Genomic DNA, 57,443 nt, shown 5'->3' with positions numbered 1-57,443 from the left:
GCGACGCGATGGCGCGCGCCGGGTGGGAGGACGACCGCATCTTCGACGCGGAGCTCGCGCTCGCCGAGCTGATCGTCAACGCCTGGCGGCACGGCCTCACGGTTGCGCCCGTCGTCCTGGTCGTCATCGTCGACAACACCGTCCGCGTCTCGGTCGGTGATGAGAGCCACGACCTCCCCGACCAGCGGGGACCCCTCGAACTCGCCGAGTGCGGGCGGGGCCTCCAGCTCGTCGAAGGGCTCACCCACCGCTGGGGCGCGGACCCCCAAAAGAGGGGCAAGCTCGTCTGGTTCGAGCTGGACTCGGCCACGTGACGATCTTCTTCGGCCTCCTCGTCCTCGTCTCCGCATGCTTTGGAGCGGTTGGCGAGGTGCTGACGAGGTCACTACGGGACCGTGTCGACGAGGCCGGGCGAAAGCAGGTGCCATAGATGGCACCCGCCCCCTCGCCCTGCCCTGGCGAGGGGGCGGAGCGTACCCTCAAACCTCATGAACGAGCAGCCCCCGGTCCTGGTCACCCGCCGTCTCGCACCCGGTGTCGTCGAACGGCTCACCGCGAACCTCCCGGCCACCGTGCACGACTCGGACCTGCCGATGGCGCGCGCCGACCTCCTCGCCGCTGTCCGCGGTCGGCGGGCGCTGATCACCACGCTGGACGACCGGGTGGACGCCGAACTCCTCGACGCGGCGGGGCCCGGTCTCAGGGTGGTGGCCAACCACGCGGTCGGGTACCACAACGTCGACCTCGCCGCCTGCGCCGAGCGCGGCATTCCGGTCACCAACACCCCCGGCGTGCTGACCGCCGCCACCGCCGACATGGCCTGGGCCCTGCTCCTGGCCGCCACCCGCCGCCTCGGCGAGGGCGAGCGCCTGCTGCGCTCCGGCGAGGCCTGGGCCTGGGCGCCGAACTTCCTGCTCGGCCTCGAACTGACCGGCACCCGGCTGGGCGTGCTCGGCATGGGCCGGATCGGCCGGGCGGTGGCCCGCCGTGCGCGCGGCTTCGACATGCCGGTCAGCTACCACAACCGCAACCCGCTGCCGCCCGAGCAGGCCGAGGGCGCCGAGTGGCTGCCGCTGGAGCAGTTGCTCTCCACCTCCACTGTCCTCGTCGTCACCTGCCCGCTCAGCGACGCCACCCGCCACCTGCTGGACGCCCGCCGGCTCGCCCTGCTGCCGCGCGGTGCGGTGGTGGTCTCGATGACCGCCGGCGTCGTCGACGAGGATGCGCTGGCCGCCGCCCTGGAGTCCGGTGCGCTGTTCGCCGCCGCCGTCGACAACTTCGAGCACGAGCCGGCCGTTCCCTCCGCCCTGCTCGCCCAGGACCGCGCCGTCCTCGCGCCGCACCTCGGCAGCGCCACCGTCCGCACCCGCCAGGCCATGGGCGACCTCGCCGTCGACAACGTCCTCGCCGTCCTCGACGGCAAGGAGCCGGTGACGCCGGTCGGCCGCTGAGGCATGGACCCTGGCGCAGGAAGTCGGACCCGCCGACTTCCTGCGCCGGAGGCAGGCGTGCGGTTACGGCCCGGTGAGGTGGTTGGTGGTGGCGATCCGCATGCCGGCGAAGATGGGCGGGCCGGCGTCCATGTCGCCGCTGTTGTTCGGCGGGGTGTCGAACTGCTTGATGACGCCCTTGCTGAAGATCAGGCACACGCTGGAGCCGCCGTAGCTGAACCGCCCGATCTCCTCTCCCTTCGCGAGCCGTTGGCCCTTGGTGATCGGCTTGCCGGCGGCGTCGAGGAAGGCGACCGAGGAGATCTCGGTGATGCCGATGGGCAGGAAGCCGACCAGCATCCTCCTCCCGTCGTCGAGGCGGAAGTCGCTCTCGACGAGGAGCAGTCCGCGGGTGTTCACCGACGCCTGGTAGCACTGGGACTGGGTGCCCGCGCTCGGGTCCATGCCCGCCGACCGCAGCTCGCTGAACATCAGGCCGGGAATGACCCGCGGCGCCTCGACGACGGTGCCGGCGATCGGGGTCCACCAGCGGTGGTAGTCGGCGCCGGACAGGAACGACTGGTACACGTGCCCGCCGACGAACCGCTGCACGTAGTCGCCGGGTTTCCAGTCGGGGTCGCTGGGATCGGTGAGCATGTCCGTGAGCGAGTAGGGCTGGCCCTTCAGGTAGTACTCGTCGGATGCCTGCGTCACCTGCGCCCACCGGACGACGGTCCCGTCGTTGGACGAGACGATCACCTGCGGGTCGGTGGGGCCACTGACCGGACGGAACTGCTCGCGCTTGATCTGCCGGTGGAAGAAGGCGTTGAAGGAGGAGGGGGTCGGCGTGATATCGAACTCGTACAGCTTGAGCTGCTCGTAGGCGGGCTGGGACAGCCAGCCGTCGGGCAGCTTGTCGTTGAGGTACTCGGCGCTCTTCTCCGAGTTCAGGAAGTCGTACCAGGCCTGGAGGATCTTCCTGAGCGCGTTGTTGAACTCCTGGTCCCGGAAGGCGTCCCAGCCCCACTCGGTGAACATCATGTACACGAACAGGGTCGACAGCGGGAAGAAGTTCCGCTTGGCGGGGTCCCAGTTGTAGGCGACCGGGCTGGTGACGATGTGGGCGAGCCGGTCGAGCAGGTCCTTGATCTCCTTGATGCCGTGCTGATGCTCCTCCGGTACGTCGGAGATCATTCCGTTCACGAGTTTGCGCAGCGGCTCGTCCGTCTTGAGCAGGTCGTCGAGGGCTTTGACGGACGGCGGCCAGTCCTTCGGATCCAGGCCGATGTCCTCGATCGTCCGGGTGAGCTCCTCGTGCCACTCGTCCACGGCGCCGCGACGTCGGGGGAGATAGCCGGCGGCGACCCCGTGCAGCGCTTGGTAGCGCCGGTCGAACTCCCCTTCCCGTTGCCGTGCCTCGGCCGGGGCGGTCTGGGTCTCGCTGGTGGTCACAGCAGTCACATCCTTGCTTACGCGGTGAGACGGCTACTGCTTCCAGGCCACGTCGCCCGCCCTTCGCCCCGCAACTCGGTTGGGCCGAACGGGTGAACATTCCCCCCGCGCTACTCGCGCTCGGCGGAGCTGTTGACCTCGCGACGGGCCTGCCAGGTGGTGTGCTCGCGGGAGACGGCGTCCTCGGCGTCGCGGGACAGCCGGGCCCAGACTTCCTCGGCGTCGGGGGAACCGACGTCCAGCCGGGCGAGCTGGGCGCGTATCTGGGCCAGCTCGTCGGCGGCCAGTCCGTAGGCGGCGGCCAGCGGGCGGTACTGGCGCAGCTGGGCCCAGGCGGTGACGGACGCGGCCACGGCGGAGACCGCGCCGAGCGCGTCGAAGGAGAACTCGCCCATCGCCCGCATCACCGCGAGCACCAGGCCGAGCAGCGGCAGCCCCACCCCCGCCACCCCGGTCCAGAAGCCGGCGCGGGCGCAGTAGCGGGCCTTGGACCGGTACCAGTCGTGCTGGACCTGGATGCGTTCGCGCAGGTAGACGTCCCGGCGGACGGCCAGCGGCTGCTCGCGCAGACCGCGCATCGCCGCCGTGACCTGGCTCTCGGCGGGCCGGCCGGCCAGCCCGGGGCCGACCGCGCGGCTGCCCCGGAAGGCGTGCAGCACCCGGCCGAGCTGGAGGCCGTACAGGCCCTCGGCGTCCGGCAGCGGGCGCGGGGGCGGCTGGACGGCGTCGGCGCGGACGGCGAACTTCCAGGCGAGCGTCTTCACCGACTCGGCGGCGGCCCGGCCCTCGTACCAGAGGCCCTGGGGGTTCTGCCGGCTGGTCACGGCGGAGAGGCCGATCGCGCCGAGGTAGGCGACGGCGGCGAGCCAGGCCCACGGCGTGCCGTCGGCGGAGCCGGCCGTGGCGGCCACGACCAGCAGCACCAGCTCGGTGGCGGACAGCCGGACCGCCCGGTGCTGCCCCTGCTGGGAGGCCGAGTCGGCCGCCCAGAAGAGCTCCGGCATCAGCTCCTGCTCCCGCACCCGGTCCATTCCGCCCGCGCCCGCGCCCGACGTCATCCCATCCCCCACTCGCCGCTCCTCCGCCCGGCATTACCTGCCCCGGCGGGAGGCCCGGTACGCCTCGGGAGGGGTGGTCCGGGTGGGGCCGCAGTGGTGGAACGGGCCCTGTGGTGCGGGCGGACGGGCCCGCCGTGGGCGGGGTTGTCCACGGCGGGCGGTCGGCCGGTCGGCCGGTCGGCGTAGGCGACCCGGCGCCGACGGCCGACCAGCCGTACGACAAACGGACCGGTGCGATCAGAAGGTGTAGAAGATCCGCTCCGCGTTGTCGGACATCTGCTTGGCGTTCCACTCGGTGCCGCCGGGCACGTTGCCGGAGCGGAACAGCGGCGGGGTGGGGCCGGTGCCGGCGAGTGCGGCGTCGGCGAGCCGCTCCACCGCGGTGGCGACCACGGCCTGCATCAGCGCGCTGGTGACGATGGTGGAGACGGGGCCGAAGGTGGTCTCGGCTCCGGGGTGGGTCAGCTCGCCGTCACCGACCGCGATCTTGTTGTCCAGGACGACGTCGCAGTGGTCCTTGAGATACGTGCCGGAGGGGTGGCCGGAGCTGACCTCGCCGGGGTAGGCGAGCGAGGTCAGCCCGATCACCTTCAGGCCCCGGTCGCGGGCGTGCTGGGCCAGCTCGACCGGCATCACCTGGCGGCCGGAGAGCGAGATCACGAACAGCAGGTCGCCGCTGGTGGCGGGGGTGAGGTCCAGGGTGGTGGTGGCCAGGCCGGAGACCCGCTCCAGGGCACTGGACAGCGGCGCCGGCATCACCGTGACCCCGGCCATCCCGGGGACCTCCAGCAGGTTGATCGGGACCAGCCCGCCGGCCCGGTAGACCACGTCCTGGGCGGCCAGCGAGGAGTGGCCGGCGCCGAAGGTGAAGACCCTGCGCCCCTCGGTGATCGCGTCGGCCAGCAGGGCGGCGGCCGCCTCGATGTTCTCCGCCTCCTCCTCGCGGACCCGCCGGAGGTGGGCGATCGCGGCGTCGAAGTACCGGCCGACCAGCTCGCTCATCTGCTGCCTTCGCTCTCTGCCGGTGGGGGATCCGGCCGGGTGGGGGGCGGTCCGTGATGGTCCGGACCGCGGGGGAGAAAGCTATGGCGAGCACCGTGCTGCCTCACCGGTGCCGCTGTCAACAGGCACGGAATGCGGCCCCCCGCACCCCGGGACGGGCCCGGCAGTCGGTGCGGTAGGTCAGAATTGGCGATGAGGACACCGAGGAACGGAGCCAGCGGCGATGTCTGGGCTGATCGACACCACTGAGATGTACCTTCGCACCATCCTGGAGCTGGAGGAGGAGGGCATCACCCCGATGCGCGCCCGGATCGCCGAGCGCCTGGAGCAGAGCGGCCCCACGGTCAGCCAGACGGTCGGCCGGATGGAACGCGACGGACTGCTGCGCGTCGCGGGTGACCGGCACCTGGAGCTGACCGAGGAGGGGCGCCGGCTCGCGGTGCGGGTGATGCGCAAGCACCGCATCGCCGAGTGCCTGCTGGTCGACGTGATCGGCCTGGAGTGGGAGCAGGTGCACGAGGAGGCCTGCCGCTGGGAACACGTGATGAGCGAGACGGTCGAGCGCAAGGTGCTCGCCATGCTCGGCCACCCCACCCAGTCGCCGTACGGCAACCCGATCCCGGGGCTGGACGAGCTGGGCGACGCCAAGGCCGAGGGCGAGGGCTTCGACGCCGGGCTCGTCCCGCTGGACTCCGTGGCGCCGGGCGCCGACGGCGCCGACGTGGTGGTCCGCCGGATCGGCGAGCCGATCCAGACCGACGGCGACCTCATGCGCACGCTGCGCCGGGCCGGGGTCCGTCCGGGGTCGACGGTGCGGGTGAGCGCCGGGGTCGGCGGGGTGCTGGTGGGCACCGGCGACAACGCCGCCGAGCTGGGCAAGGAGATCGCCGCGCACGTCTTCGTCGCGCAGGCCTGACCGTACGGGCGGCGGCGGGACGGCGCGGCCGTCGCCGCGGGCGGCCGAACGAGAACGACCGGGCAACGCCGAACGGGGCCGGGCGCTCCCCGCGCTCCCGGCCCCGTTCGGCCCTCCCCGTCCCCACCCGTTTCCGTGGCACCGGCCTCCCCGAACCCGGCCGGTGCCACGGCCCCGCCCTGCCCCTCCCGTTTCCCTCCCGTCCCCTCCGGTCTCCCCTCCGTCCCTCCCGTCCGCCTCGCCCGGCTTCCCCGACCGAGCGCCCCGTCCGGCGGCCCCTCACGTTGGAAGTTCTCCCACTCGGACGATCAAGGCAATCCTTGAGTGCTGTCACTCGTACGAGGGGCTTTCCTCCCTGATCAGCGGGTACACCGAAGCCTTATCCGCACATGCGTATGACGGGCCCCGACTCCGGTGGGAGACAAGGCCCGTCACTTGTGCGCGGGGTCTCGCGCGTCGCGCGCCCTCACCCGATCGGCGCAGGGGCGGCAGTTCGGGAGGCGGTCAGTCCACCGCCGCCGGGAGGGCCGGCCGCGCGGCGGCGGGGGCCCGGGGGAAGTCGGCGATGGCGTCCACGGGGTACTCAACTACCGTGCGTGAGACGAGTTACGGGGGGATCCCGGTCGCTGCGCCATGCGGGGGCTCTTCACCCGAACCGGTGAGGCGGACCGTGCGGGAGCGCGCCGGGGGGAGGCGGGGTGGGCGCAGTGGGGGCGCACAGGAGCATTCTCCCGGGCGCGCGGGGGGTGGGGATCGTCACCGTGGGTATCCCGGTGGCGTTGCTGATCGCTAACCTTGTGTCAGTTTCCTTGAACGGTCGGACAGTCGGCAACTCGGCAACCGAGATCAGCAGAAAGCGTCGCCCGCCGGCCGGGACCGGAGGGTGTGGGGAGGCGAAGCCAATGGCCGCGAGACCACTTGTCGCACGACAGCCCAACGAGCGTCTCCAGCAGCTGATCCAGGAGGCCAGCTGCTCCAACGCCGGTCTGGCACGGAGAGTCAACCTCTGCGGTGCCGAGCACGGTCTTGACCTGCGGTACGACAAGACCTCCGTCGCGCGCTGGCTCCGCGGCCAGCAGCCGCGCGGGCAGGCCCCGGCGGTGATCGCCGAGGCGCTCGGCCGCAAGCTGGGGCGCAGCGTGTCGGTCGAGGAGATCGGCATGGCCGACGGCAAGAACCTCAGCTCCGGCATCGGTCTGCAGTTCGCGCCGACGCTGGGCGCCGCACTGGAGCAGGTGTGCGAGCTGTGGCGCAGCGACGTCGGCCGCCGGGACTTCCTGACCGGGGCGACGGTGGCGGCCTCCGCCCTGGTGGAGCCCAGCCGGGACTGGCTGATCACCCCGCCCGACCCGGTGGTGGCCCGCACCGGCGGCACCAGGGTCGGTCCGACGGACGTGGCGGCCGTCAAGGCGACCACCGCGATGCTGGTCGACCTGGACCACCGCTTCGGCAGCGGGCACGTGCGCCCGGTGGTGGTGCACTACCTCAACAGCGTGGTCTCCGGGCTGCTCGGCGGCTCCTACCGGGACGAGACCGGCCGCCAACTGTTCGCGGCCGTCGCGCGGTTGACCGAGCTGGCGGGCTACATGGCGGTGGACACCGGCCAGCCGGGCCTGGCCCAGCGGTACTACATCCAGGCGCTGCGGCTGGCCCAGGCCGCCGACGACCGGGGCTACGGCGGCTACGTGCTGGCGGCCTCGATGAGCCACCTGGCGGCGACCCTGGGCAACCCGCGGGAGATCGCCCAGCTCGCCCGGGCCGCCCAGGAGGGCGCCCGGACGGTGGCCACCCCGACCGCGATGGCGATGTTCTACGCGGCCGAGGCGCGCGGGCACGCCCTGCTCGGCGACGCCAAGGCCTGCGAGGCGGTGGCCGCCAAGGCGCTGGAGATGATGGAGAAGCGCCGCCCGGAGGACGACCCGGACTGGATCGTGCACTTCGACGACGCCTACCTCGCCGACGAACTGGCCCACTGCCACCGGGACCTCGAACAGGCCGGCCCGGCCGAGCACTACGCCCGCCGGGCGCTCGACCTGCACCCGCCGACCCGGGTGCGGCGCCGCGCGGTGGACCTCGTGCTGCTGGCGACGGCGCAGCTCCAGCAGCGGGACGTCGAGCGGGCCTGCGAGACGGGCGCCCAGGCGGTCCGGCTGCTGAGCGGGCTGCGATCCAACCGGGGCGTGGAGTACCTGGACGAGTTCCGGCGCCGTCTGGAGCCCTACCGCGAGCAGCGGGTGGTGCGCGAGTTCCAGGCCCGGGCCGAGGCGGAGGCCGCCTGATCCGGGGGCCGTCAAGGAGGACGGCGGGGAGCGTGCAGGGTCGGTGAGGGATGGACCGCCCACGTGGTCGGCCGGTTCCGTGAACCGGTAGCGTGGGCGCGACGTCCAAGGAACTGTGATGCCCCCAAGAACCGACGAGATGTGGTCCGCCGTCAGCGCGCGGTCGTGCACAGGTGAGGAATCGCGTTGAGCCAGCGCCGCTCGTACCCCAACTCGGGTGACTTCAACCTGGACGACCTGTTCCGGCCGGAGCCCGGTCAGCAGCCCGCGCAGCAGCCGGGTCCGCCACAGGGCCCGCAGCCGGGGCAGCAGTCGGGGCAGCAGTCGGGGCAGCAGCCCGGCCCGCCGTCGCCGGGGCAGCCGTACGGGCCGCCGCAGGGACAGCACCCCGGCCAGCCGGCGCAGGGACAGCCGTACGGGCCGTACCCGGGGCAGCCGGCTGGGCAGCCGGAGTACCTCGGCGACAGCGCGCTGCCGACCCAGGCCATCCCGGTCCAGCAGCCGGGCTGGGGCGGCGCCCCGCAGCCGGGCTACCCGGCCGACCCGGCCCAGGCGACCCAGTACCTGCCGCCGTACCCGGCCGGGGACCCGCAAGCGGCGGGCGGCTACCCGCCCGCGCAGCCGGGGTACGCCGACCGGCCCGCGCCGGGCTACCCGGACCACCCGGGCGAGGCCCCGGGCGGACGGGACGGCGGCCGCGGCGGCCGTCCCTCGTCCAAGCTGCTGATCGGCGGCGTGGTGGCGGGCGGTGTCGCGGCGGCCGTCCTGGTCGCGGTGCTGCTGAACGGCGGCGACGACACGGCCGGTACGGCGAAGACGGCCGTCCCCCCGGTGACCGGCAGCGGTACGGCCGCCGCCACGGCCCAGAGCGCGGGCCCGACGACCGCCTCGGTCAACCCGGAGGTCAAGGCGCAGGCCCAGTCGCTCTCCGACCTGCTCGGCACCGCCAACGACAGCCGGCAGGCGGTCATCGGCGCGGTCGCCGCGGTGCAGAAGTGCGACAAGCTGCCGGAGTCTCAGCAGGCGCTGACCGCCGCGGCCGGGCAGCGCCGGGAGCTGCAGACCAAGCTGGCCGGGCTGAAGACCGACAAGCTGCCCGGCGGCCCGCAGCTGGTCGAGCAGCTGAACGCGGCGTGGACGGCCTCGGCGACCGCCGACGACGAGTACGCGGCCTGGGCCGCGGACGCCCAGGGCGGCTGCGACCCGAAGAAGAACGACAACCAGCACTACAAGAACGCCGTCGCCGCGAGCGGTACCGCCACCACGGCGAAGAAGCAGGCGGCCGGGCTCTGGAACACCGTCGCCGGCCAGACCGGTCTGCCCACCCGCACCGACGGCGACCTCTGACCCCGGCCGGACGGTACGGCGGCACCGTCCCGCACCGTCCCGCACCGTCCCGCACCGGACCGCGGCCGGCCGGCGCCGGAAACGCGAAGGGCCCGACCGGTGGACGGCCGGGCCCCGGGAACCGCGGGGTGGAACGGGCGGATCAGGCCGGCGGCTTGCCCCCGGTGAGCACCCAGCGCACGTCGACGAAGCCGGGCCGCTGCAGCGTCAGCTGCCCGCCCTTGACCACCTGGTAGGTGACCCAGGTGTTCACCAGCCGGGGCGACTCGGTGCTCGGCAGCATGTTGGTGGTCGCCCAGTTCAGCGGCGGGGTGAGCCCCACGTCGATCTGCTCGCCACCGTCCAGCAGGCCGGTGACCGCCTTGCTGGAGACCGCGCGTCCGGCCGCGGCCAGCCGGTCGGAGATCTGCCGGAACACCTCGTAGGCCACCCAGGTGGTCTGCACCCCGGGGTCGGCGGCGTCGATGTGCCGGCCGGCGCTGTCGGAGCGGATCACCGCACGCAGGCCGTCCCAGATCTTGGCCGACTCCGGCGGGTACCAGCCGGTCACGAAGGCGCCGGCGAGCGGGCCGGAGTCGCCGCCGGTGGAGTCGACCACCGACTGCTGCACACTGCCGATCACCGAGGCGATCCGGGTGTTCTTGGCACCGGTCCGGCGGAAGGCGTCGAGCAGGTTGCCGGTCGGCTCGGCGCCCAGCGCGCTGGTGACGCAGCTGCCCGGCTGGTCGCCGCCGATCGCCTTGCGGACCTCCGGCGAGTAGTCGTTGGACTTCTCCGGCGCCTTGACGTCCAGCAGCTTCATCCCGGACGGCTTGAGCGCGTTGCCCAGGTAGCCGAGCAGGTTGTCGCCGGCCGGGGTGTCCGGGCGGATCAGCGAGACCGTCTTGCAGCCGGCCTCCACCAACTGCCGGCCGCTGCCGCCGATCAGCGCCGGCATGCCGCCGCCCACCGGGTAGGACAGCGGGCTGCTGAACTCCGGCTGGGACAGCCCGTAGCCGCCGATCAGCGGGATGCCGGCCCGTTCCAGGACGGGCATGAAGTCGTCGCCGAACTGGCTGTAGGAGCCGAGCACCGCGACCGCCTTGGCGTCCACCGCCTGCTGGGCGCAGGCCTTGGAACCGTCGGAGGTGTTGTGCTCGTTGCAGGTGATGACCCGCAGTCGGCGGCCGTGCAGGCCGCCCTTGACGTTGATGTCCCGCCCGATCGCCTCGGCGAGGGCGGTCATCCCGGGGCGGTCGGCCGATCCGGTGTCGGACGGTGCCCAGGTCATCACGGTGAGGTCGCCGCTGCCGGTGGCGGCATCGGCCGGTCCGCCGCACGCGGAGGCCGAGAAGAGGGTTGGGAGCACCGCCGCGGCGGTCGCGACGGCAGCGATCGGGCGCCGGCGGCGCCGTCCCGCGATCGGGTGCATGGCCTGGGACGAGCCCCTGCGGCTGGTCATCGGTCTTTCCCTCCCTGGGCGCAGTGTGCTGCGCACTGGTTCCAGCCAATCCCCGGTGGAGCAAGCCGAGAGGGCCGTCCAGCCAACAGCCGGCAAACGGGGGTGGAAATCCGAGGGGGAACGCGTGTAGATCGGGAGTGGAGCACCAACGGTGGGGGAACGTACGATCGATTCCCATGTCCGCCAGCACAGAATCTTCGTATCGGTCTGCCCGAAACCCTTCTCGTCCGGGTCACCGCTCCAGCACGATGGGCGGCATGCCGCTCAACGACCTTCCCTGGTGGCGCTGGCGGGCCCGACTCCGCTCGGCGCTGCACATGCTCTCCGACCCCGGGTTCCAGCGGGAGGCCTGGCTGTCCGGCCGCGAGGGGTACGGCGACGTCACCGACGCCGTCTACCGCCTGGTGGAGGACACCTGGCTGGACCGCTGGTCGGCCGAGAAGTACGTCGGCACGATCTTCCGGGACTCCGCCGAGGCCACGCTGGTGGACGTCGCGGTGCTGCGGGTGGTGCGGATCCTGCACGAGGTCGGCGCGGACGCCCCCGCCTCCGCCTACCTGGAGCACCACGGCTGGCCGGAGGCGGTCCGGGCGGCCCGCGAGGCGCACGTCAAGCTGGCGGTCAACGACGGCGAGGACCCGGACGTCCCGCCGCGCTCGCTGGACGTGCTGCGGATCCTGACCCAGGTCTGACCCGGGTCCGGTCCGGGTCCGACCCGGGTCCGAACCGGGTGGGACCCGGACCGGAAGGGGCCCGGCGGCCCGGCGCCGGGCGGGCCCGTCCGCAGTGCGGGCAGCCGGGCGGGGGTCGTCCCGGAGTGTGACACGCTGGAGCATTCACACCAGTACGAGCCCAGGACGGGATACCCCCACCGTGGAACAGCAGCCGGCCAGCGCCCAGTACGTCCTCACGCTGTCCTGCCCGGACAAGCAGGGCATCGTGCACGCGGTCTCCAGCTACCTCTTCATGACCGGGTGCAACATCATCGACAGCCAGCAGTTCGGTGACGGGGACAGCGGTCTGTTCTTCATGCGGGTGCACTTCTCCGCCGCCGAGCCGGTGACCGTCGACAAGCTGCGGGCGAGCTTCGCCGCGATCGGCGCCTCGTTCGGGATGGACTGGCAGATCCACCCGAGCGAGGAGAAGCTGCGGATCGTCCTCCTGGTGAGCAAGTTCGGGCACTGCCTGAACGACCTGCTGTTCCGCACCCGGATCGGCGCGCTGCCGGTCGAGATCGCCGCGGTGGTCTCCAACCACACCGACTTCCGCGACCTCACCGAGGGCTACGGCATCCCGTTCCACCACATCCCGGTGACCCGGGAGACCAAGGCCGAGGCCGAGCAGCAGCTGCTGGACCTGGTCGCCAAGGAGAACGTCGAGCTCGTCGTGCTGGCCCGCTACATGCAGGTGCTGTCGGACCGGCTGTGCACCGAGCTCTCCGGCAAGGTGATCAACATCCACCACTCCTTCCTGCCGAGCTTCAAGGGCGCCAAGCCGTACCACCAGGCGCACGCCCGGGGCGTGAAGCTGATCGGCGCCACCGCGCACTACGTCACCGCCGACCTGGACGAGGGCCCGATCATCGAGCAGGAGGTGGCCCGGGTGACCCACGACATCACCCCGGACCAGCTGGTCGCGCTCGGCCGGGACGTCGAGTGCCAGGCGCTGGCCCGCGCGGTGAAGTGGCACAGCGAGCACCGGGTGCTGCTGAACGGCACCCGGACGGTCGTCTTCGCCTGAGCGAGCAGGCTTCGGGCCGGGACCCTAGGGCCGGGAGAGCAGCGGCGTCGCGCGCAGCACCTCGCGGATCGCGGCCCGGTCGCCGTGCTCGCCGACCGGCAGCCGGTCCGGGTCGCGGTGCGCGGCGGCCAGCTGGCAGAACTCCAGTCCGTCCAGCACCATCACGGCCACCGGTTCGCCGACCGGCGGGCCCGCCTCCGGACCGTCCAGCGGTATCAGCCACTCCCCGGCGGCCGGGCCGTCGATCACCAGCCGGACCCGGCGGCCGGTCCGGGCCCCGTCCGCGCGCCCGGGGCCGCCGTCCGGCGCGCCGACCGCCGCTCCGGTGAGCTCGGGGTGCGCCGCCCGCTGTCCGGCCAGCGCCGGCGGCAGCATCCGCACGGCCAGGTCGATCATCTGCCGCAGGTGCCGCGGGGCCGGCGGGTCGTACGGGTAGGCGACCGCGCGGGCGACGTCCTCGCCGTGCACGTAGCACTCGAAGGCCCGGTCGACGAAGGCGTCCCGGAGCGGGACGGTCGCGAAGCCGAAGTCCACCGGGGTGTTGCCCTGCGGGGCGAGCGCGGCCGAGCGGACCAGTTGGTGGCAGTGCCGGCGCCACCGGGCGCGGATCCGCTGCGGCGGCTGGCCGGCCTGTTCGGCGGTGAGCCGGGCGGTGCGCTCGGCGATCCGGGCCCAGGGCCGGCCGGCCTGCTGCGGAACCCGGGGCACCGACGGGAGGACGGCCTCCTGCGGCGGGACCCGGCGCTCGGCCACCGGCCCGGCGCCGGACGCGGCGGTGCCGACGGGACCGGTGCCGGACGGGACGGGGTCGGGCAGCCCGAGGGCGACGGCCAGGTAGCCGTCCACGGCGGCGAGGTGGCAGAGCACCTCGGCCGGGCGCAGGTACTCGGTGCCGCCGTGCCAGGGCAGTTCGGCGACCTCCTGCCACTCCTCCGGGCCGAGGTCGCGCAGCAGCGCGTCGAACTTGGCGGTCTCGGCGGCGTACGGCATGCCCCAGGCGGGGACCGGCAGATCGGCCGGGCGGCGGGCCAGGCACCAGTCGAGCACCTGCTTGCGCAGTGCGGCGGGCTGGTCCAGCGGCTCCTCGACGGAGAGCCAGCCGGCCGCCTCGCGCAGTCGCTCGGCCTGCTCGGCGCACTCCGGGCAGCCGGCCAGGTGGGCTTCGACCTCGGCGCCCTCGCGGGGCTGGACGGCGCCCAGCGCCCAGGCGCCGAGCAGCGAGCGCAGGGCCTCGTGCTGCTCGTCGGTGATCGTCACGTCCCCCCGCCCTCCTTCCACCGCGCGCTCCCGTCCGCTCGTTCCGTGGCCGACGGGTCCGCGCCGTCCGTGCCGGCTCGTTGCGCGTCGGCTCGTCCCGGGTCGGCCGGGGCGGGGCCCCGGTGCCGGGCGCGCTCCTGCTCCAACTCGGTGGCGAGCAGTTCCAGTCCCTGTCGCATCCGCTGCTTGGCGGCCTGCTCGCTGATCCCCAGCCGGCGGGCCGTCTCCTGGTAGGTGCGGCCGTCGTAGTAGGACTCCGCGATGGTCTCACGCAGCGGTTGCGGCAGGGCGGCGACCGCGTACTGGACCCGGGCGGCGGCGGCCACCGCGCGGATCTCGTCGTGGAACCCGTCCTGCGCCTCGTCGCCCGCGAAACCCGCCTCCGCGGCGCGGCGCGCCCGCAGCCGGTCCACCGCGCGACGGTGGGTCAGCGCGCCGAGCCAGGCGCGGAGCGAGCCGCGGGCCGGGTCGAAGGCCTCGGGGTGCTCCCAGACGTGGGCGAATATCTCCCGGGTGAGTTGCGCCGCCGCGGTCTGGTCGGCCAGTATCCGCCCGGCCAACCCGTGGACCATCGGCGCGAGTTGGTCGTACAGCTCGCCGAGGGCGGTCTCTTCGCCGCGGGCCAGGCGTCGCTGCAGCTGCTCGTCCCGGCGCGGGGCGCCGTCGGTGGTGGCCACCGGTCACCACCCCTCCTGCCGGACCGACCGCTGACGGTCCCACGGTAACCCGCGCGGTTCGGGCGGCGCGCGGATTCGGCGGAGAACGGAGGCCGGGGCTTCGGATCGTCAGATCGTGGGATCTGCCGTCGATCCTGCGGTTGAGCTGTTCGAAGGGGGCTGGACATATGTCGCACGGGTGGTTCGCGAGTGGCGGGTGCGGCGGGAGGGGCGGACGGCGGTAGGTTCGCCTCTGCGTCGTGGGCCGGGCGGGCCGGGCCGGTCGGTCCGGGCCGGGCGATCGCCGGTCCGGGGCTCGCCAGAGTGAGCGGGACAGTATGCCCTGCCCCGTCCCCCGATCGCTGGAATATGCCCGAAGCGCTTGCTGCGGTCCGCCCGCCGACTCATCCTGAGGCGTATTCGTGTCGCGGCCGGTGCGGCGGCGGACGAGGTGGCGCGGGCGCGCCGCGGCGGGTGCGGCGTGCGGTCACCCCGCCGGGCGGCGGCCCGACGGACGGCCGGCCCGGTGCGCGCCCTGGCCGGGCGGGCGACCAGGGCCCGGCCGAGACGGTGGCCGAACTGCGAGTGCGGGTGGTGGAGCGGTGCAGGTTCTTCAGGTACAGCTTGCGGTGCAGGCGGACCCCGCCGAGGTCGGCCGGGCCCGTCGGTGGGTCCGCTCGCGGCTGCTCAACCACGGGGTGGACCCGGACGCTCCGATCGCCGAGACGGTGGTCCTGGTGGTCTCCGAACTGGTCACCAACGCCGTGGTGCACACCGGCTGTCCGGCCGTGCTGCGGCTCTGCTTCCCGCTGGGCGACCTCCCCGGCGCCGTACCGGACGCCGCCCCGGGCACGGCCGGACGCGACGGGGTGCGCGAGTCGGCGACGGTCGGTCCGCTGCGGGTCGAGGTCGCCGACGCCAGCCAGGTCGCCCCCGCCCCCCGGCACGCCGGGGCGGACGTCGACGCCACCAACGGGCGAGGCCTGGAACTGGTCGAGCTGCTCTGCGACCGCTGGGGCTGGTACCCCGACGGCACGGGCAAGCGGGTCTGGTGCGAGATCAGCCCGGACGCCCGGCCCGCGGATCCGCTCACCGCCGTCGACTGGGCGGCGCTGGCGCAGCCCTGACGGGCCCCGCCCGCGCGGCTCTGACGTCCCATGGGCCCCGGGGCCGAAAGCTGACGCAACCATTCCGAATTTCGGACAAACCATTGACGTGACGTATCCGACTGATCACGCTTGGGTGCAGCTCTCCGTCGCGAGGGGACGCCGAGGGAACACCCGAACGCCACTGCGGTGCTGCTGTCCAGGGGGACCACGTCAGCAAGGGGGGCCGCGGGTCGGCCGTACGTTGGCTCCTTGGCGAGTGCGGAGGGCGTGGCACGGGTTCAGGGCCCGTGTGCCGAGGTTGGATGGCGGCCGGCCGTGCCGTGCTCGGGGTGCGTGCGGCCCGCCGCCATCCGATCCGCCCGCCGCGGGTGGTCCTTTTCGGCCACCCGGCCCGCGCGCCGAACCTCGGATTCCGGTCGGGCCGGTTCCCGCCCCCGGTTGGCCCGATTCCGGCGGAAGTCGGCAGTCCCGCCCCTCGTGGTCCGTCCGCGCCGTCGGGAGACTCTGCCGGGTGAACGAGACCGACGCCCCCACCGGACGCCCAACACCCACCGGACGCCCAACACCCGCCGGACCGTCAGCGTCCGCCGGACCCTCAGCGCCCACGCCCGTCCGCGCGCCCCGGGTGCACTACGCCTGGGTGGTGGCCGGCGTCGCCCTGCTGGTGCTGCTCGGCTCGGCCGGATTCCGTTCCACGCCCAGCCTGATGATGGACGCGCTGCACACCGAGTTCGGCTGGTCGATGGGCACGATTTCCGCCGCCACCTCGGTCAACCTCACCCTCTACGGCCTCACCGCGCCGTTCGCCGCCGCGCTGATGGACCGGTTCGGCGTGCGACTGGTGGTGGTCTGCGCGCTGCTGACGATCTCGGTCGGCGCCGGACTCACCATGCTGATGCGCCAGCCCTGGCAGCTGATGCTCTGTTGGGGCGTGCTGGTCGGCCTCGGCAGCGGCTCGATGGCCGGCGCGTTCGCCACCACGATCACCGGGCGCTGGTTCCGGGCCCGGCAGGGGCTGGTCACCGGCGTGCTGACGGCCGCCGGCGCGGCGGGCAACCTGGTCTTCCTCCCGCTCGGTGCCTGGCTGGTCGAACAGCACGGCTGGCGCACGGCGGTCGTGGTGGTCTCGCTGGCGGCCAGCGCGGTGGCCGTCCCGGTGCTGCTGCTGATGCGCGAACGGCCCGCCGACCTCGGCCTGCTCCCGTACGGCGCGACCGAGCCGCCGCCGGCGCCCGTCGGCGGGGACCGGGCGCTGGCCCGCTCGCTGCGGGTGCTCCGGGAGGCCGCCCGCACCCGGGCGTTCTGGCTGCTGGCCGGCTCCTTCGCGATCTGCGGCGCGACCACCGCCGGACTGGTCGGCACCCACTTCATCCCGGCCGCCCACGATCACGGCATGCCGGTCACCACGGCGGCGAGCCTGCTCGCGCTGATCGGTGTGTTCGACGTGATCGGCACCGTCGCCAGCGGCTGGTTCACCGACCGCCTCGACGCCGGGCTGCTGCTGATCGTCTACTACGCGCTGCGCGGGCTCTCGCTGCTGGTGCTGCCGCAGCTGTTCGCGGGCTCGCTGGAACCGCCGATCCTGGCGTTCGTCATCTTCTACGGGCTGGACTGGGTGGCCACCGTGCCGCCGACCGTCGCGCTCTGCCGCCGCCACTTCGGGGAGGACGCGCCGATCGTCTTCGGCTGGGCGCTGGCCTGCCACCAGATCGGCGCCGCCGTGGTGGCCGGCCTGGCCGGATTCGCCCGGGACGCGCTCGGCGACTACGACCTCGCCTGGTACACGGCCGGCGGGCTCTGCGCGGTCGCGGTGCTGCTCTGCCTGGCGCTGCGGGAGCGCGGACCGGAAGGCGGGCGGGAACGGACCGCCGCCGTCGTGTCGTAAGGGGCGACTAGGCTCCGGAGTCATGACGCTGAGCTTCACCCTCGATCCCGCACTCGACCCCGCGCTGCGCGCCGAGATCACCGGCCTGTGGACGGCCGCGAGCAACGCCGGCGGGGCCGTCGGCTTCGTGCACCGGGTGACCGAGGAGGAGGTCCGGGCCGCCGGGGAGCGGCAGTTCGCCGGGACGGCACCGGCCGGACCGGACCGGCTGCTGATCGCCAGGGAGCCCGGGACCGGCCGGCTCGCCGCGATGCTGGTCTTCGAGTCGATGCGGTTCGGGCCGATGGACCACTGGCGGCTGGTGGTGAAGGTCATGGTCCACCCCGAACTCCAGGGGCGCGGGTACGGCGTCGCGCTGATGGCCGAGGCCGAGCGGATCGCCCGCGGCTGGGGCCTGGAGGGGCTGAAGCTCCAGGTGCGGGGCGGGCTCGGCCTGGAGTCGTTCTACGCCCGCAGCGGTTACGTCGAGGTCGGCCGGGTGCCGGCCACCATCCGGGTCGCGCCCGGTGACGACCGGGACGACGTCATCATGTGGCTCGACCTGCGCTGATCGCGCGGTCGCCCGGGCGCTGCCCGATGGGACCCGTTCCCCGCCGGGGGTGTCGGGCATGCTTCACTGGGAGACCGGCCCGGTCCCCAGCGCAGTAAGGATGTGTCCCCGGTGGGCAGCAATGTCAGCAAGAAGTCGCACGCCACGCTCCGCTACACCTCGATGCGGGTCTCGATCTTCCTCGGCTGCCTGCTGATCGCGCTGCTCCTCGGGCACTTCCAGGTCATCCCGGTCTCCGGCGAGGCCGGCGTGGTCTTCCTCTTCCTGCTAGCGGCGGTCGCCTCGGCCCCGCTCAGCTACGTCCTGCTGAGCCGCCAGCGCGACGAGATGTCGGCGGAGATCTCCGGCAAGGTGGACGGCATCCGGACCCGGACCGCCTCCAAGATCGCCGCGCAGAACGCCGAGGAGGACGCCGCCGACGAGGCCGCCCGCGCGGCGGCCGCCAAGAAGGCCGCCTCCGGCCCCGCCGCCTCGGCCCCGCAGAACTGACCCGCGCCGCCGTGCCGGAGAACGCCGCACCGGGCAGCGCCGCACCGGAGAACGCCGCGCCGGACAGCGCCGCACCGGACAGTGCCGGGGCCGGGGACACCGGTGGGCCCGTGGCCGGAACCTGGCCGGCCCCGGTCCGCCGCCCCACCGGCCGGGACGTCGCCCGGCTCGCCGGGGTCTCGCAGGCCACCGTCTCGCTGGTGTTCTCCGGCTCCGAGGCCGGCCGCCGGGTCTCCGACGCCACCCGCGAGCGGGTCCGGGAGGCCGCCCGCGGCCTCGGCTACCGCCCGCAGGCGGCCGGCCGGCAACTGCGGCTGGGCCGCAGCGGCATGATCCTGCTGGCCGTGCCGAACATCCTCGGCCCGTTCTTCGGCCGGGTCCTGGAGGGCGTCCACGAGGAGGCCGGCAAGTACGGCCTGGCCGTGGTGGTCAGCTCCGGCTGGGGCAGCGCCACGCTCGCCGAGGCCGCCACCACCAGCCGCTTCGACGGCCTGCTGATCTGCTCCCCGGACGACAGCCAGCTCGGTGAGCTGCCCGCCGACACCCCCGCCGTCTTCCTGGACGCCGACCCGGGCACCGACCGGGCCCGGCCGACCATCGAGCTGGACGTGGCCGGCGGCATGCGGGCCGCGGTCGAGCACCTGGCCGCGCTCGGCCACCGCCGGCTCGGCCGGCTGCGCTCCACCCACTCCGCGTACACCTTCCGGGTCCGCCAGGCCGCCTTCGAGGAGACGGTTCGGGCGCTCGGCCTGGACGTGGTCGAACTCGGCGTCAGCCTGAACGAGGGCCACCCGGCGGCGCGCGAGGCCGCCCACCGGCTGCTCGCCCGCCCGGACCGGCCGCACGCGGTGATCTGCGACGACGACGTGGTCGCCTCCGGCGTCTACCAGGCCGCCGCCGAGCGCGGGCTGCGGGTGCCCGGCGACCTCTCGGTGATCGGCATCGACAACGTCCCGGTGGCCGCGCTGCTCGCCCCGCCGCTGACCACCGTCGACCTGCCCGGGGAGGAGCTGGGCCGGGTCGGGGTGGCCGCGCTCGCCGGGCTGCTCCGCGGTGAGCCGGTCGCGCCGGTGCCGCCGCTCGCCACCTCGCTGGTGCGGCGCTCCTCCACCGCCGCGGCGCCGGACGCCGGCTGACCGTCCGTTCGGACCGCGCCGTGGTCCGTGCGCTCGTCCGCGCCGAAGAAGTGGCTGCGCCCGTCGTCCAGACCACCCGGTCCGACGGGCACAGCCACGTTGGGGGATGCGGCGGGCGTCAGCCCGCCGGCACCGGTTCGGAGGGCAGCGACGGCGCCGCGGCCGGCTCGGCGGCCGGCCGGAACCAGCGGCGGGCGCCGAACAGCAGCAGTGCGCCCAGGCCGATCCCGCCCGCCGCGCACAGCGCCACCGGGCGCAGCGAGCCCTCCGCGAGGTGGCCCGAGACGGCGTAGCCGAGCGAGTTGCCGGTCGCGAAGAGGGTGACCAGCCAGGCGAAGGCCTCGGTCACGGTGCCGGTCGGGGCCAGCTCGGCGACCAGGACGAACGCCGCCGCCAGCAGCGGGGCCAGCGCGATCCCGGAGACGAAGGCGAGCCAGGCCATCGCGACCGGTCCGGGGAGCAGGATCAGCGGCAGGTAGCTGACGGCCATGCCGAGCGCCATCAGCCAGGTGCGGGTGGCCGTCGAGCTGCGCCACGGCACCGCGCCGTAGGCGAGTGCGCCGAGCAGTCCGCCGAGCGCCGCGAGGGCCAGCAGGGTGCCGGCGCCGCCGGGCAGGCCGTCCGCCGCGTGGGCCTCGGCGTAGGCGATGAACAGCACGTTCTGCGCGCCGACCGCCCAGCCGGCGCCGGCCAGGCCGAGCAGCAGCAGGACCAGGCCCGGGGAGTGCAGCGGTCCGAGCAGGCCGGAGGAGTGCGCGCGCGGCGGGGCCTGCCAGGCCCGGGCCGGCGCGGTGGTGGCGACGACGGCCGCCCCGATCAGGCCGAGGGCCGCGGCCACCCAGAGCGCGGCGACCGCGCCGACCGTGCCCGCGATGCCGGCGACCGCGAGCGGGCCGGCGACGTAGAGGGTCTGCTGGGAGGCGGAGTCGAAGGCGTAGGCGGTGTCGAGCTGGTCCTCCTCGACGACGTCCGGCCAGAGCGAGCGCAGGCAGGGTTCGAGCGGGGGCATGGCCAGCCCGGCGATGGCGGCGCCGAGCGGGGCGGCGACCGCGGAGCCGGGGGCCAGCGCCAGCAGGGCGTAGCCGCCGCCGGCGACCACCGCGGAGACCAGCAGGACGCGGGGCTGCCCGGTGCGGTCCACGATCCGGCCGAGCACCGGTCCGCCGACGGCCGCCGCGATCGCGTACGCGGCGGTGGCCAGGCCGATCCGGCTGTACGGCGCGTGGACCTCGCGCAGCGCGAGGGCGATCACCAGGGCGGTCATGCCGGCCGGGAGGCGGCCGAGCAGGGTGCCGAAGAGGAGGCGGCCGACGTGCGGGGCGCGGAGCAGGGCGAGGTAGCCCATGGGCGGGATCTCCGGTCGGGGCGGGCAGAGCGGGCGGGGATGCCCTCAAGTTATACGTATAACTGTCAACCGGTCAATTGGACCGTATCCAGAACTCAAACAACTACTTTGAACATCTCAAAGCTTTACTGCTAATGTGTCGGCCGTGACCACCTCAGACGCACGTTCGCCGCTCGGCCCGGGCCCGCTGCCCGGTGCCGCCCGCGCGTGTCGTCCGACTGGTGCTGTGGACAGCCCGCGCCGTTGTCGCGCCATGAGCTGTATTCAGGCGGCACGCCCCTGACCGGGGCCGGTTCCTCCCCCTCCGGCCCGCGCGCCGTGCCGCCGTCCCCCCTCTTCTCCTCATCACCAGCAACACCTCCCCCGGAGCCGCACCGTCATGTCCACAGCGCCCGAGGCGACTTCGTCGCCGTCCGTGCTCGGCAGAATCCGTAAGACCCCCTTCTGGGCCCAGATCGTCGCCGGCCTCGTGCTCGGCGTGGCCCTCGGCTACCTGGCCCGCGCGGCCGACATATCCTGGCTGGCCACCACCCTGGAGACGATCGGCCGGATCTTCGTCCAGCTGCTGAAGCTCGCCGTCCCGCCGCTGGTGTTCACCGCGATCCTGGTGAGCGTGGCGAACCTGCGGAACGTCACCAACGCGGCCCGGCTGGCCGTCCGCACCCTGCTCTGGTTCGCGATCACCTCGCTGATCGCGGTGGCCATCGGCCTCGGCCTCGGCCTGCTGACCAACCCGGGCTCGGGCACCGACCTCAAGACCGAGGGCCTCAAGGCGCCGAAGTCCACCGGCAGCTGGATCGACTTCCTGACCGGGATCTTCCCGACCAACATCGTCTCCGCGTTCACCGAGGTCGAGGTCCTGCAGATCGTCTTCCTGGCGATCGTGGCCGGCGCCGCCGTGATCAAGCTCGGCGCCAAGGCGGAGCCGGTCCTCAAGCTCAGCGAGTCGGTGCTGGAACTGGTCCAGACCGCCCTCTGGTGGGTCATCCGGCTCTCCCCGCTGGGCACCCTCGGCCTCATCGGCAAGTCCGTGGCCAAGTACGGCTGGGACCTGCTGGAGCCGTTCGCGACGCTGACCCTCGACGTCTACATCGGTTGCGCGCTGGTGCTGTTCGTCGTCTACTCGCTGCTGCTGAAGTTCGCCGCCGGCCTCAACCCGGTCAATTTCTTCAAGGGCGCCTGGCCCGCCATCCAGCTGGCCTTCGTCTCGCGCTCCTCGGTCGGCACCCTGCCGGTCACCCGGCGGGTCACCGAGCGCCTCGGTGTCCCGGGCGAGTACGCCTCGTTCGCCGTCCCGTTCGGCGCCACCACCAAGATGGACGGTTGCGCCGCGATCTACCCGTCGCTGGCCGCGATCTTCGTGGCCCAGGTGTACGGCATCGACCTCGGCATCAAGGACTACCTGCTGATCGCCTTCGTCTCGGTGATCGGCTCGGCGGCCACCGCCGGCCTCACCGGTGCGATCGTCATGCTGACGCTGACCCTCTCCACCCTGGGTCTGCCGCTGGAGGGCGTCGGTCTGCTGCTGGCCATCGACCCGATCCTCGACATGATGCGGACCGCGACCAACGTCGCCGGTCAGGCCCTGGTGCCGATCGTGGTCGCGGCCCGGGAGAAGACCCTCGACCTGGCCGCCTACAACAACCCCACGGGTGACCTCTACGACGAGGGCCCGGCCCCGGCCCCGGCCCAGGCCGCCGCTGTCGCGACGGCCTGACGCCCCTTCGGGCCGGCAGGACGAAGGGCCCTCCTTCCCGGAAACGGGGAGGAGGGCCCTTCCGCGTGCGCGCGTCCGTGCCCGGCATGCCGCCGAGGGGGAGCCGGGCACAAGGCAGGGGGCCCACCGGACGGCGGGCCCCCTTGGGTACTGCAGCTCTTGTGCTCACCGTGACGACCGGAGGCCGTCGGCGGACCCGACGGGGTCCCGAGCGATCAGACCATCATTTGAGGATGATCAGATAAGGGTGACGTTCTCCGCCTGCGGGCCCTTCGGGCCCTGGGTGACGTCGAAGCTGACCGCCTGGTTCTCCTCCAGCGAGCGGAAGCCGCTCGCGTTGATGGCGGAGTAGTGGACGAAGACGTCGGGGCCGCCGCCATCCTGGGCGATGAAGCCGAAGCCCTTCTCAGCGTTGAACCACTTGACGGTTCCCTGAGCCATGCCGTTCTCCTTGCGAGGGACGTGTCGGGGCCACACCGTGTGGCACCCGGTCCGCTGCGCTGATCGCCCTGCCTCCGGACGGGTCCGGAGTTTTTCGATATTGCTGAAAAACTACAAAAAGCCTGCGGTTACATGCTCCGCAGGCTTCAAGTACTGCAAGGGGAATCAAACTGCAACTGAGGGCAACGCTAGCATGCGGCTGCTGTGACGACCAGGGGTGACTTGCGGGCTGGACAGCGCGTGTCGTAAGGCTGTTGTGACCCTCGGCGCGGCGCGTCGCGGTGCCTCCCGGAAGGGCGGTGCGGGGCTTCCGCAGCGGCAGGCATACGCTGCGGGGAGGCGCACGAACAGCAAGGGAGCGGCGCAGTGGCAGTACCGGATGCGGAAACGCGGGAGCCCCAGGACAACACCCCGGTCCGGCCCCGGGTCGGGCATATTCAGTTCCTGAACTGCGTACCCCTCTACTGGGGCCTGGCCAGGACCGGCAATCTGCTCGATCTGGACCTCACCAAGGACACCCCGGAGAAGCTGAGCGACCAGCTGGTCGGCGGTTCCCTGGACATCGGTCCGATCACCTGCGTGGAGTACCTGCGGCACGCGGACGAACTGCTGGTGCTGCCGGACATCGCGGTGGGAAGCGACGGCCCGGTGATGTCCTGCGTGATCGTCAGCAAGCTGCCGCTGTCCGAGCTGGACGGCCGGCGGGTCGCGCTCGGCTCCACCAGCCGCACCTCGGTCCGGCTCGCCCGGCTGCTGCTGGAGGAGCGTGAGGGGGTGCGGCCGGAGTACTTCAGCTGCCCGCCCGACCTGGACGCGATGCTCGCCGAGGCCGACGCGGCCGTGCTGATCGGCGACCCGGCGCTGCGTGCCTACCTCGGGCAGGCGGCCGAGCAGGGCCTGGCCGTGCACGACCTGGGCGAGATGTGGAAGGAGTGGACCGGGCTGCCGTTCGTCTTCGCCGTCTGGGCCGCCCGCCGCGACTTCGCCGAGCGGCGCCCCGAGCTGACCGCGGCCGTCCACCGGGCCTTCCTGGAGTCCCGGGACCTGTCGCTGGTCGAGGCCCGTGAGGTGGCCGAGCAGGCGGCCCGCTGGGAGTCCTTCGACGCGGCGGTGCTGGAGCGGTACTTCAGCGAGGCGCTGGACTTCTCGCTCGGCGAGCGGCAGCTGGCCGGCGTCGCCGAGTTCGCGCGGCGGGTCGCGCACGACAGCGGCTTCGCCCCCGACGTGGCCGTCCGGCTGCTGGAGCCGGCGCCGGAGCCGGTGGCCTGAGCGGGGCCTGAACGGGTGGTGGTCGCGATCGTGATGGTTCGCGCCGCCGCCGCCCGATAGCGTCTGCACGCGAGACGGCCCCGGCGGCGGGGCGAGCGGGCGGGCGACGGGAGCGTGCGCGGGATGCAGCCACTGGGATCGGACGACCCGCGTCAGGTGGGCGCGTACCGGCTGCTGCGGCGGCTCGGGGCGGGCGGCATGGGCCGGGTCTACCTCGGCCGGACGGCGGGCGGCCGCACGGTGGCGGTCAAGGTGGTGCGCGGCGAACTCGCCGAGGACACCGAGTTCCGCGCCCGGTTCCGGCAGGAGGTGGCCGCCGCCCGCCGGGTCGGCGGGGACTGGACGGCCCCCGTCCTGGACGCCGACACCGAGGGCGCACACCCCTGGGTGGCCACCGGCTACGTCGCCGGCCCCGCGCTGGCCGCCGCCGTCCGGCAGTACGGGCCGCTGCCCGAGCCCGCCGTTCGCACCCTCGGAGCGGGCCTGGCGCAGGCGCTGGAGCACGTGCACGGACTCGGGCTGGTGCACCGCGACGTCAAGCCGTCCAACGTGCTGCTCACCCTGGACGGGCCGCGGCTGATCGACTTCGGCATCGCCCGGGCCCTCGACGCGGCCACCGGGCTCACCCAGTCCGGGTTCGTGGTGGGGTCGCCCGGCTTCATGTCGCCCGAACAGGCGAACGGCCGGCCGGCCGGGCCGCCCGGTGACGTCTTCTCGCTCGGCGCGGTGCTCGCGTACGCGGCCACCGGGGTGCACCCGTTCGGGGAGGGGGTGAGCGCCGCGGTCCTGCTGTACCGGGTGGTGCACGAGGAACCGGACCTGGCCGGGCTCGGCGGCGGGCCGCTGCGTTCGATCGTGCTCGAATGCCTGGCGAAGGACCCGGCGGCCCGGCCGACGCCGCGACGGCTGGGGGAGTGGCTGGACCCGGACGGCGCGGCCGTCGGGCGGCTGGGGCAGGGCGGCTGGCTGCCGCCGGTGCTGTCCGCGGCGGTGGGGCGCAGTGCGGTGCAGTTGCTGGACCTGGAGGCGGAGGCCGGGGCGGGGCCGGTGGAGGGGGAGTGGACGCCGACGTTCGTACCGGGCGGCGTCGGCGGCGTCGGCGGGGGCGGCGAGGGCGGCGCGGCCGGTGGGGGTGCGGCGGTGGACGCGAGCGCCTCCCGGCGGCGGGGTGTGGCCGGGCTGGTGGTCGGGGCGGTGCTGCTGGCGCTCGCGGGCGGCGGGTACGGGGCGTACCAGGTGTGGGGGAAGGGCGAGCCGGGGCCGGAGCCCACCGCCACGGGGGAGGGCCCCTCGCAGCCGCCGCCGGTGCCGTCCGGGCCGAGCGCGGTGTTGCCCTCGTCGCCTTCGTCGCCCTCGTCGCCTTCGTCGTCGCGGCAGCCGTCGTCGCAGCCGCCGCAGCCGTCGTCGGCGCCCGGTACGACTGCGCCCGCCGGCACCGCGGCGCCCGGTCCGAACGCCGTACCGGAGTCGTTCCTCGGCACCTGGCGCGGGGAGATGACGACGCAGAAGGGCGTGCCCGCCGGGACCACCACGCTGGTCATCGGCCGCGCGGGGATCGGGCAGGACGCGGTCAGCAGCCGCAACGAGCTGAGCGGGATCCTCTCGCTCACCTGCGAGGGCGCCTGGACGCTCACCTCGATCGAGCCGGAGAAGCTGGTCTTCACCTCCCGGCTGGTCCGCTCCTCGCTGCCCGGGGCGTGCACCGGCGGTTCCTACGCGGAGACCCTCGCGCTGCAGAAGGACGGCACCATCCGCTTCACCTCCGCCGATCCCAGCGCCGGGAACCCGTCCGGGACGTTCCGGCGAGCGGGCTGACGCGGGGGCCGCGAAGCCCTGGCGTAGGCTGAACCGGATGCGGAAGCGGTGCCCCGGCAAGGCGTCGTCGCACCCGTCGCACCCGCCGCACGTGTCGCACGTGAAGTCCCGAGAGAGAGAAGGCCGCCAGGTGTCCGAGCTCGCAGCGACCACCTTCGATGCGCCCAGCACCGACCTGCAGGCCGTCCTCGACCGGGCGGCCGGCGGTGGCCGGATCAGCCCGCAGGAGGCGCTGGAGCTCTACCGCTCCGCCCCGCTGCACGCGCTCGGCTCGGCCGCCGACGCGGTGCGCCGCCGCCGCTACGCGGGTACCGAGCACATCGCGACGTACATCATCGAGCGCAACATCAACTACACCAACGTCTGCGTGACGGCGTGCAAGTTCTGCGCCTTCTACGTGCCGCCGAAGAGCGACAAGGGCTGGTCCCGCGAGCTGGACGAGATCCTGCGCCGCTGCGCCGAGACCGTCGAGCTGGGCGGCACCCAGATCATGTTCCAGGGCGGCCACCACCCGGACTACGGCGTCGAGTACTACGAGCGCGCCTTCTCGGCGATCAAGGCGGAGTTCCCGCAGCTGGTGATCCACTCGCTGGGCGCGTCCGAGGTCGACCACATGGCGCGGATCTCCGGCGTCCCGATCGAGGAGGCGATCACCCGGATCCACCGGGCGGGCCTGGACTCCTTCGCCGGGGCCGGTGCCGAACTGCTGCCGGAGCGCCCGCGCAAGGCGATCGCGCCGCTCAAGGAGTCCGGCGAGCGCTGGCTGGAGATCATGGAGGCCGCCCACGGCCTGGGTGTGGAGTCCACCTCCACCATGCTGATGGGCACCGGCGAGACCAACGCCGAGCGGATCGAGCACCTGCGGATGATCCGCGACGTGCAGGACCGCACCGGCGGCTTCCGCGCCTTCATCCCCTACACCTACCAGCCGCAGAACAACCACCTGAAGGGCTCGACCCAGGCGACCGTCTTCGAGTACCTGCGGATGATCGCCATCGCCCGCCTGTTCCTCGACAACGTCGCCCACATCCAGGGCTCCTGGCTGACCACCGGCAAGGAGGCCGGCCAGCTGTCGCTGCACTACGGCGCGGACGACCTCGGCTCGGTCATGCTGGAGGAGAACGTGGTCTCGGCGGCGGGCGCCAAGCACCGCTCCAACCTCACCGAGCTGATCCACCTGATCCGGACCGCCGGCCGCGTCCCCGCGCAGCGCTCGACCACGTACGAGCACCTGCGGGTGCTGGACGACCCGGCCAACGACCCGGTCGACCCGCGGGTCGCCTCGCACATCGCCTCCACCGCGATCGAGGGCGGCACCGCGCACCCCGAGCTGAAGATCCTCGACAACGCCTGAGGTCCCGTCCCACCGTGCTGACCCTGCACCGGGCCGCCCTCGTGCTGCCCGACCCGGCCGATCCCGCCGCCCCGTCCTACCCGGACGGGGCGGTGCTGGTGCGTGGCGAGCTGGTCGAGGCGGTCGGCCCGTACGCCGGGCTGGCGGCGGCGCACCCGGCGGCCCGGGTCCGGGACTGGGGCGACGCGCTGCTCACGCCGGGGCTGCGCAACCCGTACGGGCACTGGCTGCTGGAGCGGGCGTACCACCCGGACCCGCGCGAAGGGGTCGGGGACGAGCCGGTGCCGGACGGGCTGGCGGGGGAGCAGGACGAGGCCCGCTGCGGGGCGAGTGCCCGGCGCGGGCTGCAGCGGATGCTCGGCTTCGGCGTGACGGCGGTGGCCGGGCCGTTCGAGCGTGCCGCGGTGCGGACGGCGGTGGCCCGGTCGGGGCTGACCGTGCTGCCGGGGGGCGGGGGCGGCGCAGAGGCGAGGGGCGCTGGGGACGGAGCCGGCGCGGGGGTGACCGGGCCGCTGGACCCGCTGGCGGTGCTGCCGCTCGCCGGGGCCCTGTACGGGCGGGTGGCCGCCGGTGTCCGGGCGGACTTCGCGGTGTTCGCGCCCGGGGCGGAGGGCGTCGAGGGACACGGGGCCGGTCCGGTGGGTGCGGACGGGCCGACGGGAGTGGGCAGTCCGGTGGGTGCGGACGGTCCGCGGGTCGGGGGTTGCCGGGCTACGGTGCTGGCCGGCCGGCTGGTGTTCCGGCGGCGCTGAGGGCGTCGCCGCCCGGGCCCCGGTCGCACCCTACTCGTCGGTAGTCGTGCGGTTCGCCCGAGGGTCGCCCCCACTTCCTCGTACTCCCTTGCGACGGCCGGGACTTGCTTCGTGCGCCACTGAACTGCGGCTTCGTCGGGGTGGCCTGATTGTCCCTTCACCGTGACCTGAGGGCCCGCCAGCGGATAGCATCCGGCTCAGCTCAGTCCGTACCGTCCCACCTCACCTCCGCCCGTGCCCGCGGGCGACGGGGCCCCGTCCCAGGCCCCGGAAGCAAGCCAGGACAGGAACCATGCGATCCGCGACCGTCCCCCCGCAGCGATCCCCGCGGTTGGGCCGTGGCTGGTACCTCACCGCCGTGCTCAGCGCCGTGCTGGCCGTCGGGATGTGCCTGCTGGGGTGGCGCCAGGCCGAGCAGGCCGACCGGATCGGGGCCCACCCGGTGCGGGTCGAGGGCGTGGTGACGCAGCTGCCGACCGGTGGCGGCTCCTACAGCACCGTCAGCTACCAGGCGGCCGGCCAGCACCACACCGCCACCGCGCTGCCGCTGGCCGACGGCACCAAGGTGGGGGACGCCGTCTGCCTGGAGCACGCGGCCGACGAGCCGAAGGCGGTGCGGATCTGCGGCGACACCTACCCGCAGCCGGTGGGCGTCGGGCTGGCGCGGTTCAGCGTGCCGGTGGCGGTGCTGCTGTTCGCCGTCTGCATGCTGCGGATCCGGCGGCACCGGCGGGCGGTGGCCGTCCGTAGCGGGCAGAACCGGTTCGCCACCACCGTCGCCATGGCGACCGAGGCGCTGGCCGACGGGATGCCGGCGATAACGCAGGGCAAGCGCTCGCGCCGGCGGCGCCGCGCGGGCGGGCGGCGCGCCCAGCACTGAGGCGGCGGGCGGCTGCTCCGGCGGGCCCGGCAGGCCCGCGACCGTCGTCCCGGGTGTTCCCGAGGCGCCCGGCCGGGGTGCCCGGGGTGCCCGGAAGACGCCCCCTTGCCCGGATCGCCGGAGCCAGGGTGAACAATGGGGGCGTGACCCGAGCCTCTCTGGACAAGCAGCCGCACGAAGTCGCCGCCATGTTCGACGACGTCGCGGCCAAGTACGACCGCACCAACGACGTTCTCTCGCTCGGCCAGGCCCGTGCCTGGCGCCGTGCGGTGGCCGAGGCGGTGGCCGCCGGGCCGGGGGACGTCGTGCTCGACCTCGGGGCCGGGACCGGCACCTCCTCGCTGCCCTTCGCGGAGGCCGGGGCGCGGGTCGTCCCGTGCGACTTCTCGGTCGGCATGCTCGCCGAGGGCAAGCGCCGCCACCCCGAGCTGGCGCTGACCGCGGGTGACGCCACCAGGCTGCCGTTCGCCGACGACACCTTCGACTCGGTGACGATCTCCTTCGCGCTGCGCAACGTCCAGGACACCGACGAGGCGCTGAGCGAGCTGCTGCGGGTCACCAAGCCCGGCGGCAAGCTGGTCATCTGCGAGTTCTCCACGCCGACCTGGACGCCGTTCCGGACCGTCTACACCGAGTACCTGATGCGCGCGCTGCCGCCGGTCGCCACCGCGGTCAGCAGCAACCCGGACGCCTACGTCTACCTCGCCGAGTCGATCCGCGAGTGGCCCGACCAGCCGGCGCTGGCCGCCCGGCTGCAGGAGGCCGGCTGGTCCAAGGTGGCCTGGCGCAACCTGACCGGCGGGATCGTCGCCCTGCACCGGGCCTACAAGGTCTGACCGGCCCGCGTGGCCGGTTGCGCGGGCGAGTCGCGTGGCCGGCCGCGGCGCCGTGACCGGCCGCGACGCCGTCCGCAGCTCATAGACTCGTCCAAGCCCAGCCGCGCCGGCCCCCACAGGCCGGCCGACCCCCCAGCAGGAGTGTGCCCACCGTGTCCGAGACCGCTGTTGACCTGAGCGCAGGCGTTGTGGAGAGCACCGCGGACGTCATCGTGGTCGGCGCCGGCCCGGCCGGGTCCACCACCGCCTACCACCTCGCGCAGGCCGGCCTGGACGTGCTGCTGCTGGAGAAGACCAGCTTCCCCCGGGAGAAGGTCTGCGGCGACGGCCTCACCCCGCGGGCCACCAAGCAGCTGGTGGACATGGGCATCGACGTGTCCACCGAGAACGGCTGGCTGCACAACAAGGGCCTGCGGATCATCGGCGGCGGGGTCCGGCTGGAGCTGGACTGGCCCGAGCTGTCGGCCTTCCCGGACTACGGCCTGGTCCGCAAGCGTGCCGACTTCGACGAGCTGCTCGCCCGTCAGGCCGAGAAGGCCGGGGCCCGGCTCTACGAGCGCTGCAACGTCAGCGGCCCGGTGCTGGACGAGCGGACCGGCCGGATCGTCGGGGTCACCGCCAAGCTCGGCGACGAGAAGCGCCCGGTGACCTTCCGCGCCCCGCTGGTCGTGGCCGCCGACGGCAACTCCACCCGGCTGTCGCTCGCGATGGGTCTGCACCGCCGGGAGGACCGCCCGATGGGCGTCGCCTACCGCACCTACTTCACCTCCCCGCGCCACGACGACGACTACCTGGAGTCCTGGCTGGAGCTGTGGGACACCCGCGGCGGGGAACGCAAGCTGCTGCCCGGCTACGGCTGGGTCTTCGGCATGGGCGACGGCACCTCCAACGTCGGCCTCGGCATCCTCAACTCCTCGCCGGCCTTCGGCGAGCTGGACTGGCGCGAGGTCCTGAAGGCCTGGTGCGCCAGCATGCCGGAGGAGTGGGGCTACACGCCGGAGAACATGACCGACCCGATCCGGGGGGCCGCGCTGCCGATGGCCTTCAACCGGCAGCCGCACTACACCCGCGGCCTGCTGCTGGTCGGCGACGCCGGCGGCATGGTCAACCCGTTCAACGGCGAGGGCATCGCCTACGCGATGGAATCCGGCCAGATCGCCGCCGGGGTCATCGTCCAGGCCCTCGCGCGGGTGACCGACGGCGGCCGGGAGCGCGCACTGCAGGCCTACCCACGCATCCTCAAGGACGTCTACGGCGGCTACTACACGCTCGGCCGGGCCTTCGTGAAGCTCATCGGCAACCCGAAGGTCATGCAGCTCGCCACCCAGCGCGGGCTGACCCACCCGATGCTGATGAAGTTCGTGCTCAAGCTCCTCGCCAACCTCACCGACCCGCAGGGCGGCGACGCCATGGACCGCATCATCAACGGCCTGGCCAAGGTCGCGCCGAACGCCTGACCGGCGGGGCCGTCGGCGGTCGGGTGCTCGCTCCCGCCGGCGGTCCGGTCGGTCAGGCGTTCGGCAACCTCGGTCGGTGGCCCCGGCCGATCCGGGCGGCGGCCGGGTCAGCGGTCCGGGTTGCGGCTGGCCGCGGAGCGCTGCTCGACGTAGGCGAGGCGGTCGGCGAACACCTGGGCGGCGTCCGGGGTGAGCGTGCGCAGCGCGACCAGCGCGGAGAAGACCACGTCGCACAGCTCGTGCTGGACGTCCTCCCAGCTGTGGGTGACTCCCTTGCGCGGGTTCTGACCGGTGGCGCCGATCACGGCGGCACTGACCTCGCCGATCTCCTCGGAGAGTTTGAGGATGCGGGCGAGCCGCTCCTCCTGCGGGGGGAGCGGGCTCTCCTCGTCGAGCCAGGCGACCAGGTGGTCGACGCTCTCCCAGATCCTGCTGTCCATGCGGTGCTGCTCCCGTACGGTGTCCGCGGCCGGTCGGGGTGGCCGGTCGGGTGGCCGGATTCGTGCGGCCGTTCGGTGGCCGTCGACGTTCTGCTCCACCGTACGGGAGTTCACCGGGTGGCTCAGCGGGCGGAGATCTTCACGTTGCGGATGTTCACCGGCAGGGTGGGGAAGCCGTCACCGGGGTTGTTCTGGTCGTCCTCACCTCCGGCGGCGATCTTCTGCAGCACGTCCAGGCCCTCGGTGACCCGGCCGAACGGGGTGTAGGCGGGGGAGAGCTTGGTGTCCTTCCAGACGAAGAAGAACTGGCTGCCATTGGTGTTGGGTCCCGCGTTGGCCATGGCGACCGTGCCGGCCGGGTAGGTGGCGCCCGCCAGGTTCTCGTCGGGGAAGGAGTAACCCGGGCCGCCGCTGCCGGTCCCGGTCGGGTCGCCGCACTGCAGGACGTAGAGCCGCTGGGTGGTCAGCCGGTGGCAGTGGCTGCGGTCGAAGTAGTCGCGCTCGGCGAGGAAGCGGAACGAGAAGGTCGTGCAGGGGGCCTTGTCGGTGAGCGCCTGGAAAGTGATCGAGCCCTGGGAGGTCCTCAGGGTCGCCTTGTACGGCTTGGCCGCCTTCCGGGCGTCGAAGACCGGGATGCCCTTGAAGTTGTCGGCCGGGACGGCCGGCGTGTAGGTGCAGGTGGTACCGGCCGCGCCGGCACCGGTCGACGGGGTGTCCGCGACGGCGGTGCCGGTGCTCGCGACGAGCGGGAGGACGGTGGCGGCGGCGAACAACGCCCAGTGCTTGCGCCTCATGTGACGGGCCTTCCGGTGTGTGGGGGACGGCTGCGTTGGCATGGCGACATCATTCACGGCGGGGTGGGGATCCGGTAGGGGGCGGGAATCCGTTGATCGCGAGTGGTCCGGTGCGCGAGGATGGCGGGCCCCGCTCCGCTCCGGGATCCGTCCGACGACGTGCGCGACTCTCGTGTGCCGGTCCGGCCCCTTCGAGGTCTCGGGCCTCGAACGCTTCGAGAGGCTTCGCCGTGCGTGCTCCGTCCTCCGCTCTGTTGCGCGATCTGCCGGTACTGCTGGTGGCGGTGGTGTGGGGATCGAGCTTCCTGGCGGTGCAGCGGGTGGCCGAACCGGGCACGGTGGTGGCGATGCTGGTGCTGCGGTTCGGTCTGGTGCTGCCCGTCCTGGGGCTGGCGGCCTGGCCCTCGCTGCGACGACTGCGGCGCGCCGAGTGGCTGGGCGGGGCCGGGCTGGGACTGGTGCTCGGTGGGATCTTCCTCCTTGAGACGTTCGGCGCGGTGCATACCTCGGCGACCAACGCGGGCCTGATCATCAGCCTCACGATCGTGTTCACCCCGCTCGCGGAGAGCGCGTTGGCCCGGACGCCGCTGCCGCGCTCCTTCCTCGCGGCGGCCGGTCTGGCGGTGGCGGGCATCGCGCTGCTCACCGGGGACGGCGGCCTGCGGGCCCCGGCCTCGGGGGACCTGCTGGTGCTCGGCGCCGCCGTCGTGCGGACGGTCAACGTGCTGGCCACCGCCCGGGCCCGGGCGATCCGGGAGAGCGACACGCTGGCCGTCACCTGGGTCCAGCTCGCGGCCGCGACGCTGGTGTTCGCGATCGTCGCGCCGTTCGCCGGCCCGCTGCCCTGGACCGTCGCGGCCGCCTACGGGCCGGCCCAGTGGGGCTGGCTGCTGCACCTGTCCCTGCTCTGCACGCTGTTCGCGTTCTTCGTGCAGATGTGGGCCGTCCGCACCACCTCGCCCTCACGGGTCAGCCTGCTGCTGGGCACCGAACCGCTCTGGGCCGCGGTGTTCGGCATCACCCTGGCCGGCAACCACCTCGGGCCCTTGGCCCTGCTGGGTGGCGCCCTCGTTCTGGTCGGCACCGAGTGGGGCCGGCGGACCGCCTCGGCGCCGCGACCGGAGGTGGTGCCGGCGGAGCGGGAGCCGGCGGCGGTGTGACGGCCGGGCGCGGTGCTCACCGGCGCCGCCCCAGGGTGCGGCGGGCGTAGGCGAAGGTGACCGCGGCGAGCAGCGGACCCCAGGCGACCAGCGGCAGGTAGCAGAGGGTCATGATCACCCCGGCGAGGCCCCGTGGAGCGCCGGGACCGCTCATCGCCGAGGCCCAGCCGCCGAACAGCGCCGACATGCCGAGCACGGTCAGGACGGCTGAGCCGAGGGCCGCCGGAACGATCGCGGCCCACGGCCGGACGGCCCGGCCGCCGATCAGCGGGATCCGGCGCGGGAGCACCTCGCCCCAGGGGCGGACCAGCCCCAGGGTGAGGAAGGCCAGCAGCTCGGCCAGCCCGCTGAGCGCGAGGACGTACACGGTGCCCCAGCCCGGGACGTAGGGGTCGAAGGCCGCGGCCAGCTCCCCGCTGAAGCCGACCGGGACCCCCACCCCGAGGGCGAGCCGCCAGAGCCCGGACGGGACGGCCGTCCAGACGGTGGCGAGGGCGGCCCGCTCGGCCCAGCGCGGGGTGCCGGCGGGGCGGACGGCGTGGGTGGAGCGGGTGCTACGGGCGGCGCGGGCGGTGTGAGTGGTGCGGGCGGTAGAGGTGGTACGGGCGGCGAACCCGGCGGCGGTGGGTGTGGCGGGTGCGGTGGCGGACATGATGGCGGACTCCCCTCCGGGACCGGCCGCGGCGGCCGGTCCGACAGGATCAAGAGTGGCTGCCGGAGGGGGCCTTCCATCAGTGTCGATCGGGCTGTCTTGGCTTCTCGGAACGGGTGCGGAAATGTGCCGATCGGCACAGGCGGAGCGCTCCGGCGATCCGTAGGCTTCCCGGCAGGAAGGAGGCGACGATGAGTCAGATGCTTTCGCTGGCCGCCCCGGTGGCGGTGCTCTGCGGGTGGTTGCTGCGCTCCCGGTTCGGGGTGGCGGCGGTGGCCGGCGCGGCCGGTGCGGTGTCGGCCGGGGCGTCGGCCGGTGTCTGGGCCGCCGGGCGGTGGACCGAAGCCGATCGCCGTCCGGCCCTGGTCGGTCTGCTCGAACTCGCCCTGCTGCTGCTCCTGGTGGTCGTGGCGCTGCGGGCCGAGGGCGGTCGGCGCGGGGCGGTGGCGGTCTGGACGGTCGGCGGCGCGGTCGCGCTCTGGCCCTCCCGGTTCCAGGCGATCGAGGGTCCGCAGGACGCGCTGACGCTCTTCGGGTTCGGCTCGGCGTTCGCGCTGCCGGCGGTCCTGGTCGGGCTCTACCTGCGCGGGCTGGACGAGGCCCGGCGCCGCTCGGTGTCCGCCGCCCGCCGCTCCCAACGGCTCGAACTCGCCCACGACCTGCACGACTTCGTCGCCCATGACGTCAGCGGGATGGTCGCCCAGGCGCAGGCGGGCATGGTGCTGGCGGCCTCCGACCCGGTGCGGGCGGCCGCCCTGTTCGAGCGGATAGAGCAGGCCGGGCTGCAGGCCCTGGCCTCGCTCGACCGGACGGTCCAACTGCTGCGCAGCGAGGACGCCGACGGTCCGGAGCGCGGTCCGCAGCCCGGCCTGGCCGAACTCACACAGCTCACCCAGCGGTTCGCTGACTCGGGCGGAGTGGCGGTGCGGCTGGATGCCCCGGCGGAGGAGCCGGGAGTGCCTCGGGAGGTGGCGGCCACCGCCTACCGGGTCGTGGTGGAGGCCCTGACCAATGTGCGGCGGCACGCACCGGCCGCCCGCGTGGTCGAGGTCCGGGTGCGCCGCGAGGGGCGGCGGCTGTCGGTGCGGGTGCGGGACGACGGCGGTGCGGCGGCGCAACCGTCCGGGCCGCGCCGGGGAGGCAGTGGGCTGGCGGGGCTGGCCGCCCGGGTGGAGGCGCTCGGCGGCACGCTCGCCGCCGGCCGGGAGGGTGGCGGCTGGCAGGTGGCGGTGACCATGCCGCTGAAGGCGCGGTGACGGGCCCGGCGGTGTGCGCCGGGGGAACGGCACGACCGGCGAGAACGGCGTGACCGGTGCGAACGGAACGAACGACGGGAACGGCAAGAACGGCGCCGGGACGGTACCGGCACAAGGACGGAGGCGTGGGCCGATGACGATCAGGGTGCTTCTCGCCGACGACGACGAGGCGATCCGCAGCGCGTACCGGATCATCCTCGACGCCCAGCCGGACATCGAGGTGGTGAACGAGGCCGCGGACGGCGAGGCGGCGGTCGCCCTGGCCCAGCGGCTGCGGCCGGACGTGATCCTTGCCGACATCCGGATGCCCCGGCTGGACGGGCTGGAGCTGACCAGGCGCCTGGGCGGGGAGTTCCGGGTGGTCGTGGTGACCACCTTCGACCTGGACGAGTATGTGCACGAGGCGATCCGTGCGGGTGCGGCGGGCTTCCTGCTCAAGCGCTCGGGACCGGCGCTGCTGGCGGAGGCGGTGCGGTCCGCCGTCGCGGGTGACGCGTTGATCAGTCCGCAGATCACCGTCCGGCTGCTCCGTCGATGGTCGGGCGGCACAGTGCAGCGGCCGGCGGCCGGTGGGAGAACGGAGCGCCCGCAGGTCGGCCCGGTCGAGGAACTCACCGCACGGGAGAAGGAGATCGCGCGGCTGGTCGCGGACGGTGCGACCAATGCGGAGATCGCGGCGGAGCTGTTCATCAGCGCCGGGACGGTGAAGAACCACCTGGCCTCGGTCCAGCGGAAGCTCGGTGTCCGGAACCGGGTGGGCATCGCCGCCTGGGCCTGGGAGAGCGGGGCCTGAGCACGGCTCGCGCGCTTGTGAACGAAGGGTCAAGCGGGCGTTCGCGGAGCCGCCACCCCTGCGGGTGAGACGCTATAACACGTCAACATGACGCCCGGAAATTTGCTCTCAGCGATGCATAGTTGATATAGGCGTGCGGCTCTGACCAGCCGCTTCGCAGATAAAAGCGACAGCTTGTGACCATTTGACTTCTTTGCGTTGACAAATATCGTCATGCTCACCTTCGCCATCATTCGCGAGGTGTCGTAGATCACAAAGATCATCCTGAACTGCGTGTCGCAGATCACAAGCCGACGGGCATAGGATGCGCTCGTTCCAGGCTTTGTGAACTGCCTCACATGGGGTGGATCCGGGAACTGGAGCGCCGGGTTCACCCCAGTGTGACCCGTCGGTTCCGATCTGCAGTCAAGGACGACTGGACGGAGGGAGCGGGGGCTATGAATGCCTACGCGCCGATCCTCGTACTCGGTGCCATCGCGGCGGCGTTCGCGGTCGGCTCCGTCGTGATGGCCTCACTGACCGGCCCCAAGCGCTACAACCGGGCCAAGCTGGAGGCGTACGAGTGCGGCATCGAGCCGACCCCGCAGCCCGTGGGCGGCGGTCGGTTCCCGATCAAGTACTACCTGACGGCGATGCTCTTCATCGTCTTCGACATCGAGATCGTCTTCCTCTACCCGTGGGCCGTGAGCTTCGACGCCCTGGGGATCTTCGGGCTGGTCGAGATGCTCCTGTTCATCGCCACCGTCTTCGTCGCCTACGCCTACGTCTGGCGCCGCGGCGGTCTGGAGTGGGACTGACCGCTGACTTTGTGAACGTGCGGACAAGCCAACGGACTTGAGGGCATTGAGAGGGATCTGATGGGAATCGAGGAGAAGCTGCCGAGCGGCTTTCTGCTCACGACCGTGGAGACGGCCGCCGGCTGGGTGCGCAAGGCGTCGCTCTTCCCGGCCACCTTCGGGCTGGCCTGCTGCGCGATCGAGATGATGACCACCGGCGCGGGCCGCTACGACCTGGCCAGGTTCGGCATGGAGGTGTTCCGGGGCTCCCCCCGGCAGGCCGACCTGATGATCGTGGCCGGTCGGGTGAGCCAGAAGATGGCGCCCGTGTTGCGCCAGGTCTACGACCAGATGGCCAATCCGAAGTGGGTCATCTCCATGGGCGTCTGCGCCTCCTCGGGCGGGATGTTCAACAACTACGCGATCGTGCAGGGCGTCGACCACATCGTCCCGGTGGACATCTACCTGCCCGGCTGTCCGCCCCGCCCGGAGATGCTGATGGACGCGATCCTGAAGCTGCACGACAAGATCCAGCACGAGCCGCTCGGCGTGAACAAGCGCCGCGCCGAGGAGCTGGGCGAGGCGCTCGCGCTGCAGGCGACCCCGGTGAGCGAGATGCGGGGGCTGCTGCGATGAACGACCAGGTACCCGAGACCCGCCGCGAGCAGCCGCACCGCGAGATCCCGGTCGAGGTGGTCGGCCGCCGGCAGGGCATGTTCGGCGCCCAGGGCACCGGCGACACCTCGGGCTTCGGCGGGCTGGTGGCCCCGATCGCCCTGCCCCCGGCCAGCGAACGCCCCTACGGCGGCTGGTTCGACGAGGTCGCGGACGAGTTGGAGGGCGCCCTGGAGGAACAGGGCCTGGACCCCGCCGAGGTGATCGAGAAGACCGTCGTCGACCGCGCCGAACTCACCTTCCACATCGCCCGCGAGCACCTGCTGCGCACCGCCCGCACCCTGCGCGACGACCCGGCGCTCCGCTTCGAGCTCTGCCTCGGGGTGAGCGGAGTGCACTACCCGGGCGACCAGGGCCGCGAACTGCACGCGGTCTACCACCTGCGCTCGATCACCCACGGCCGGCTGATCCGGCTGGAGGTCACCGCGCCGGACGCCGACCCGCGCGTCCCGTCGGTGGTCAGCGTCTACCCGACCAACGACTGGCACGAGCGCGAGGCCTACGACTTCTTCGGCCTGGTCTTCGAGGGCCACCCGGCGCTCACCCGGATCATGATGCCGGACGACTGGCTGGGTCACCCGCAGCGCAAGGACTACCCGCTCGGCGGCATCCCCGTCGAGTACAAGGGCGCCCAGATCCCGGCGCCCGACCAGCGGAGGTCGTACAGCTGATGAACACCCAGCACTACGAGGAGACGCACCGGGACGGCACCGCCGAGGCGGGTGCCCGGGACACCACCGAGGGCCGGGTCTTCACGGTCACCGGCGGCGACTGGGGCGAGGTGGTCGAGGCCGTCGGCCGGGCCGACGACGAGCGCATCATCGTCAACATGGGCCCCCAGCACCCCTCCACCCACGGGGTGTTGCGGCTGATCCTGGAGATCGACGGCGAGACGGTGACGGAGGCCCGCTGCGGCATCGGCTACCTGCACACCGGCATCGAGAAGAACATGGAGTTCCGCAGCTGGGTCCAGGGCACCACCTTCGTGACCCGCATGGACTACCTGACCCCGCTGTTCAACGAGACCGCCTACTGCCTGGCGGTCGAGAAGCTGCTCGGCATCACCGACGACGTCCCCGAGCGGGCCGACGTCATCCGGGTGCTGATGATGGAGCTCAACCGGATCTCCTCCCACCTGGTCTGCCTGGCCACCGGCGGCATGGAGATCGGCTCCACCACCCTGATGATCTACGGATTCCGCGACCGCGAGCTGATCCTGGACGTCTTCGAGCTGGTCACCGGCCTGCGGATGAACCACGCGTACGTCCGCCCCGGCGGCCTCGCCCAGGACCTCCCGCCCGGCGCGGTCGACCAGATCCGCGAGGCCGTGAAGACCATCCGCTCCCGGATGCACGAGTACGACAAACTCGCCACCGGCAACCCGGTGTTCAAGGCCCGCCTGGTCGACGTCGGCTTCCTCGACCTGCCCGGCTGCCTCGCCCTCGGCGCCACCGGCCCGATCCTGCGCGCCACCGGCCTGCCGCACGACCTGCGCAAGACCGACCCGTACTGCGGCTACGAGAACTACGACTTCGAGGTCGCGATCGCCGACAGCGCCGACTCCTACGGCCGCTTCCTGATCCGGCTGGAGGAGATGAAGCAGTCGCTGCGGATCGTCGAGCAGTGCCTGGACCGGCTGCGCCCCGGCCCGGTCATGGTGGCCGACAAGAAGATCGCCTGGCCGGCCCAGCTCGCCGTCGGCCCGGACGGGATGGGCAACTCCCTGGACCACATCCGGAAGATCATGGGCACCTCGATGGAGGCCCTGATCCACCACTTCAAGCTGGTCACCGAGGGCTTCCGGGTCCCGGTCGGCCAGGCCTACGCGGCGGTCGAGTCGCCCAAGGGCGAGCTGGGCGTGCACGTGGTCAGCGACGGCGGGACCCGCCCGTACCGGGTCCACTTCCGGGACCCGTCGTTCACCAATCTGCAGACGATGGCGGCGATGTGCGAGGGCGGCCAGGTGGCCGACGTCATCGTCTCGGTGGCCGGGATCGACCCGGTGATGGGAGGCGTGGACCGGTGACAGACGTCCAACTGGGGATGCCGGCGCTGCCGGCCGGGCCGTACCCCGAGGAGGTGCACGCCCGGCTGGCCGCCGACGCCGCGGAGCTGATCGGCCGCTACCCGGTGGCCCGGTCCGCCCTGCTGCCGCTGCTGCACCTGGTGCAGGCCGAGGAGGGCTTCGTCAGCCCGACCGGCATCCGGTTCTGCGCGGAGCAGCTCGACCTGACCACCGCCGAGGTCACCGCCGTCGCCACCTTCTACACCATGTACCGGCGCCGGCCCGCCGGCGAGTACCACGTCGGGGTCTGCACCAACACCCTGTGCGCGGTGCTCGGCGGCGACCAGATCTTCGCCGAGCTCCAGGAGCACCTCGGGATCGCGAACAACGAGACCACCGAGGACGGCCGGATCTCGATCGAGCACATCGAGTGCAACGCTGCCTGCGACTACGCACCCGTGGTGATGGTCAACTGGGAGTTCTTCGACAACCAGACGCCGGAGAGCGCCAAGCGGCTGGTCGACGACCTGCGCGCGGGCCGCGAGGCCGTCCCCACCCGCGGTGCCCGGCTCTGCTCCTTCAAGGAGACCGCCCGGATCCTGGCCGGCTTCCCCGACGAGCGCCCCGGCGCCGTCGACGAGTCCGGCGCCGGCGGTGCCCCCTCGCTGGCCGGCCTGCGGCTGGCCCGCGGCGAGGCCCTGCCCGGCACCGGCGGCACCCGCGTCGTCTCCCCCCGCCACGCGGGCACCGGCCAGGAAGGGAGTGAAGCGTGATGACCTCCGCCGAGCCGGCCGAGAAGCTGCTCACCCCCGTGCTGTCCGCCTCCTGGGACGACACCCGGCCCTGGAGCCTGGCCACCTACCGCCGCCACGCCGGGTACGAGGGACTGCGGACCGCCCTCGCCATGCCCCCGGACGACGTGATCGCCCTGGTCAAGGACGCCGGACTGCGCGGCCGCGGCGGCGCCGGCTTCCCCACCGGCATGAAGTGGCAGTTCATCCCGCAGAACGACGGCAAGCCGCACTACCTGGTGGTCAACGCGGACGAGTCCGAGCCGGGCACCTGCAAGGACATCCCGCTGCTGTTCGCCAACCCGCACTCGCTGATCGAGGGCATGATCATCGCGTCCTACGCGATCCGCTGCGACCACGCCTTCATCTACCTGCGCGGTGAGGTCGTCCCGGTGCTGCGCCGGCTCCAGGCGGCCGTGGCCGAGGCCTACGAGGCCGGGCTGCTCGGCCGGGACATCCTCGGCTCCGGCCTCGACCTGGACATCACCGTGCACGCCGGCGCCGGCGCGTACATCTGCGGCGAGGAGACGGCCCTGCTCGACTCGCTGGAGGGGCGCCGCGGCCAGCCGAGGCTGCGCCCGCCGTTCCCGGCCATCGCCGGCCTCTACGCCTGCCCGACCGTGGTCAACAACGTCGAGTCGATCGCCTCGGTGCCGCCGATCCTGGCCCGCGGCAAGGCCTGGTTCAAGGGCCTGGGCACCGAGAAGTCCCCCGGCTTCACGCTCTACTCGCTCTCCGGCCACGTCACCAACCCCGGCCAGTACGAGGCCCCGCTCGGCATCACGCTGCGCCAGCTGCTCGACATCAGCGGCGGCGTCCGCCCCGGCCACCGGCTCAAGTTCTGGACCCCGGGCGGCTCCTCCACCCCGATGTTCACCGACCAGCACCTCGACGTCCCGCTCGACTACGAGGGCGTCGGCGCGGCCGGCTCGATGCTCGGCACCAAGGCCCTGCAGGTCTTCGACGAGACGACCTGCGTGGTGCGCGCGGTCACCCGCTGGACGGAGTTCTACGCCCACGAGTCCTGCGGCAAGTGCACCCCCTGCCGCGAGGGCACCTACTGGCTGGTCCAGCTGCTCAAGCGGATCGAGGCCGGCCAGGGCGCCGAGGGCGACCTGGAGAAGCTCCTCGACATCGCCGACAACATCAACGGCAAGTCCTTCTGCGCCCTGGGCGACGGCGCGGCCAGCCCGATCGTCTCCTCGCTCCAGCACTTCCGGGCCGAGTACGAGCAGCACCTCGCGGAGCGCCGCTGCCCGTTCGACCCGGCCGCCTCCACCGTCTGGGCCGACGGCCCCCGCCCCGGCCACCAGTCCGCCACCGAAAGGGAGGTGCACGCGTGACGATCACAGAACCGTCCACCTCCCAGGGCGGCCAGGCCGCGGTCGAGCTGGTCACGCTCACCATCGACGGCGTCGAAGTGCGGGTCCCCAAGGGGACCCTGGTGATCCGGGCCGCCGAGCAGATCGGCACCCAGGTCCCGCGCTTCTGCGACCACCCGCTGCTCGACCCGGCCGGCGCCTGTCGGCAGTGCATCGTCGAGATCGAGGGCCAGCGCAAGCCGGTCGCCTCCTGCACCGTCCCGGTCGCCGAGGGCATGGTGGTCCGCACCCAGCTCAGCTCGCCGGTCGCCGAGAAGGCCCAGCGCGGCGTGATGGAGCTGCTGCTGATCAACCACCCGCTGGACTGCCCGGTCTGCGACAAGGGCGGCGAGTGCCCGCTGCAGAACCAGGCGATGTCCACCGGCGACGCGGACTCCCGCTTCGAGGGGATGAAGCGCACCTACGAGAAGCCGGTGCCGATCAGCAGCCAGGTGCTGTTGGACCGGGAGCGCTGCGTGCTCTGCGCCCGCTGCACCCGGTTCTCCCAGCAGATCGCCGGGGACCCGTTCATCGACCTGGTCGAGCGCGGTGCCCTGCAGCAGGTCGGTACCGGCGAGGGCGACGACTTCGAGTCGTACTTCTCCGGCAACACCATCCAGATCTGCCCCGTCGGCGCCCTCACCTCGGCGGCCTACCGCTTCCGCTCCCGCCCGTTCGACCTGGTCTCCTCGCCGAGCGTCTGCGAGCACTGCTCCTCCGGCTGCGCCCAGCGCACCGACCACCGGCGCGGCAAGGTGCTGCGCCGGCTGGCCGGCGAGGACCCGGCGGTCAACGAGGAGTGGAACTGCGACAAGGGCCGGTTCGCCTTCCGCTACGCCCAGCAGCGCGACCGGATCACCGCCCCGCTGGTCCGCCGGGACGGCGAACTCGTCGCCGCCTCCTGGCCGGAGGCGCTGGCCCGGGCCGCCGAGGGACTGCGCGGGGCCAGCACCGGCGTGCTCACCGGTGGCCGGGTCACCGTCGAGGACGCCTACGCCTACGCCAAGTTCGCCCGGGTGGTGCTCGGCACCAACGACGTGGACTTCCGGGCCCGCCCGCACAGCGGCGAGGAGGCGCAGTTCCTGGCCGCCGCGGTCGCGGGACAGGGAGTGGACCTCACCGGTGAGGGCGTGACCTACCAGGATCTGGAGGCCGCGCCGGTGGCGCTGCTGGTGGCCCTGGAGCCCGAGGAGGAGTCGCCGATCGTCTTCCTGCGGCTGCGCAAGGCCAACCGCAACCGCGGGCTCGCGGTCTTCTCGATCGCCGCGCACGCCTCCCGGGGCCTGGCCAAGCTGCACGGGGCGCTGCTGCCCGCCGCCCCCGGCACCGAGGCCGAGTGGCTGGCCGCGCTCGCCGCCGACGAGCCGCTCAACGACGAGGCCGGCCGCGCCGCCGAACTGCTGCGCACCCCCGGCGCGGTGATCCTGGTCGGCGAGCGGGCCGCCGCCGCACCGGGCGCGCTCACCGCCGTGCTGCGGCTGGCGCACGCCACCGGTGCCCGGCTCGCCTGGATCCCCCGGCGGGCCGGCGAGCGCGGCGCGGTCGAGGCGGGCGCGCTGCCCGGCCTGCTGCCGGGCGGCCGCCCGGTCGGCGTCCCGGCCGCCCGGGCCGAGGCCGCCGCCGTCTGGGGCCTGCCCGGGCTCCCCGAGCGGCCCGGCCGGGACACCGAGGACATCCTCGGCGCGGCCGTCGGCGGCGAACTCGGCGCGCTGCTGGTCGGCGGCCTCGATCCGGAGGACCTCGCCGATCCGGCGCAGGCCGAGCTGGCCCTGGCCGCCGTCCCGTTCGTGGTCTCGCTGGAGCTGCGTCCGTCCGCCGTCACCGCGCACGCCGACGTGGTGCTGCCGGTGGCCGCGGTCGCCGAGAAGTCCGGCACCTTCCTGGACTGGGAGGGCCGGGTGCGGATGTTCGAGGCCGCGCTCAAGCCGGACCAGCAGATGGGCCGTCATCTGCACCCGGACCTGCGGGTGCTGAACATGCTCGCCGACGCGCTGGGCCACCGGCTCGGCCTGCCCGACGTCCGCGCCGCCCGGCTGGAGCTGGACCGGTTCACACCCTGGACCGGCGAGCGCCCGGCCGCCCCGGCCGCCCACCCCGGTGTGCTGCCCCGCCCGGCCACCGGCCAGGCGGTGCTGGCCGGTTGGCGCCTGCTGCTCGACCGCGGCTCGCTCCAGCAGGGCGACCCGCACCTGGCCGGCACCCGGCACCCGGCCGTCGCCCGGATCTCGCCGACCACCGCCGAGGAGATCGGCGCGGTGGGAGCCCCCGCGCTGCGGCTGACCGGCCCGTCCGGCTCGGTCACCCTGCCGCTGGAGATCGGCAAGGAGATGCCGGACCGCACGGTCTGGATCCCGCTCAACTCCACCCCGGGCGGCGCCCACCGCGCGCTCGGCACCACCACCGGCCACCTGGTCACCATCGCCCCGGCGCAGGGCGTCGAGTCCGAGGAGGAGGAGAAGTGAACCCCACCGCGCACCCGCTCGCCGGGTACGACCTCGCCGCGTACGAGACGCTGGGCTTCTTCGGCCGCGACCCCTGGTGGCTGGTCCTGCTCAAGGCGGTGTTCTGCTTCGCCTTCCTGGTCGGCACGGTCCTCGTGGCGATCGTCTGGGAGCGCAAGGTGGTGGCCTGGATGCAGCTGCGCATCGGGCCCAACCGGCACGGCCCCTGGGGCATGCTGCAGTCGCTCGCCGACGGCGTGAAGCTGGCGCTCAAGGAAGACCTGGTGGTCAAGGGCGCTGACAAGGCGGTCTACGTCCTGGCCCCGATCGTCTGCGCCATCCCGGCGTTCATGGCCTTCGCGGTGATCCCGTTCGGCCCGGCCGGCAACGAGATCTCGATCTTCGGTACCCGGACGCCGATGCAGCTGACCGACTTCCCGGTGGCGCTGCTCTACATCCTGGCCACCGCCTCGGTCGGCATCTACGGCATCGTGCTGGCCGGCTGGTCCTCCGGTTCGACCTACCCGCTGCTCGGCGGCCTGCGCTCCTCGGCCCAGATGATCAGCTACGAGATCGCGATGGGCCTGTCCTTCGCGGCGGTGTTCATCTACTCCGGCTCGATGTCCACCTCGGAGATCGTCTCCTCGCAGCAGCCGACCTGGTTCGCGGTGCTGCTGCCGGTGTCGTTCATCGTCTACATCGTGGCGATGGTCGGCGAGACCAACCGCGCGCCGTTCGACCTCCCGGAGGCCGAGGGCGAGTTGGTCGGCGGCTTCAACACCGAGTACTCCTCGCTGAAGTTCGCGATGTTCATGCTGGCCGAGTACATCAACATGGTCACCGTCTCGGCCGTCGCCTCCACCCTGTTCCTGGGCGGCTGGCGGGCCCCCTGGCCGGTCTCCACCTTCTGGGAGGGCGCCAACCACGGCTGGTGGCCGCTGCTCTGGATCACCCTCAAGATCCAGCTGCTGCTGTTCTTCTTCATCTGGCTACGCGGCACCCTGCCCCGGTTCCGCTACGACCAGTTCATGAAGCTCGGCTGGAAGGTGCTGATCCCGGTCTCGCTGGTCTGGCTGGTGATGGTGGCCGCCGTCCGGGCGCTGCGCAACGAGGGCTACGGCTTCGGCGAGGTGGTGCTCTACGTCGGTGCCCCGGTCGGCGCGCTGCTGCTGCTCGGCCTGCTCCGGGACGCCGTGAAGCGCCGGCCGGAACCCGTGGACGGCGCGCCGAGCGGGGAGTTCGACCCGATGGCCGGCGGCTACCCGGTGCCGCCGCTGCCCGGCCAGCAGCTCCCGCAGGTCCCGCGCAGGCCCAGCCGCGCCCCGAAGCAACTCCAGGACGCCCTCAACGGGGCCGACCATTCCGAAGGGAGCTGAACCGAGATGTCGTCCGACCAGAACCGCCGGACCGACCGGCCCGAGCGGGCCGAGAAGCCGTCCATCCTCGGACCGGCCGCCGGCTTCGGCGTGACCTTCAAGGCCATGTTCAAGAAGCGGCTCACCGAGCAGTACCCGGAGCAGAAGAAGCCCACCGCCCCGCGCTTCCACGGCCGCCACCAGCTCAACCGGCACCCGGACGGCCTGGAGAAGTGCGTCGGCTGCGAGCTGTGCGCCTGGGCCTGCCCGGCCGACGCCATCTACGTCGAGGGCGCGGACAACCAGGAGGAGGAGCGCTACTCGCCCGGTGAGCGGTACGGCGCGGTGTACCAGATCAACTACGCCCGCTGCATCCTGTGCGGCCTGTGCATCGAGGCCTGCCCGACCCGGGCGCTCACCATGACCAACGAGTACGAGCTCGCGGACTCCTCCCGCAAGGACCTCATCTTCACCAAGGAGCAGCTGCTGGTCGGCCTCTCCGAGGGCATGGTCGACACCCCGCACGCGATCTTCCCGGGCGCCGACGAGGGCGCGTACTACCGCGGCGAGATCACCGCGGCGGCGCCGGGCACCGAGCGTCAGGAGCGCACCGACCGGGAGAAGGAGGCGCAGTCGTGACCGCCGCCCCCGCCACCCTCGCCGCCGTCACCGGCGCGACCTCCACCGGCGAGGCCGTCCAGTTCTGGGTGCTCGCGGTGATCGCCGTCGGCGGCGCCCTCGGGATGCTGCTGATGAGGAAGGCGGTGCACAGCGCGCTCTGCCTGGCCGCCACCATGCTCGCCCTGGCGGTCTGTTACATGGCCCAGGGCGCGGTCTTCCTGGGCGTGGTGCAGATCGTCGTCTACACCGGCGCGATCATGATGCTCTTCCTGTTCGTGGTGATGCTGGTCGGCGTGACCAGCGCGGACTCGCTGAAGGAACAGCTGAAGGGCCAGCGGTTCGCCGCCGTGGTCTGCGGCCTCGGCTTCGGCGTGCTGCTGGTCGCCGGGATCGCCAACGCCAAGCTGCACACCTTCGCCGGCCTCGGCGAGGCCAACGCCGAGGGCAACGTCCAGGGCCTGGCCCGGCTGATCTTCACCAAGTACGTGTGGGCCTTCGAGGTCACCGGCGCGCTGCTGATCACGGCCGCGATCGGCGCCATGGTGCTGACCCACCGCGAGCACGTGAAGGCCCCGAAGACCCAGCGCGAGTTGGCGGCCCAGCGGGTCGCCGACAACCTGCAGGTCCCGCCGCTGCCCGCGCCCGGCGTCTACGCCCGGCACAACGCGGTGGACATCCCCGGCCTGCTGCCGGACGGCTCGATCGCCGAGGACTCGGTGATGGCGACCCTGCGTGAGCGCGGCCAGATCCGCGACGTCAGCCAGCAGATGCTGGCGCGGATGGCCGAGCTGGAGTCCAGCACCGCCGACTGGCTGGGCCGCCCGCCGTCCGAGCGCCCGCCGGTGACCGGCCCGCGCCAGGCGCTGGAGCCGGTGGCCGCCAACCACCAGGCGCCGGCGAACCGCCCGGCGTCCGACCACGACGAGGAGGGGGCGGAGTGAATCCGGTCAACTACCTCTATCTCTCCGCCCTGTTGTTCACCATCGGCGCCTCCGGCGTGCTGATCCGGCGGAACGCGATCGTCCTGTTCATGTGTGTCGAACTGATGCTCAACGCCTCCAACCTGGCGCTGGTCACCTTCTCCCGGATGCACGGCAACCTGGACGGCCAGATCATCGCGTTCTTCACCATGGTGGTCGCGGCGGCCGAGGTCGTGGTCGGCCTCGCGATCATCGTCTCGATCTTCCGGACCAGGCACTCCGCTTCGGTCGACGACAGCAACCTGATGAAGCTGTAGGCGGAGGGCCTCGGTGAACTCTCTCATTCCGCTGCTGGTCGCGGCCCCGCTGGCCGGCGCCGCCCTGCTGCTGCTCGGTGGCCGCGCCTTCGACCGGTTCGGCCACTGGCTGGCCACCGCGCTCGCCGCACTGTCCTTCGGCTTCGGCCTCGCGCTGTTCTCGTCCATGCTGGGCCGGGACGCCGAGGAACGCGCCGTCACCGAACACCTGTTCAGCTGGATCCCGGTGAACGGCTTCCAGGCCGACGTCTCGTTCCGGCTCGACCAGCTCTCGATGACCTTCGTCCTGCTGATCACCGGTGTCGGCACGCTGATCCACCTCTACTCGGTGGGCTACATGCAGCACGACGAGCGCCGGCGCCGCTTCTTCGCCTACCTCAACCTCTTCCTGGCGGCCATGCTGCTGCTGGTGGTCGCCGACAACTACCTGCTGCTGTACTTCGGCTGGGAGGGCGTGGGCCTCGCCTCGTACCTGCTGATCGGCTTCTGGCAGCACAAGCCGAGCGCCGCGACGGCCGCCAAGAAGGCGTTCATCGTCAACCGCGTCGGTGACCTGGGCCTGTCCATCGCGATCATGCTGATGTTCGTCGAGTTCGGCTCCTTCGCCTTCGAGCCGGTCTTCGCCACCGCCGGCAGCGCGAGCGAGGGCAAGCTGACCGCGATCGGGCTGATGCTGCTGCTCGCCGCCTGCGGCAAGTCCGCGCAGGTGCCGCTGCAGTCCTGGCTCGGGGACGCGATGGAGGGCCCGACCCCGGTCTCCGCGCTGATCCACGCGGCCACCATGGTCACCGCCGGCGTCTACCTGATCACCCGCTCCGGGGCGATCTTCAACCTGGCGCCGGACGCCCAGACCGCCGTCGTGGTGGTCGGCACGGTCACCCTGCTCTTCGGAGCGATCGTCGGTTGCGCCAAGGACGACATCAAGAAGGCCCTGGCCGGCTCGACCATGTCGCAGATCGGCTACATGATCCTCGCGGCCGGCCTCGGCCCGATCGGCTACGCCTTCGCGATCATGCACCTGGTGACCCACGGCTTCTTCAAGGCCGGGCTGTTCCTCGGCGCCGGGTCGGTCATGCACGGCATGAACGACGAGGTGAACATGCGTCACTACGGCGGCCTGCGCAGGTACATGCCGGTCACCTTCGTGACCTTCGGCCTCGGATACCTGGCCATCATCGGCTTCCCGGGCCTGTCCGGCTTCTTCTCCAAGGACAAGATCATCGAGGCCGCGTTCGCGAAGGGCGGCACCGAGGGCTGGATCCTCGGCCTGTGCGCGCTGACCGGCGCCGCGGTCACCGCGTTCTACATGACCCGGGTGATGCTCCTGACCTTCTTCGGCGAGAAGCGCTGGCAGCCGGACGCCCAGGGCAACGACCCGCACCCGCACGAGTCGCCGCGGACCATGACGATCCCGATGATCCTGCTGGCGTTCGGCTCGGTGTTCGCCGGCGGGCTGTTCGCGTTCAACAGCTCCTTCCTCACCTGGCTGGAGCCGGTCACCGGGCACGAGGAGGGGAACTCCCCGCTCGCCCCGCTGGTGGTCACCCTGCTCACCAGCGCCTGCATGGTGCTCGGCGTCGCGCTCTCCTACCTGATGTACGGCCGTTCCGCCGTCCCGGTGGTGCCGCCCTACGGCTCCCCGCTCACCCGGGCCGCCCGCCGCGACCTCCTCCAGGACGACTTCAACCACGCCGTCCTGGTCCGCCCCGGCTCGGCGCTCACCGCCGCCCTGGTCTACTTCGACAGCCGCGGCCTGGACGGCTTCGTCAACGGCCTGGCCGCCGCCATCGGCGGCGCCTCCAGCCGGCTGCGGCGGATCCAGAACGGCTACGTCCGCACCTACGCGCTCTCCATGTTCGGCGGCACGCTGGTGCTGGTCGCCACGACTCTCCTGATGAGGTCCGTCTGATGCACTCGGATTACACACGCCGTCAGGAGGCCGAGGCATGAGCGTCCTCCTCACCGCCACCTGCGCGGTCCCGGCCGCCGGTGCGGTGGTCACCGCCGCCCTGCCGGCCGGGACCACCGAGGGCCGGCGGCGCACCGCCAAGACCGCGGCACTGGTCTTCTCCGCCGTCACCCTGGCCCTGGCCGGCGCGGTCGCCGTGCGGTTCGACCCGGACGGCGCGCGCTACCAGCTGACCGAGTCCTACAGCTGGATCCGCTCCTTCGGCATCACCTTCGCGCTCGGCGTGGACGGCATCGGCGCCGTGCTCGCCCTGCTCACCGCCGTCCTGGTGCCGGTCGTGCTGCTCGCCTCCTGGCACGACGCCGACCCGGCCGCCCCCGCACCCGCGCCCGCGCCCGCGCCCGAGGGGACCTTCGAGAACAGGCGCCGCACCCAGGGCTTCTTCGCGCTGGTCCTGGCGGTGGAGGCGATGGTGATCGTCTCCTTCTACGCCACCGACGTCTTCGTCTTCTACGTCTTCTTCGAAGCCATGCTGATCCCGATGTACTTCCTCATCGGCGGCTTCGGAGACCGGGCGGGCGGCCCCGACGCGGCCCGTCAGCGCTCCTACGCGGCGGTCAAGTTCCTGCTGTACAACCTGCTCGGCGGCCTGGTCATGCTGGCCGCCGTGATCGGCCTGTACGTGATCGCGCAGGACCAGGGCCTGGCCACCTTCGACCTGCAGACCCTCACCGGCGCGGTCGCCGACGGCCGGCTGCGGTTCAGCGGAACCGCCGAGAAGGCGCTGTTCCTCGGCTTCTTCTTCGCCTTCGCGGTCAAGGCCCCGCTCTGGCCCCTGCACACCTGGCTGCCGAACGCGATGGGCGAGGCCACCGCCGGCACCGCCGTGCTGATCACCGCCGTGGTCGACAAGGTCGGCACCTTCGCGATGCTCCGCTTCTGCCTCGGGCTCTTCCCGGACGCCTCGAAGACCTTCGCCCCGGCGATCCTGGTCCTCTCGGTGATCGGGATCATCTACGGCGCGCTGCTGGCCATCGGCCAGAAGGACATCAAGCGGCTGGTCGCCTACGCCTCGATCTCGCACTTCGGCTTCATCATCATGGGCATCTTCGCGCTGACCAGCCAGGGCCAGAGCGGAGCCACCCTCTACATGGTCAACCACGGCATCTCCACCGCCGCGTGGATGCTGGTGGCCGGCTTCCTGATCTCCCGCCGCGGCTCCCGGCTGATCGCCGACTACGGCGGCGTGCAGAAGGTCGCCCCGGTGCTCGCCGGCACCTTCCTCATCGGCGGCCTGGCCACCCTCTCGCTGCCCGGCCTCGCTCCCTTCGTCAGCGAGTTCCTGGTCCTGGTCGGCACCTTCACCCGCTACCCGGCGGTCGGCATCGTCGCCACCTTCGGCATCGTGCTGGCCGCGCTGTACGCCCTGCTGCTCTACCAGCGCACCATGACCGGCCCGGTCAAGGAGGGCGTCGGCGCCATCACCGACCTCAAGGTCCGCGAACTCGCCGTGGTGGCACCGCTGGTGGCGCTGACCGTGCTGCTCGGGGTCTACCCGAAGCCGCTCACCGACCTGGTCAACCCCGCGGTGAACGCGACCCTCTCGCAGGTCCACCAGACCGATCCGGCACCGGCCCACCCGGTCGCCGCCGACCACGGGTCCGGCCAGGACGGGGCCGCCCGCTCAGGAGGTGAGCACAAGTGAGCAGCACCGGATGGCTCGCCGCCGCCGGCGGCACCCAGAGCATCCCCGTACCGCACATCGAGTACGGGCAACTCTCGCCGATGCTGGTGGTGTTCGGCGCCGCCGTGACCGGCATCCTGCTGGAGGCCTTCCTGCCCCGGCGGCTGCGGCACTGGGCCCAGGTGGTGACCGCGCTGACCGGCCTGGCCGGCGCCTTCGTCGCCGTCCTGGTGCTCGCCGCCCAGGGCTACGGCACGACCAAGGTCGACGCGGTGGCGATGGGCTCGGTGGCCCTGGACGGTCCGACGCTGTTCCTCCAGGGCGTGATCCTGCTGGTCGCGGTGGTCGCGGTGCTGACCTACGCCGAGCGCCGGCTGGAGCCCAAGGCCGGGGGAGCGCCGGCCGACGCGTTCGCCGCGCAGGCCTCCGCCACGCCCGGGGGCGAGCAGGAGCGCGGCGCGATCCGGGCCGGCTTCACCACCAGCGAGGTCTTCCCGCTCACCATGTTCGCGGTCGGCGGCATGCTGCTCTTCCCGGCGGCCAACGACCTGCTGACCATGTTCGTCGCGCTGGAGGTCTTCTCCCTCCCGCTCTACCTGCTCTGCGCGCTGGCCCGGCGCCGCCGGCTGCTCTCCCAGGAGGCGGCGGTCAAGTACTTCCTGCTCGGCGCCTTCGCCTCGGCGTTCTTCCTGTTCGGCACCGCGCTGCTGTACGGCTTCGCGGGCACCGTGCGGCTCGGCGAGATCGCCGACGTCATCTCCGGCAACGCGCTGCTCACCCCGGCGCTGGTCTCCTCGACCCAGAACGACGCCCTGCTGCTGGTGGGCCTGGCGATGCTGGCGGTCGGCCTGCTCTTCAAGGTCGGCGCGGTGCCGTTCCACGCCTGGACCCCGGACGTCTACCAGGGCGCGCCGACCCCGGTCACCGGTTTCATGGCGGCGGCGACCAAGGTGGCCGCGTTCGGCGCCGTGCTGCGGCTGTTCTACGTGGCCTTCCCGGCACTGCGGCTGGACTGGCGGCCGGTGCTCTGGGGTGTGGCGATCCTCACCATGGTGGTCGGCGCGGTCCTGGCCGTCACCCAGCAGGACGTCAAGCGGCTGCTCGCCTACTCCTCGATCGCGCACGCCGGCTTCATCCTCACCGGTGTGATCGCCAGCAACCGGCAGGGCGTCGGTTCGGTGCTGTTCTACCTGCTGGCGTACTCCTTCGTGACGCTCGGCGCGTTCGCCGTGGTCACCCTGGTGCGCGACTCCAAGGGCGAGGCCACCCACCTGTCCAGCTGGGCCGGCCTGGGCCGGCGCTCCCCGCTGGTCGCGGCGGTGTTCGCGCTCTTCCTGCTGGCCTTCGCGGGCATCCCGCTGACCTCCGGGTTCACCGGGAAGTTCGCGGTGTTCCAGGCCGCGGCGGCCGGTGGGGCGACCCCGCTGGTGATCGTCGGCGTGCTCAGCTCGGCGGTGGCGGCGTTCTTCTACATCCGGGTCATCGTGCTGATGTTCTTCTCCGACCCGCAGCCGGGCGGCCCGACCGTCGCCATTCCGAGCGCCTTCACGGCGACCGCGATCGGCGTCGGCGTCCTGGTGACGCTGGGCCTCGGACTGCTGCCGCAGTACTTCCTGGACCTCGCCTCGAAGGCCGTGTTCTTCGTCGGCTGAGCGCCCACGGACCGCGCACGGGCCGCGCGCGGACCGTCCGCCGACCGTCTGCGGACCGCTCGCGGAACGCGCCCCGACGGCCCGGTCGACCGCCCCGGCGGCGGCCGGGCCGACCGCTCCGACGACCGTCCGGGTCGCGCCCCCGCGCGCGGCCCGGACGCCCCGTTCGGGTATCCGTGCTGGCCAGCGGGGACGCCCCGGGCGCGACAGAGCCGCACGCCCGTGCAGTGATCCACTCGCGACCGGATACCCTGCCTGTATGGCCAGCGGCGGCACTCAGGGACCGGGCCGCTAGATCGACCAGGGACAGAGGAGTGGTCTTCGTGACCGTCGTGGGACCCTTTGGGCTCAGCGTGCAGGACCGCGATCTCACCCGCGACGTCCAGGCCGGGATGGACGCGGTGGAGACCGCGCTCACCGACGCCGTGAAGAGTGACGTCCCGTTCATCACCGTGACCGCCAGCCACCTGATCGAGGCCGGCGGCAAGCGCTTCCGCCCGCTGCTGGTACTGCTCGCCGCCCAGTTCGGTGACGCCGGCGCGCCCGGGGTGGTCCCGGCGGCCGTCGTCGTCGAGCTCACCCACCTGGCCACGCTGTACCACGACGACGTCATGGACGAGGCCCCGGTGAGACGCGGCGCGCCCAGCGCCAACTCGCGCTGGGACAACTCGGTCGCCATCCTGACCGGCGACTTCCTCTTCTCCCGCGCCTCCCAGGTGCTCGCCGACCTCGGCCCGGAGGCCGTCCGGCTGCAGGCCGACGCGTTCGAGCGGCTGGTCACCGGACAGATCCTGGAGACCGCCGGCCCCGGCCCGGAGGACGACCCGCTCGACCACTACCTGAACGTGCTGGCCGGCAAGACCGGCTCGCTGATCGCCGTCTCCTGCCGGATAGGAGCGCTGGCGGCCGGCGCCGAGCCGTGGGTGATCGACATCCTCAGCGCGTTCGGGGAGCGGATCGGCATCGCCTTCCAGCTGGCCGACGACGTCCTGGACATCGCCAGCGACGGCCACGAGTCCGGCAAGACCCCCGGCACCGACCTGCGCGAGGGCGTGGAGACCCTGCCGACCCTGCTGCTGCGCCAGATGCCCGCCGACCCGGCCGATCCGGAGGACACCCGGCTGCGCGAGCTGCTCCGCAAGGACCTCGCCGACGACGAGCTGCACGCCGAGGCCCTGCGGCTGCTGCGCCGCCACCCGGCGCTGGAGCACGCCCGCCGGGAGACCCTGCGGCACGCCGAGGAGGCCCGCACCCTGCTGGACCCGCTGCCCGACGGCCCGGCCAAGGAGGCGCTCCAGGCGCTCTGCGACTCGGTGGCCATCCGCACCATGTGACGGTGCGGCGGCCCGGTCCGGGGCGGGCCGGGCGAAATGGGGTCCACGGTCCCGAGGGGCGCGCGGATGGGGGAGACTGACACCCGTCAGCACCGTGTCCGCACCTCCGCCCATCCGGAAGGCCGCCATGCTTCGCGTCGTCATCGCCGAGGACTCCGTACTGCTGCGGGAGGGTCTGACCAGGCTGCTCACCGACCGCGGCCTGGAGGTCGTGGCCGGCGTCGGGGACGGCGAGGCGCTGGTCAAGACGATCCACGAGCTGGCGGCCGACGGCGCGCTGCCCGATGTGGTGGTCTCCGACGTGCGGATGCCCCCCACCCACACCGACGAGGGCCTGCGCGCCTGCGTCACCCTGCGCGGCCTGTTCCCGGAGCTCGGCGTGCTGGTGCTGTCGCAGTTCGTCGAGGAGCGCTACGCCTCCGAACTGCTGGCCGGTTCCACCCGTGGTGTGGGCTACCTGCTGAAGGACCGGGTCGCCGAGGTCCGCGAGTTCGTGGACGCCGTGGTCCGGGTGGCCGAGGGCGGCACCGCGCTGGACCCGGAGGTCGTCCAGCAGCTGCTGAGCCGCAGTCGCAAGGGCGATGTGCTGGCCGGGCTGACCCCGCGCGAGCGGGAGGTCCTGGGGCTGATGGCGGAGGGCCGGACCAACACCGCGGTGGCCAAGCAGCTGGTGGTCTCCGAGGGCGCGGTGGAGAAGCACGTCAGCAACATCTTCCTGAAGCTGGGGTTCGCGCAGAGCCCGGGCGACCACCGCCGGGTCCTTGCGGTGCTGACTTATCTGAATTCCTGACCGGCTCGCCGACGGGCCGTTCCAGGGGTGCGTTCGCGTTCGAACCGAATTGTCGCTCCGTGGTCCGAAATCGGTCGTCCACGGCGTTTTTCGTGAGCTCGGCGGTGATTTTCCGCCGCATCGGGGAGTTCCGTCCAAGGCAATCCTTACCCGCATAGGATGCGAGAGGTGCACCAGGCGGACGGGGGCACACGGCTCACGCCCGCGGCTGGTGCCCACGAGGAGGTCCGCGGCAGTGACCAGTCAGGTCGATCAGTCAGAAGCAGTGGACGGCTCGGACGGCGACGAGGGCCGCTCCGGGCCCGACGGGGGCCGCTCCGGCCCTGCCGCGCCGGTCGGTCCACAGCCCCGGGGCACCAAGCCGATCCGCAGGCTGGACCGGGTGATCATCAGATTCGCCGGGGACTCCGGCGACGGCATGCAGCTCACCGGCGACCGCTTCACCTCGGAGACGGCGTCCTTCGGCAACGACCTCTCCACCCTGCCCAACTTCCCGGCCGAGATCCGCGCCCCCGCCGGAACGCTGCCGGGTGTCTCGTCCTTCCAACTCCACTTCGCCGACCACGACATCCTGACCCCGGGTGACGCGCCCAACGTCCTGGTGGCGATGAACCCGGCCGCCCTCAAGGCCAACCTCCCCGACCTCCCGCGCGGCGCGGAGATCATCGTCAACACCGACGAGTTCACCAAGCGCGCGCTGGCCAAGGTCGGGTACGCCGCGGACCCGCTGGCGGACGGCTCGCTGCAGGGCTACCACCTGCACAAGGTGCCGCTCACCACGCTGACCCTGGAGGCGCTCAAGGAGAGCGGGCTCGCCCGCAAGGACGCCGAGCGCGCCAAGAACATGTTCGCGCTGGGCCTGCTGTCCTGGATGTACCACCGCCCGACCCACGGGACCGAGTCCTTCCTGCGCACCAAGTTCGCCAAGAAGCCGCAGATCGCCGAGGCCAACATCACCGCCTTCCGGGCCGGCTGGAACTTCGGCGAGACCACCGAGTCCTTCGCGGTGTCCTACGAGGTGCCGCCGGCCAAGCTGCCGCCGGGCCGCTACCGCAACATCTCCGGCAACCTGGCGCTGTCCTACGGCCTGATCGCCGCCTCCCGGCGCTCGGGGCTGCCGCTCTACCTGGGCTCCTACCCGATCACCCCGGCCTCGGACATCCTGCACGAGCTGAGCCGGCACAAGAACTTCGGCGTGCGCACCTTCCAGGCCGAGGACGAGATCGCCGGCATCGGCGCGGCGCTCGGCGCGGCCTTCGGCGGCGCGCTCGGCGTGACCACCACCTCCGGCCCCGGCGTGGCGCTCAAGAGCGAGACCATCGGCCTGGCCGTCTCGCTCGAACTCCCGCTGCTGGTGGTGGACATCCAGCGCGGCGGCCCGTCCACCGGACTGCCGACCAAGACCGAGCAGGCCGACCTGCTGCAGGCGATGTTCGGCCGCAACGGCGAGGCCCCGGTGCCGATCGTGGCGCCGGCCACCCCGGCCGAGTGCTTCGACGCGGCCCTGGAGGCGGCCCGCATCGCGGTCACCTACCGAACCCCGGTCTTCCTGCTCTCGGACGGCTACCTGGCCAACGGCTCGGAGCCCTGGCGGATCCCGGAGGTCGACGAACTGCCCGTGATCGACCCGGACTTCGCCACCGCGCCGAACCGCGAGGACGGCGCGTTCTGGCCGTACCTGCGCGATCCCCGGACGCTGGCCCGGCCGTGGGCGCTGCCCGGCACCCCGGGGCTGGAGCACCGGATCGGCGGCATCGAGAAGCAGGACGGCACCGGCAACATCTCCTACGACCCGGCCAACCACGACTTCATGGTCCGCACCCGGCAGACCAAGGTGGACGGCATCACGGTGCCCGACACGGGGGTCGACGACCCCGACGGCGAGGCCCGGGTGCTGGTGCTCGGCTGGGGCTCCACCTACGGACCGATCACCGCGGCGGTCCGCCGGGTCCGGGCGGACGGTGGCCGGATCGCGCAGGCGCACCTGCGCAACCTCAACCCGTTCCCGGCCGATCTCGGCACGGTGCTGCGGAGTTACGACAAGGTCATCGTGCCCGAGATGAACCTCGGCCAGCTGGCGCTGCTGCTGCGCGCCAAGTACCTG

At 72.9% G+C, this 57,443-nt stretch carries 50 protein-coding genes and 1 pseudogene (2 of these 51 only partly in view); 40 read left to right on the top strand and 11 right to left on the bottom strand.

Annotation, left to right across the window (positions count from 1 at the left end; all coding sequences use genetic code 11):
• Positions 1-314, top strand: partial view of an ATP-binding protein gene (locus ACFVVU_RS15545; RefSeq protein WP_355375714.1) — the 3' portion only. Its footprint begins 55 nt before the window's first position; the window shows 314 of its 369 coding nt (coding positions 56-369); its start codon lies beyond the left edge, outside the window; it ends in the stop codon at positions 312-314.
• Between the two features lie 174 nt (positions 315-488).
• Positions 489-1,451 carry a 2-hydroxyacid dehydrogenase gene (locus ACFVVU_RS15540; protein ID WP_387790251.1) on the top strand — a complete coding sequence of 321 codons (963 nt, stop codon included), beginning with the start codon at positions 489-491 and terminating at the stop codon, positions 1,449-1,451.
• Positions 1,452-1,514: 63 nt separating this feature from the next.
• Here ACFVVU_RS15540 and ACFVVU_RS15535 read toward each other — a convergent pair whose 3' ends face one another.
• From ACFVVU_RS15535 to ACFVVU_RS15525, 3 genes are all read right to left on the bottom strand, one after another.
• On the bottom strand, positions 1,515-2,882 hold the full coding sequence (locus ACFVVU_RS15535; RefSeq protein ID WP_387790250.1) for a phophatidylserine decarboxylase associated domain-containing protein: 1,368 nt from the start codon (positions 2,880-2,882) through the stop codon (positions 1,515-1,517).
• 110 nt (positions 2,883-2,992) lie between these two features.
• Positions 2,993-3,940: a DUF4231 domain-containing protein gene (locus ACFVVU_RS15530; RefSeq protein ID WP_387790248.1), complete on the bottom strand. Its 948-nt coding sequence runs from the start codon at positions 3,938-3,940 to the stop codon at positions 2,993-2,995.
• A gap of 237 nt (positions 3,941-4,177) precedes the next feature.
• Positions 4,178-4,942, bottom strand: a complete 765-nt coding sequence (locus ACFVVU_RS15525; protein WP_387790246.1) for an SIS domain-containing protein — start codon at positions 4,940-4,942, stop codon at positions 4,178-4,180.
• Between the two features lie 223 nt (positions 4,943-5,165).
• Here ACFVVU_RS15525 and ACFVVU_RS15520 point away from each other — a divergent pair, with 223 nt between their 5' ends.
• The 3 genes from ACFVVU_RS15520 to ACFVVU_RS15510 all read left to right on the top strand — a co-directional run bounded on the left by ACFVVU_RS15520 (position 5,166) and on the right by ACFVVU_RS15510 (position 9,484).
• Positions 5,166-5,858, top strand: a complete 693-nt coding sequence (locus tag ACFVVU_RS15520) for a metal-dependent transcriptional regulator (protein ID WP_355375726.1) — start codon at positions 5,166-5,168, stop codon at positions 5,856-5,858.
• A 902-nt stretch (positions 5,859-6,760) separates the two neighbouring features.
• On the top strand, positions 6,761-8,137 hold the full coding sequence (locus tag ACFVVU_RS15515; RefSeq protein ID WP_350553764.1) for a transcriptional regulator: 1,377 nt from the start codon (positions 6,761-6,763) through the stop codon (positions 8,135-8,137).
• Positions 8,138-8,323: 186 nt separating this feature from the next.
• Positions 8,324-9,484 carry a hypothetical protein gene (locus ACFVVU_RS15510; RefSeq protein WP_387790244.1) on the top strand — a complete coding sequence of 387 codons (1,161 nt, stop codon included), beginning with the start codon at positions 8,324-8,326 and terminating at the stop codon, positions 9,482-9,484.
• Positions 9,485-9,626: 142 nt separating this feature from the next.
• Here ACFVVU_RS15510 and ACFVVU_RS15505 read toward each other — a convergent pair whose 3' ends face one another.
• Positions 9,627-10,925, bottom strand: a complete 1,299-nt coding sequence (locus ACFVVU_RS15505; RefSeq protein ID WP_380680093.1) for an ABC transporter substrate-binding protein — start codon at positions 10,923-10,925, stop codon at positions 9,627-9,629.
• A gap of 176 nt (positions 10,926-11,101) precedes the next feature.
• On the opposite strand from ACFVVU_RS15505, the gene ACFVVU_RS15500 reads away from it, so the two are divergent.
• Positions 11,102-11,617 (top strand): hypothetical protein, encoded by a 516-nt coding sequence (locus ACFVVU_RS15500; RefSeq protein WP_387790242.1) that lies wholly within the window; start codon positions 11,102-11,104, stop codon positions 11,615-11,617.
• Between the two features lie 181 nt (positions 11,618-11,798).
• Complete coding sequence (gene purU, locus ACFVVU_RS15495) at positions 11,799-12,665, top strand: formyltetrahydrofolate deformylase (protein ID WP_387790240.1); 867 nt, start codon at positions 11,799-11,801, stop codon at positions 12,663-12,665.
• 24 nt (positions 12,666-12,689) lie between these two features.
• Here purU and ACFVVU_RS15490 read toward each other — a convergent pair whose 3' ends face one another.
• Entirely contained in the window at positions 12,690-13,922 is a 1,233-nt protein-coding gene (locus ACFVVU_RS15490; protein WP_387790238.1) for a zf-HC2 domain-containing protein, read from the bottom strand.
• Positions 13,919-14,599, bottom strand: a complete 681-nt coding sequence (locus tag ACFVVU_RS15485; protein WP_387790236.1) for a sigma-70 family RNA polymerase sigma factor — start codon at positions 14,597-14,599, stop codon at positions 13,919-13,921. The genes ACFVVU_RS15490 and ACFVVU_RS15485 overlap by 4 nt, the downstream gene beginning before the upstream one ends.
• Before the next feature lie 581 nt (positions 14,600-15,180).
• Here ACFVVU_RS15485 and ACFVVU_RS15480 point away from each other — a divergent pair.
• From ACFVVU_RS15480 to ACFVVU_RS15460, 5 genes are all read left to right on the top strand, one after another.
• On the top strand, positions 15,181-15,705 hold the full coding sequence (locus tag ACFVVU_RS15480; protein WP_380680081.1) for an ATP-binding protein: 525 nt from the start codon (positions 15,181-15,183) through the stop codon (positions 15,703-15,705).
• Between the two features lie 607 nt (positions 15,706-16,312).
• Positions 16,313-17,572, top strand: a complete 1,260-nt coding sequence (locus tag ACFVVU_RS15475) for an MFS transporter (protein ID WP_380680078.1) — start codon at positions 16,313-16,315, stop codon at positions 17,570-17,572.
• A gap of 22 nt (positions 17,573-17,594) precedes the next feature.
• On the top strand, positions 17,595-18,122 hold the full coding sequence (locus ACFVVU_RS15470) for a GNAT family N-acetyltransferase (protein ID WP_380680075.1): 528 nt from the start codon (positions 17,595-17,597) through the stop codon (positions 18,120-18,122).
• A gap of 111 nt (positions 18,123-18,233) precedes the next feature.
• Complete coding sequence (locus ACFVVU_RS15465; RefSeq protein WP_380680072.1) at positions 18,234-18,611, top strand: DUF4229 domain-containing protein; 378 nt, start codon at positions 18,234-18,236, stop codon at positions 18,609-18,611.
• A gap of 11 nt (positions 18,612-18,622) precedes the next feature.
• Positions 18,623-19,747 (top strand): LacI family DNA-binding transcriptional regulator, encoded by a 1,125-nt coding sequence (locus ACFVVU_RS15460; protein ID WP_380680069.1) that lies wholly within the window; start codon positions 18,623-18,625, stop codon positions 19,745-19,747.
• A 118-nt stretch (positions 19,748-19,865) separates the two neighbouring features.
• Here ACFVVU_RS15460 and ACFVVU_RS15455 read toward each other — a convergent pair whose 3' ends face one another.
• A complete protein-coding gene (locus ACFVVU_RS15455; RefSeq protein WP_387790234.1) occupies positions 19,866-21,092 on the bottom strand; it encodes an MFS transporter in 1,227 nt (408 codons plus the stop codon).
• Positions 21,093-21,471: 379 nt separating this feature from the next.
• Between ACFVVU_RS15455 and ACFVVU_RS15450 the strand changes: the two genes are divergently transcribed.
• Positions 21,472-22,809 carry a dicarboxylate/amino acid:cation symporter gene (locus ACFVVU_RS15450; protein ID WP_387790232.1) on the top strand — a complete coding sequence of 446 codons (1,338 nt, stop codon included), beginning with the start codon at positions 21,472-21,474 and terminating at the stop codon, positions 22,807-22,809.
• Positions 22,810-23,046: 237 nt separating this feature from the next.
• Here the strand turns inward: ACFVVU_RS15450 and ACFVVU_RS15445 are convergent, their stop codons facing one another.
• Positions 23,047-23,250: a cold-shock protein gene (locus ACFVVU_RS15445; RefSeq protein WP_344337792.1), complete on the bottom strand. Its 204-nt coding sequence runs from the start codon at positions 23,248-23,250 to the stop codon at positions 23,047-23,049.
• Between the two features lie 366 nt (positions 23,251-23,616).
• Here ACFVVU_RS15445 and ACFVVU_RS15440 point away from each other — a divergent pair, with 366 nt between their 5' ends.
• The 7 genes and pseudogenes from ACFVVU_RS15440 to ACFVVU_RS15410 form a co-directional block, all read left to right on the top strand.
• On the top strand, positions 23,617-24,519 hold the full coding sequence (locus ACFVVU_RS15440) for a menaquinone biosynthetic enzyme MqnA/MqnD family protein (protein ID WP_380680060.1): 903 nt from the start codon (positions 23,617-23,619) through the stop codon (positions 24,517-24,519).
• A gap of 123 nt (positions 24,520-24,642) precedes the next feature.
• A complete protein-coding gene (locus ACFVVU_RS15435; RefSeq protein ID WP_387790229.1) occupies positions 24,643-26,334 on the top strand; it encodes a serine/threonine-protein kinase in 1,692 nt (563 codons plus the stop codon).
• Between the two features lie 130 nt (positions 26,335-26,464).
• On the top strand, positions 26,465-27,688 hold the full coding sequence (gene mqnC / locus ACFVVU_RS15430) for a cyclic dehypoxanthinyl futalosine synthase (RefSeq protein WP_380680054.1): 1,224 nt from the start codon (positions 26,465-26,467) through the stop codon (positions 27,686-27,688).
• 14 nt (positions 27,689-27,702) lie between these two features.
• A complete protein-coding gene (locus ACFVVU_RS15425) occupies positions 27,703-28,440 on the top strand; it encodes a hypothetical protein (RefSeq protein WP_387790227.1) in 738 nt (245 codons plus the stop codon).
• A 292-nt stretch (positions 28,441-28,732) separates the two neighbouring features.
• Positions 28,733-29,320, top strand: coding sequence for a hypothetical protein (locus ACFVVU_RS15420; protein ID WP_380680048.1), 588 nt, complete (start codon positions 28,733-28,735; stop codon positions 29,318-29,320).
• 143 nt (positions 29,321-29,463) lie between these two features.
• Complete coding sequence (locus ACFVVU_RS15415) at positions 29,464-30,156, top strand: demethylmenaquinone methyltransferase (protein WP_380680045.1); 693 nt, start codon at positions 29,464-29,466, stop codon at positions 30,154-30,156.
• 101 nt (positions 30,157-30,257) lie between these two features.
• Positions 30,258-31,613 (top strand): annotated as a pseudogene (locus ACFVVU_RS15410) (geranylgeranyl reductase family protein); the annotation flags it as partial.
• Positions 31,614-31,720: 107 nt separating this feature from the next.
• Here the strand turns inward: ACFVVU_RS15410 and ACFVVU_RS15405 are convergent.
• Positions 31,721-32,053: a MazG-like family protein gene (locus tag ACFVVU_RS15405; RefSeq protein ID WP_380680042.1), complete on the bottom strand. Its 333-nt coding sequence runs from the start codon at positions 32,051-32,053 to the stop codon at positions 31,721-31,723.
• Between the two features lie 122 nt (positions 32,054-32,175).
• The gene (locus tag ACFVVU_RS15400) at positions 32,176-32,847 is read right to left on the bottom strand and encodes a peptidylprolyl isomerase (RefSeq protein ID WP_387790225.1); all 672 of its coding nucleotides are present in this window, start codon (positions 32,845-32,847) and stop codon (positions 32,176-32,178) included.
• 254 nt (positions 32,848-33,101) lie between these two features.
• Between ACFVVU_RS15400 and ACFVVU_RS15395 the strand changes: the two genes are divergently transcribed.
• Positions 33,102-34,007: a DMT family transporter gene (locus ACFVVU_RS15395; protein ID WP_387790224.1), complete on the top strand. Its 906-nt coding sequence runs from the start codon at positions 33,102-33,104 to the stop codon at positions 34,005-34,007.
• A 16-nt stretch (positions 34,008-34,023) separates the two neighbouring features.
• Here ACFVVU_RS15395 and ACFVVU_RS15390 read toward each other — a convergent pair whose 3' ends face one another.
• A complete protein-coding gene (locus ACFVVU_RS15390) occupies positions 34,024-34,659 on the bottom strand; it encodes a hypothetical protein (RefSeq protein WP_387790222.1) in 636 nt (211 codons plus the stop codon).
• A gap of 191 nt (positions 34,660-34,850) precedes the next feature.
• On the opposite strand from ACFVVU_RS15390, the gene ACFVVU_RS15385 reads away from it, so the two are divergent.
• From ACFVVU_RS15385 to ACFVVU_RS15295, 19 genes are all read left to right on the top strand, one after another.
• Positions 34,851-35,915, top strand: coding sequence for a sensor histidine kinase (locus ACFVVU_RS15385; RefSeq protein ID WP_380680032.1), 1,065 nt, complete (start codon positions 34,851-34,853; stop codon positions 35,913-35,915).
• 133 nt (positions 35,916-36,048) lie between these two features.
• Positions 36,049-36,708 carry a response regulator gene (locus ACFVVU_RS15380; protein ID WP_387790220.1) on the top strand — a complete coding sequence of 220 codons (660 nt, stop codon included), beginning with the start codon at positions 36,049-36,051 and terminating at the stop codon, positions 36,706-36,708.
• Positions 36,709-37,145: 437 nt separating this feature from the next.
• Positions 37,146-37,505: an NADH-quinone oxidoreductase subunit A gene (locus tag ACFVVU_RS15375; RefSeq protein WP_014137597.1), complete on the top strand. Its 360-nt coding sequence runs from the start codon at positions 37,146-37,148 to the stop codon at positions 37,503-37,505.
• Between the two features lie 60 nt (positions 37,506-37,565).
• Positions 37,566-38,120, top strand: a complete 555-nt coding sequence (locus ACFVVU_RS15370) for an NADH-quinone oxidoreductase subunit B family protein (RefSeq protein WP_030300882.1) — start codon at positions 37,566-37,568, stop codon at positions 38,118-38,120.
• Positions 38,117-38,830 carry an NADH-quinone oxidoreductase subunit C gene (locus tag ACFVVU_RS15365; RefSeq protein WP_380680027.1) on the top strand — a complete coding sequence of 238 codons (714 nt, stop codon included), beginning with the start codon at positions 38,117-38,119 and terminating at the stop codon, positions 38,828-38,830. Before ACFVVU_RS15370 ends, ACFVVU_RS15365 begins: the two co-directional genes overlap by 4 nt.
• Positions 38,830-40,185, top strand: coding sequence for an NADH-quinone oxidoreductase subunit D (locus ACFVVU_RS15360; RefSeq protein WP_380680024.1), 1,356 nt, complete (start codon positions 38,830-38,832; stop codon positions 40,183-40,185). Before ACFVVU_RS15365 ends, ACFVVU_RS15360 begins: the two co-directional genes overlap by 1 nt.
• Complete coding sequence (gene nuoE / locus ACFVVU_RS15355) at positions 40,182-40,937, top strand: NADH-quinone oxidoreductase subunit NuoE (protein ID WP_380680021.1); 756 nt, start codon at positions 40,182-40,184, stop codon at positions 40,935-40,937. Before ACFVVU_RS15360 ends, nuoE begins: the two co-directional genes overlap by 4 nt.
• Entirely contained in the window at positions 40,937-42,298 is a 1,362-nt protein-coding gene (gene nuoF, locus ACFVVU_RS15350; protein WP_380680018.1) for an NADH-quinone oxidoreductase subunit NuoF, read from the top strand. Before nuoE ends, nuoF begins: the two co-directional genes overlap by 1 nt.
• The gene (locus ACFVVU_RS15345; RefSeq protein WP_380680016.1) at positions 42,295-44,778 is read left to right on the top strand and encodes an NADH-quinone oxidoreductase subunit G; all 2,484 of its coding nucleotides are present in this window, start codon (positions 42,295-42,297) and stop codon (positions 44,776-44,778) included. Before nuoF ends, ACFVVU_RS15345 begins: the two co-directional genes overlap by 4 nt.
• Entirely contained in the window at positions 44,775-46,133 is a 1,359-nt protein-coding gene (gene nuoH / locus ACFVVU_RS15340; RefSeq protein ID WP_380680013.1) for an NADH-quinone oxidoreductase subunit NuoH, read from the top strand. Before ACFVVU_RS15345 ends, nuoH begins: the two co-directional genes overlap by 4 nt.
• A 6-nt stretch (positions 46,134-46,139) precedes the next feature.
• Positions 46,140-46,751: an NADH-quinone oxidoreductase subunit NuoI gene (gene nuoI / locus ACFVVU_RS15335; RefSeq protein WP_387790217.1), complete on the top strand. Its 612-nt coding sequence runs from the start codon at positions 46,140-46,142 to the stop codon at positions 46,749-46,751.
• Entirely contained in the window at positions 46,748-47,674 is a 927-nt protein-coding gene (locus tag ACFVVU_RS15330; RefSeq protein WP_387790216.1) for an NADH-quinone oxidoreductase subunit J, read from the top strand. Before nuoI ends, ACFVVU_RS15330 begins: the two co-directional genes overlap by 4 nt.
• Positions 47,671-47,970 (top strand): NADH-quinone oxidoreductase subunit NuoK, encoded by a 300-nt coding sequence (gene nuoK, locus ACFVVU_RS15325; RefSeq protein ID WP_030300898.1) that lies wholly within the window; start codon positions 47,671-47,673, stop codon positions 47,968-47,970. Before ACFVVU_RS15330 ends, nuoK begins: the two co-directional genes overlap by 4 nt.
• A gap of 13 nt (positions 47,971-47,983) precedes the next feature.
• The gene (gene nuoL / locus ACFVVU_RS15320) at positions 47,984-49,879 is read left to right on the top strand and encodes an NADH-quinone oxidoreductase subunit L (RefSeq protein WP_380680004.1); all 1,896 of its coding nucleotides are present in this window, start codon (positions 47,984-47,986) and stop codon (positions 49,877-49,879) included.
• Positions 49,880-49,916: 37 nt separating this feature from the next.
• Entirely contained in the window at positions 49,917-51,584 is a 1,668-nt protein-coding gene (locus tag ACFVVU_RS15315) for an NADH-quinone oxidoreductase subunit M (RefSeq protein ID WP_387790214.1), read from the top strand.
• A complete protein-coding gene (nuoN, locus tag ACFVVU_RS15310; RefSeq protein WP_380679998.1) occupies positions 51,581-53,215 on the top strand; it encodes an NADH-quinone oxidoreductase subunit NuoN in 1,635 nt (544 codons plus the stop codon). Before ACFVVU_RS15315 ends, nuoN begins: the two co-directional genes overlap by 4 nt.
• A gap of 323 nt (positions 53,216-53,538) precedes the next feature.
• The gene (locus ACFVVU_RS15305; protein ID WP_355374374.1) at positions 53,539-54,549 is read left to right on the top strand and encodes a polyprenyl synthetase family protein; all 1,011 of its coding nucleotides are present in this window, start codon (positions 53,539-53,541) and stop codon (positions 54,547-54,549) included.
• A 127-nt stretch (positions 54,550-54,676) separates the two neighbouring features.
• Complete coding sequence (locus ACFVVU_RS15300) at positions 54,677-55,339, top strand: LuxR C-terminal-related transcriptional regulator (protein ID WP_380688376.1); 663 nt, start codon at positions 54,677-54,679, stop codon at positions 55,337-55,339.
• Positions 55,340-55,574: 235 nt separating this feature from the next.
• Positions 55,575-57,443: the 5' portion of a 2-oxoacid:acceptor oxidoreductase subunit alpha gene (locus tag ACFVVU_RS15295; protein ID WP_387790211.1), read on the top strand. 111 nt of this gene lie beyond the right edge of the window; only the first 1,869 of its 1,980 coding nucleotides appear in the window; the start codon lies at positions 55,575-55,577; its stop codon lies beyond the right edge, outside the window.

The organism is Kitasatospora sp. NPDC057965 (assembly GCF_042887135.1).
GTDB lineage: Bacteria > Actinomycetota > Actinomycetes > Streptomycetales > Streptomycetaceae > Kitasatospora.
The sequence above is the reverse complement of the archived record's forward strand: the minus strand, read 5'-3'. Positions and strand labels throughout refer to the sequence as shown.

Coding starts and splice junctions, on each gene's coding strand:
- ACFVVU_RS15540 (WP_387790251.1), top strand. CDS start 489: ATGAACGAGCAGCCCCCGGTCCTGGTCACCCGCCGTCTCGCACCCGGT.
- ACFVVU_RS15530 (WP_387790248.1), bottom strand. CDS start 3,940: ATGACGTCGGGCGCGGGCGCGGGCGGAATGGACCGGGTGCGGGAGCAG.
- ACFVVU_RS15525 (WP_387790246.1), bottom strand. CDS start 4,942: ATGAGCGAGCTGGTCGGCCGGTACTTCGACGCCGCGATCGCCCACCTC.
- ACFVVU_RS15520 (WP_355375726.1), top strand. CDS start 5,166: ATGTCTGGGCTGATCGACACCACTGAGATGTACCTTCGCACCATCCTG.
- ACFVVU_RS15515 (WP_350553764.1), top strand. CDS start 6,761: ATGGCCGCGAGACCACTTGTCGCACGACAGCCCAACGAGCGTCTCCAG.
- ACFVVU_RS15505 (WP_380680093.1), bottom strand. CDS start 10,925: ATGACCAGCCGCAGGGGCTCGTCCCAGGCCATGCACCCGATCGCGGGA.
- ACFVVU_RS15500 (WP_387790242.1), top strand. CDS start 11,102: ATGTCCGCCAGCACAGAATCTTCGTATCGGTCTGCCCGAAACCCTTCT.
- ACFVVU_RS15470 (WP_380680075.1), top strand. CDS start 17,595: ATGACGCTGAGCTTCACCCTCGATCCCGCACTCGACCCCGCGCTGCGC.
- ACFVVU_RS15455 (WP_387790234.1), bottom strand. CDS start 21,092: ATGGGCTACCTCGCCCTGCTCCGCGCCCCGCACGTCGGCCGCCTCCTC.
- ACFVVU_RS15450 (WP_387790232.1), top strand. CDS start 21,472: ATGTCCACAGCGCCCGAGGCGACTTCGTCGCCGTCCGTGCTCGGCAGA.
- ACFVVU_RS15445 (WP_344337792.1), bottom strand. CDS start 23,250: ATGGCTCAGGGAACCGTCAAGTGGTTCAACGCTGAGAAGGGCTTCGGC.
- ACFVVU_RS15435 (WP_387790229.1), top strand. CDS start 24,643: ATGCAGCCACTGGGATCGGACGACCCGCGTCAGGTGGGCGCGTACCGG.
- ACFVVU_RS15420 (WP_380680048.1), top strand. CDS start 28,733: ATGCGATCCGCGACCGTCCCCCCGCAGCGATCCCCGCGGTTGGGCCGT.
- ACFVVU_RS15405 (WP_380680042.1), bottom strand. CDS start 32,053: ATGGACAGCAGGATCTGGGAGAGCGTCGACCACCTGGTCGCCTGGCTC.
- ACFVVU_RS15400 (WP_387790225.1), bottom strand. CDS start 32,847: ATGAGGCGCAAGCACTGGGCGTTGTTCGCCGCCGCCACCGTCCTCCCG.
- ACFVVU_RS15390 (WP_387790222.1), bottom strand. CDS start 34,659: ATGTCCGCCACCGCACCCGCCACACCCACCGCCGCCGGGTTCGCCGCC.
- ACFVVU_RS15385 (WP_380680032.1), top strand. CDS start 34,851: ATGAGTCAGATGCTTTCGCTGGCCGCCCCGGTGGCGGTGCTCTGCGGG.
- ACFVVU_RS15380 (WP_387790220.1), top strand. CDS start 36,049: ATGACGATCAGGGTGCTTCTCGCCGACGACGACGAGGCGATCCGCAGC.
- ACFVVU_RS15375 (WP_014137597.1), top strand. CDS start 37,146: ATGAATGCCTACGCGCCGATCCTCGTACTCGGTGCCATCGCGGCGGCG.
- ACFVVU_RS15370 (WP_030300882.1), top strand. CDS start 37,566: ATGGGAATCGAGGAGAAGCTGCCGAGCGGCTTTCTGCTCACGACCGTG.
- ACFVVU_RS15365 (WP_380680027.1), top strand. CDS start 38,117: ATGAACGACCAGGTACCCGAGACCCGCCGCGAGCAGCCGCACCGCGAG.
- ACFVVU_RS15360 (WP_380680024.1), top strand. CDS start 38,830: ATGAACACCCAGCACTACGAGGAGACGCACCGGGACGGCACCGCCGAG.
- nuoF (WP_380680018.1), top strand. CDS start 40,937: ATGACCTCCGCCGAGCCGGCCGAGAAGCTGCTCACCCCCGTGCTGTCC.
- nuoI (WP_387790217.1), top strand. CDS start 46,140: ATGTCGTCCGACCAGAACCGCCGGACCGACCGGCCCGAGCGGGCCGAG.
- ACFVVU_RS15315 (WP_387790214.1), top strand. CDS start 49,917: ATGAGCGTCCTCCTCACCGCCACCTGCGCGGTCCCGGCCGCCGGTGCG.
- ACFVVU_RS15300 (WP_380688376.1), top strand. CDS start 54,677: ATGCTTCGCGTCGTCATCGCCGAGGACTCCGTACTGCTGCGGGAGGGT.